This window comes from Bradyrhizobium sp. LTSP885 (assembly GCF_000938305.1).
In the GTDB taxonomy this organism is placed as follows: domain Bacteria; phylum Pseudomonadota; class Alphaproteobacteria; order Rhizobiales; family Xanthobacteraceae; genus Bradyrhizobium.
Window position 1 is genome coordinate 1 of sequence record NZ_JYMT01000008.1, and the last position, 57,671, is coordinate 57,671.

The 57,671-nt window shown below is 64.1% G+C and carries 41 protein-coding genes (1 of these 41 running past the window's edge); 25 read left to right on the forward strand and 16 right to left on the reverse strand.

The features are described 5' to 3' along the window. Positions 1-1,943, reverse strand: a 1,943-nt coding sequence (locus UP09_RS06065; protein ID WP_044537174.1) for a caspase family protein, incomplete at its 3' end; no start/stop codon positions are given. A gap of 195 nt (positions 1,944-2,138) precedes the next feature. Here UP09_RS06065 and UP09_RS06070 point away from each other — a divergent pair. From UP09_RS06070 to UP09_RS06085, 4 genes are all read left to right on the forward strand, one after another. Then, complete coding sequence (locus UP09_RS06070) at positions 2,139-2,810, forward strand: DUF4286 family protein (protein WP_044537175.1); 672 nt, start codon at positions 2,139-2,141, stop codon at positions 2,808-2,810. A gap of 342 nt (positions 2,811-3,152) precedes the next feature. Next, the gene (locus tag UP09_RS06075) at positions 3,153-4,952 is read left to right on the forward strand and encodes an FAD-dependent oxidoreductase (protein ID WP_044537176.1); all 1,800 of its coding nucleotides are present in this window, start codon (positions 3,153-3,155) and stop codon (positions 4,950-4,952) included. Continuing rightward, positions 4,922-6,769, forward strand: a complete 1,848-nt coding sequence (locus UP09_RS06080) for a 2-oxoacid:acceptor oxidoreductase subunit alpha (protein ID WP_044537177.1) — start codon at positions 4,922-4,924, stop codon at positions 6,767-6,769. The genes UP09_RS06075 and UP09_RS06080 overlap by 31 nt, the downstream gene beginning before the upstream one ends. Continuing rightward, a complete protein-coding gene (locus UP09_RS06085; protein WP_044537178.1) occupies positions 6,766-7,821 on the forward strand; it encodes a 2-oxoacid:ferredoxin oxidoreductase subunit beta in 1,056 nt (351 codons plus the stop codon). The genes UP09_RS06080 and UP09_RS06085 overlap by 4 nt, the downstream gene beginning before the upstream one ends. A 19-nt stretch (positions 7,822-7,840) precedes the next feature. Here UP09_RS06085 and UP09_RS06090 read toward each other — a convergent pair whose 3' ends face one another. The 3 genes from UP09_RS06090 to UP09_RS06100 all read right to left on the reverse strand — a co-directional run bounded on the left by UP09_RS06090 (position 7,841) and on the right by UP09_RS06100 (position 12,712). After that, on the reverse strand, positions 7,841-9,385 hold the full coding sequence (locus tag UP09_RS06090; RefSeq protein ID WP_044537179.1) for a SpoVR family protein: 1,545 nt from the start codon (positions 9,383-9,385) through the stop codon (positions 7,841-7,843). Continuing rightward, complete coding sequence (locus tag UP09_RS06095) at positions 9,385-10,656, reverse strand: YeaH/YhbH family protein (RefSeq protein ID WP_197082620.1); 1,272 nt, start codon at positions 10,654-10,656, stop codon at positions 9,385-9,387. The genes UP09_RS06090 and UP09_RS06095 overlap by 1 nt, the downstream gene beginning before the upstream one ends. Before the next feature lie 112 nt (positions 10,657-10,768). Further along, complete coding sequence (locus UP09_RS06100; protein ID WP_044537181.1) at positions 10,769-12,712, reverse strand: PrkA family serine protein kinase; 1,944 nt, start codon at positions 12,710-12,712, stop codon at positions 10,769-10,771. Positions 12,713-13,075: 363 nt separating this feature from the next. Here UP09_RS06100 and UP09_RS37445 point away from each other — a divergent pair, with 363 nt between their 5' ends. The 7 genes from UP09_RS37445 to UP09_RS06130 all read left to right on the forward strand — a co-directional run bounded on the left by UP09_RS37445 (position 13,076) and on the right by UP09_RS06130 (position 21,343). After that, entirely contained in the window at positions 13,076-13,420 is a 345-nt protein-coding gene (locus tag UP09_RS37445) for a hypothetical protein (protein ID WP_156164476.1), read from the forward strand. A 432-nt stretch (positions 13,421-13,852) separates the two neighbouring features. Further along, on the forward strand, positions 13,853-16,699 hold the full coding sequence (locus UP09_RS06105; RefSeq protein ID WP_044537182.1) for a bifunctional transaldolase/phosoglucose isomerase: 2,847 nt from the start codon (positions 13,853-13,855) through the stop codon (positions 16,697-16,699). A gap of 12 nt (positions 16,700-16,711) precedes the next feature. Further along, positions 16,712-17,695: a phosphogluconate dehydrogenase (NAD(+)-dependent, decarboxylating) gene (gene gnd / locus UP09_RS06110; RefSeq protein WP_044537183.1), complete on the forward strand. Its 984-nt coding sequence runs from the start codon at positions 16,712-16,714 to the stop codon at positions 17,693-17,695. Between the two features lie 67 nt (positions 17,696-17,762). Next, positions 17,763-19,268 carry a glucose-6-phosphate dehydrogenase gene (zwf, locus tag UP09_RS06115; protein ID WP_044537184.1) on the forward strand — a complete coding sequence of 502 codons (1,506 nt, stop codon included), beginning with the start codon at positions 17,763-17,765 and terminating at the stop codon, positions 19,266-19,268. A 2-nt stretch (positions 19,269-19,270) separates the two neighbouring features. Continuing rightward, the gene (gene pgl, locus UP09_RS06120; RefSeq protein ID WP_044537185.1) at positions 19,271-20,023 is read left to right on the forward strand and encodes a 6-phosphogluconolactonase; all 753 of its coding nucleotides are present in this window, start codon (positions 19,271-19,273) and stop codon (positions 20,021-20,023) included. After that, on the forward strand, positions 20,016-20,540 hold the full coding sequence (locus UP09_RS06125) for a gluconokinase (protein WP_044537186.1): 525 nt from the start codon (positions 20,016-20,018) through the stop codon (positions 20,538-20,540). Before pgl ends, UP09_RS06125 begins: the two co-directional genes overlap by 8 nt. Further along, positions 20,537-21,343, forward strand: coding sequence for a Cof-type HAD-IIB family hydrolase (locus UP09_RS06130; RefSeq protein WP_044537187.1), 807 nt, complete (start codon positions 20,537-20,539; stop codon positions 21,341-21,343). Before UP09_RS06125 ends, UP09_RS06130 begins: the two co-directional genes overlap by 4 nt. Positions 21,344-21,413: 70 nt before the next feature. Here UP09_RS06130 and UP09_RS06135 read toward each other — a convergent pair whose 3' ends face one another. After that, the gene (locus UP09_RS06135; protein ID WP_044537188.1) at positions 21,414-23,222 is read right to left on the reverse strand and encodes a glycoside hydrolase family 15 protein; all 1,809 of its coding nucleotides are present in this window, start codon (positions 23,220-23,222) and stop codon (positions 21,414-21,416) included. A 20-nt stretch (positions 23,223-23,242) separates the two neighbouring features. After that, positions 23,243-25,195 carry a 4-alpha-glucanotransferase gene (gene malQ, locus UP09_RS06140; protein WP_044537189.1) on the reverse strand — a complete coding sequence of 651 codons (1,953 nt, stop codon included), beginning with the start codon at positions 25,193-25,195 and terminating at the stop codon, positions 23,243-23,245. Between the two features lie 200 nt (positions 25,196-25,395). On the opposite strand from malQ, the gene UP09_RS06145 reads away from it, so the two are divergent. The 6 genes from UP09_RS06145 to treY are packed head-to-tail and all read left to right on the forward strand — an operon-like array spanning position 25,396 to position 39,414. Further along, on the forward strand, positions 25,396-27,345 hold the full coding sequence (locus UP09_RS06145; protein ID WP_044537190.1) for an alpha-1,4-glucan--maltose-1-phosphate maltosyltransferase: 1,950 nt from the start codon (positions 25,396-25,398) through the stop codon (positions 27,343-27,345). 10 nt (positions 27,346-27,355) lie between these two features. Continuing rightward, positions 27,356-30,661 (forward strand): maltose alpha-D-glucosyltransferase, encoded by a 3,306-nt coding sequence (treS, locus tag UP09_RS06150; protein ID WP_044537191.1) that lies wholly within the window; start codon positions 27,356-27,358, stop codon positions 30,659-30,661. After that, entirely contained in the window at positions 30,658-32,805 is a 2,148-nt protein-coding gene (gene glgB, locus UP09_RS06155; RefSeq protein ID WP_044537192.1) for a 1,4-alpha-glucan branching protein GlgB, read from the forward strand. The genes treS and glgB overlap by 4 nt, the downstream gene beginning before the upstream one ends. A 3-nt stretch (positions 32,806-32,808) precedes the next feature. Then, positions 32,809-34,881 (forward strand): glycogen debranching protein GlgX, encoded by a 2,073-nt coding sequence (glgX, locus tag UP09_RS06160; protein ID WP_044537193.1) that lies wholly within the window; start codon positions 32,809-32,811, stop codon positions 34,879-34,881. Further along, positions 34,878-36,632: a malto-oligosyltrehalose trehalohydrolase gene (gene treZ, locus UP09_RS06165; protein WP_044537194.1), complete on the forward strand. Its 1,755-nt coding sequence runs from the start codon at positions 34,878-34,880 to the stop codon at positions 36,630-36,632. The genes glgX and treZ overlap by 4 nt, the downstream gene beginning before the upstream one ends. 4 nt (positions 36,633-36,636) lie before the next feature. After that, entirely contained in the window at positions 36,637-39,414 is a 2,778-nt protein-coding gene (treY, locus tag UP09_RS06170; protein ID WP_044537195.1) for a malto-oligosyltrehalose synthase, read from the forward strand. 171 nt (positions 39,415-39,585) lie between these two features. On the opposite strand, the gene UP09_RS06175 is transcribed toward treY, so the two are convergent. Continuing rightward, complete coding sequence (locus tag UP09_RS06175; RefSeq protein WP_044537196.1) at positions 39,586-39,897, reverse strand: polyhydroxyalkanoic acid system family protein; 312 nt, start codon at positions 39,895-39,897, stop codon at positions 39,586-39,588. Between the two features lie 164 nt (positions 39,898-40,061). Here UP09_RS06175 and UP09_RS36795 point away from each other — a divergent pair, with 164 nt between their 5' ends. Further along, complete coding sequence (locus UP09_RS36795) at positions 40,062-40,226, forward strand: DUF3309 family protein (RefSeq protein ID WP_082070007.1); 165 nt, start codon at positions 40,062-40,064, stop codon at positions 40,224-40,226. Positions 40,227-40,383: 157 nt separating this feature from the next. Here the strand turns inward: UP09_RS36795 and ligD are convergent, their stop codons facing one another. After that, complete coding sequence (ligD, locus tag UP09_RS06180) at positions 40,384-43,008, reverse strand: DNA ligase D (protein WP_245301763.1); 2,625 nt, start codon at positions 43,006-43,008, stop codon at positions 40,384-40,386. A 106-nt stretch (positions 43,009-43,114) separates the two neighbouring features. Here ligD and ku point away from each other — a divergent pair, with 106 nt between their 5' ends. Then, positions 43,115-43,999: a non-homologous end joining protein Ku gene (gene ku / locus UP09_RS06185; protein WP_044537198.1), complete on the forward strand. Its 885-nt coding sequence runs from the start codon at positions 43,115-43,117 to the stop codon at positions 43,997-43,999. 115 nt (positions 44,000-44,114) lie between these two features. On the opposite strand, the gene UP09_RS06190 is transcribed toward ku, so the two are convergent. From UP09_RS06190 to UP09_RS06220, 7 genes are all read right to left on the reverse strand, one after another. Next, positions 44,115-44,366, reverse strand: coding sequence for a DUF6496 domain-containing protein (locus UP09_RS06190; protein WP_044537199.1), 252 nt, complete (start codon positions 44,364-44,366; stop codon positions 44,115-44,117). 55 nt (positions 44,367-44,421) lie between these two features. Next, positions 44,422-45,111, reverse strand: a complete 690-nt coding sequence (locus tag UP09_RS06195) for a response regulator (protein WP_044537200.1) — start codon at positions 45,109-45,111, stop codon at positions 44,422-44,424. Beyond that, the gene (locus UP09_RS06200) at positions 45,108-47,822 is read right to left on the reverse strand and encodes a DUF4118 domain-containing protein (RefSeq protein ID WP_044537201.1); all 2,715 of its coding nucleotides are present in this window, start codon (positions 47,820-47,822) and stop codon (positions 45,108-45,110) included. Before UP09_RS06200 ends, UP09_RS06195 begins: the two co-directional genes overlap by 4 nt. 39 nt (positions 47,823-47,861) lie before the next feature. Then, positions 47,862-48,467: a K(+)-transporting ATPase subunit C gene (locus UP09_RS06205; protein ID WP_044537202.1), complete on the reverse strand. Its 606-nt coding sequence runs from the start codon at positions 48,465-48,467 to the stop codon at positions 47,862-47,864. Positions 48,468-48,583: 116 nt separating this feature from the next. Further along, complete coding sequence (gene kdpB, locus UP09_RS06210) at positions 48,584-50,695, reverse strand: potassium-transporting ATPase subunit KdpB (protein WP_044537203.1); 2,112 nt, start codon at positions 50,693-50,695, stop codon at positions 48,584-48,586. A 24-nt stretch (positions 50,696-50,719) separates the two neighbouring features. Beyond that, positions 50,720-52,423 carry a potassium-transporting ATPase subunit KdpA gene (gene kdpA / locus UP09_RS06215; protein ID WP_044537204.1) on the reverse strand — a complete coding sequence of 568 codons (1,704 nt, stop codon included), beginning with the start codon at positions 52,421-52,423 and terminating at the stop codon, positions 50,720-50,722. A gap of 118 nt (positions 52,424-52,541) precedes the next feature. After that, positions 52,542-52,631, reverse strand: a complete 90-nt coding sequence (locus UP09_RS06220; RefSeq protein WP_016846764.1) for a K(+)-transporting ATPase subunit F — start codon at positions 52,629-52,631, stop codon at positions 52,542-52,544. 509 nt (positions 52,632-53,140) lie between these two features. Here UP09_RS06220 and UP09_RS06230 point away from each other — a divergent pair. The 6 genes from UP09_RS06230 (at position 53,141) to UP09_RS06255 (ending at position 57,576) form a co-directional block, all read left to right on the forward strand. Next, on the forward strand, positions 53,141-53,602 hold the full coding sequence (locus UP09_RS06230; protein WP_044537206.1) for a hypothetical protein: 462 nt from the start codon (positions 53,141-53,143) through the stop codon (positions 53,600-53,602). A 13-nt stretch (positions 53,603-53,615) separates the two neighbouring features. Then, entirely contained in the window at positions 53,616-53,891 is a 276-nt protein-coding gene (locus UP09_RS06235; protein WP_156164477.1) for a hypothetical protein, read from the forward strand. Between the two features lie 221 nt (positions 53,892-54,112). Next, positions 54,113-54,370, forward strand: coding sequence for a hypothetical protein (locus UP09_RS06240; RefSeq protein ID WP_044537207.1), 258 nt, complete (start codon positions 54,113-54,115; stop codon positions 54,368-54,370). 7 nt (positions 54,371-54,377) lie between these two features. Then, a complete protein-coding gene (gene dapA / locus UP09_RS06245; protein WP_082070009.1) occupies positions 54,378-55,358 on the forward strand; it encodes a 4-hydroxy-tetrahydrodipicolinate synthase in 981 nt (326 codons plus the stop codon). 62 nt (positions 55,359-55,420) lie between these two features. Then, on the forward strand, positions 55,421-56,818 hold the full coding sequence (locus UP09_RS06250; RefSeq protein WP_044537223.1) for an NfeD family protein: 1,398 nt from the start codon (positions 55,421-55,423) through the stop codon (positions 56,816-56,818). Then, positions 56,815-57,576: a slipin family protein gene (locus tag UP09_RS06255; protein ID WP_044537208.1), complete on the forward strand. Its 762-nt coding sequence runs from the start codon at positions 56,815-56,817 to the stop codon at positions 57,574-57,576. Before UP09_RS06250 ends, UP09_RS06255 begins: the two co-directional genes overlap by 4 nt. Here the strand turns inward: UP09_RS06255 and UP09_RS06260 are convergent. Further along, a protein-coding gene (locus UP09_RS06260) for a hypothetical protein (protein WP_044537209.1) crosses the window boundary here: on the reverse strand, positions 57,546-57,671 show its 3' portion. 81 nt of this gene lie beyond the right edge of the window; 126 of the gene's 207 nt are visible here — the last part of the coding sequence; its start codon lies beyond the right edge, outside the window; it ends in the stop codon at positions 57,546-57,548. The genes UP09_RS06255 and UP09_RS06260 overlap by 31 nt on opposite strands.

Sequence of the window (57,671 nt, forward strand, 5' to 3'; positions counted from 1 at the left end):
GCCGGCGCCGCGCGGACCGCTGATGTCCGAGGCGTCGCGGTCGCGGGCTTCACGGTGCTGGTCGGCGCTGTCACCGCATGGGTCAGCGGCGGCTTGCCCGTGCTCGCCGGCGCGGTCGTCGTCGTCGCCGGGGCAGGCTTCCCGCCCACCTGCGCCGGGACGTTAGCCGGCGCCAGGGCCGTGGCGGGCTTGGCGGGCGTCAACGTGTTCGGCCTGACGCCAGGTTGCGCCGGGGCGGCGGGCGCGGTCGCTGTCGCCGGCAGCGGCGGTCCATTCCTGGCACCCGGCAAGGTGTGAACGCCCGGCGCACCAGGGCCAGCGGGAGCGATGGTGCTCGGCACTGCGCCCGGCTGCACCGGTGCGGTCCTCGCGCCAAGCCCCGGCTGACCACCTTGCGGACCGCCCGGCTGCACCAGATTGGCGCGCTGCACCGCGGCAGCCGGCAACGATGGTCCCCTCGATATCGGGCCACCGGGGACCGTCGGCCTCACGCCGGCCGCAGCGAGTTGCGCCGGCGTCGGATTGGGATTGTTGATCACGGTGTTGATCACGGTCGTGTTGTGGATGTTGTTGAACACGATGTTATTCGGCGGCGGCACGATATAGGCCGGCGCGGCGACATAGGCCGGCATCGCCACGAAGAATGGGCTCGGCAGCACGAACAGGCCGATCGGCACCGGCGGCGGCGCAAGCACCACGAAATCCGGCGGCGGCGGCGGCAGGAAGAACAGCGGCGGCGGGGGCGGCGGTGCGAAGGCAAACTCCGGGTCGCCGTAATAGAGCACCGGACGGTCGACATAGACGACTTCATCGGGCGGCGGCGGCGGTACATCGTAGTCGATCGGCGCGAACTGCGCCGGCGGCTCCATCGCAGCCGAGAGATAGGCCAGCCGGCGCCGCGCGTCGTACGCATGCGGCCCGCGCGGATAGCGGTTGAGATAGGACCAATAGGCCGGCGGCGTATCGGCGCTGTAGGTGCGACGCCAGGTGATCGCCTCGCGCCGCGCCGCGACGATCGCGCGGACGCGCCTGGCGAGCAGATCGTTCGGATAGGCCTGCAGGTAATCCTGGTAGCCCTGCAGCGTGTCGCGCTCCAGCGCCGCCGCATAGGCATCCTGCGCCGAGAAATCGCGGATCGGCTTGGTGCGCATTCCGGCGTCGGTCTGGGCCGGCGGCGCATCCGGCTTGCGCTCGAAGAACACGAAGGGCGCGTCGATCTTCTGCGCGTCCCACGGAATCTGCGCGCCCTTGGTCATGTCGTTGACGCGCAGCCGAACCCGGTCGAACACATCAGGCAGGCTAAGGCCACCGGTGCGGATCATTTCCGCCAGCGCCTGGGCGTAGGGGCCATAGGGTGGCGCGCCATCGGGAGCAACGGTGCCGGGCGCCGAGTTGAAGGCGATCAGCATCTTCGGATCAGGATCAACCAGCGCAAGCCCGCCGGCCAGCGGCTGGCCGTCCTTGGCGAACGGGTTGCTGCGCGCCGCATCGAGCACGATCACGCTGGCCTTGATCCCCAGCGCCGAGAGCTGGTGGGTGTAGTCGGTCATCCTGATCGCTTCGACCGGCACGTCGGTGTCGCGCGCGATCTTGGCGTCGACGGGCACGAAGTAGTTTTCGCCGGTAAGCTGGACGCCGTAGCCCGCCAGATAGACGAAGGCGACGGAGTTCGGTCCGGCGTCCTGCACCTTCTGGACGAAATCGCGGAAGGATTTGCGCAGCGTCTCGCCATCGAGGTCACGCGCGCCGATCACGTCGAAGCCCGCCGCTTGCAAAGTCTGCGCGATCAGTCCGGCATCGTTGGCGGCGGTCTGCAGCGCTCCCGCCTGATAGGCACCATTGCCGACGACGAGCGCGAGCCGCTTCTCCTGGTCCTGCGCATGCGCCGGAAGCGACGCCAGCGACACAAGACCGACGATCAATGCCCACAGAATTCGCGCCATCGTGGCGTCCCCTTTTTTCATTTCAGCAATGCTACGGGCGAATGGAAATACAGTGTCCGTGAACCCGCGCTGAACAGAATTGCAGCAATTGTGGCAATCCTTGGTCTGAGCCGGTTTCAGCCGCAGGAACCGGCTTCCGTTGCATCGGACCTTCGGCGATATTCAGCAATCAAAACAGGCACACAGGAGCAAACGATGCCGATCGCCGGACAGGGCATGCTGCTGACATCGATGGATGTCGACAGCTTACACGAGGCTGAATTCAATCGCTGGTACGACCGCGAGCATCTCGAAGAACGGGTAGCGATCGATGGATTCCTCGAAGCGCGCCGCTACGTCGCCCATGACGGCAAGCCGAAATATCTGAGCCTGTATTCGACCGCGACCTTCGACGTGCTCGACAGCCCGGCCTACCGCACGGCGCTTGCCAACCAGACCGAATGGTCAAAGGCCAACATCGCAAACTTCAAAAACATGATCCGCGGAGTTGCGCGCATCACCATCAGCCGCGGCACTGGCAGAGGCGCGGCGCTCGGCATCATCCGCCTGCGTCCGCCCGCCGCCGGCGCGGACAGACTTCGCGATGCCTTGCGGGAGCAGCTCGATCCGTCGGCGCTCGACGGCATCATCTCGATGCACCTGCTGGAGAACGATCCGGTACTGTCGAAGCCGCTCACATCAGACGCTGCGACGGACGATCCCGGCGCGGGCGACTGGTTCGTGCTGATCGATGCCACCGATGTGAGTGCCGTCCCGGCCGCCGCGGCGCGTATCATGGATAACGCCGCGTTCAAGCCGCTGGTCGTCACGCGTGGGGTCTATCGGCTGCTGTGGGACATCGCGAAGAGCGACCTTCCACGCGGCTAGAGCCTTTTCCGTTCCGATCGAATCGGAACGGGGCTCCAGATTTTTTTTGACGCGTTTTCTTCACGCGAACCGGCATCCACTTCGCTCGAAAACGCTCTAGGCACACCGAATGCGGCGGCGCACCATATTGCACTGCCGCATAGCGCCATCGAGACGAGCGCCCCACGCACGTCAGCCACGCGAAAGCTGCTGATCGCGCAAATTTGCCTTTGCCTTCTCTGGAACGGGTCTAATAAGATAACCCTATGATCCAATTCAAAAACCAGAACAACGTCGCGTGAGCGTTCGTCGTCAACAATAAGGCCGCGCTCTCTGGCATTTTCGCGCGGGTCGAAGGTAGGAATGAAACCGACTGATATCTCGGCGCCGGATTACTTTCATAAAGTAGTCGATTGCCAATGGGCCTGTCCCGCACACACTCCTGTTCCCGAGTACATCCGGTTGATTGCTGACGGGCGTTACAGCGACGCCTACATGATCAATTGGAAGTCGAACGTGTTTCCCGGAATCCTGGGACGCACCTGCGACCGTCCGTGCGAGCCCGCGTGCCGCCGCGGACGCGTCGAGGAAACACCGGTCGCGATCTGCCGCCTGAAGCGCGTCGCCGCCGACTTCAAGGACGACATCAAGCATCGCCTGCCGAAGGCGGGCGCAAAGAACGGCAAGCGCATTGCGCTGGTTGGCGGCGGCCCCGCTTCGCTTACGGTGGCCCGCGATCTCGTGCCGCTCGGCTATCACTGCACCGTGTTCGACGCCGATCCCAAGGCCGGCGGCATGATGCGCAGCCAGATTCCAAAGTTCCGGCTGCCCGACAGCGTGATCGACGAGGAGACCGACTACATCCTCGACATCGGCGTTGACTTCAAGGGCGGCCATCGCGTCGACAGCCTGAAGCAGCTGTTGACCGAGAACTATGACGCGATCTTCGTAGGTTCCGGCGCGCCGCGCGGCCGCGAGCTCGAGATTCCCGGCCGAAAGGAAGCCGCCGCCAACATCCATATCGGCATCGAGTGGCTGTCGTCGGTCTCGTTCGGCCATATCGAGAAGATCGGCCGCCGCGTCATCGTGCTGGGCGGCGGCAACACCGCGATGGACTGCTGCCGCACCGCGCGCCGCCTCGGCGGCGACAGCGTCAAGGTGATCGTCCGCTCCGGCTTCGAGGAAATGAAGGCCTCGCCCTGGGAGAAGGAAGACGCCCTGCACGAGGACATCCCGATCCTCAACTACATGGTCCCGGTGGCCTTCAAACATGTCAGCGGCAAGCTGATCGGCGTCACTTTCCGGCAGGTCAAAGCCGAATACGACGCCAACGGCCGCCGCAATCTGGTGCCCTCGGGCGAACCCGATCAGACCATTCCCTGCGACGACGTGCTGGTCGCGGTCGGCCAGGAGAATGCGTTTCCCTGGATCGAAGCCGATTGCGGCGTCGAATTCGACAAATGGCACATGCCGAAAGTCGATCCCAAGACGTTCGCCTCGACCAACCCGAAGGTGTTCTTCGGCGGCGACGCGGCGTTCGGGCCGAAGAACATCATCTGGGCGGTGGCGCAAGGCCACGACGCCGCGCTCTCGATCCACAAGCTGCTGTCCGGCGAGGACATCACCGAGCGGCCGCTGCCGGAGGTGGACATCTCCTCGCAGAAGATGGGCATCCACGAGTGGAGCTACGACAACGACATCTCGGCGGACAAACGCTACAAGGTGCCGCATCGCGACAAGGTGATCGCGCTGAAGGATATTCGCACCGAGGTCGAGCTCGGCTACGACCTCAAGCTCGCGCTCGGCGAGGCGCAGCGCTGCCTGAACTGCGACGTGCAGACGGTGTTTTCCGCGCCGCTCTGCATCGAATGCGACGCCTGCGTCGACATCTGCCCGATGGACTGCATCACCTTCACCAAAAACGGCGAAGAGGATGATTTGCGGCAGCGGCTGAAGGCCCCCTCGCCGCATCACGACCAGGCGATCTATGTCGCCGACGGCCTGAAGACCGGGCGGGTGATGGCAAAGGACGAAGACGTCTGCCTGCACTGCGGACTGTGCGCCGAGCGCTGTCCGACCGGCGCCTGGGATATGCAAAAATACCTCATCGATATGGTTCAAGCGGGATCAACATGTCAGTCCAAAGCCCGATCAGCAGCGTAAACGACTTCGTCGTCCGCTTCGCCAACGTTAACGGCTCGGGCTCCGCCTCTGCCAACGAACTGTTCGCGCGTTCGATCCTGCGCCACGGCGTACCGGTGAGCCCACGCAATATCTTCCCCTCCAACATCCAGGGTCTGCCGACCTGGTACGAGGTGCGCGTCACCGAGGCAGGCCATCTCGGTGCCCGCGGCGGCGTCGACCTGATGGTGGCGATGAATCCGCAGACCTGGGACAAGGATGTCGCCTCGATCGAGCCCGGCGGCTATCTGTTCTACGATTCGACCAAGCCGATGCCGACGTCGAAGTTTCGCGAGGACATCAGCGTCATCGGCGTGCCGCTGACCGCGATCACCAACTCGACCTACACCGATCCGCGGCAGCGCCAGCTGTTCAAGAACATCATCTATCTCGGCGCGCTCTGCGCGCTGCTCGACCTCGACCCCAAGCTGGTCGAGCAGCTGATCGGCGAGCAGTACAAGGGCAAGGAGAAGCTCTTGTCCTCCAACGTCCACGCGCTGCATCTCGGCCGCGACTGGGCGCTGCAGAACCTGAAATGCCCGATCGGGCTGCGGGTGAAGAAATCAGACAAGGTCGGCGACCGCATCTTCATCGAAGGCAACAGCGCAGCGGCGCTCGGTGCCGTCTATGGCGGTGCGACCGTCTGCGCCTGGTATCCGATCACGCCGTCGTCGTCGGTTGCCGAAGCTTTCACCGCTCATTGCAAGAAGTACCGCCACGATCCCGCGACCGGAAAGGCGAAATACGCCATCGTGCAGGGCGAGGACGAGCTTGCCTCAATCGGCATCGTGATCGGCGCCTCCTGGAACGGCGCGCGGGCCTTCACCGCGACCTCGGGTCCGGGCATCTCCCTGATGACCGAGTTCATCGGCCTGTCCTATTTCGCCGAGATCCCGGCCGTGATCATGAACATCCAGCGCGCCGGCCCCTCGACGGGCATGCCGACCCGCACCCAGCAATGTGACGTCATCTCCTGCGCCTATGCGTCCCATGGCGACACCAAGCATGTGCTGCTGTTCCCTGAGGATCCGGCGGAGGCCTTCGAGTTCGCCGCCGCCGCGTTCGATCTCGCCGAGCGGCTGCAAACCACGATCTTCGTGATGCTCGACCTCGACATCGGCATGAACCACCGGCTGAGCCGCCCGCTGAAGTGGGACGACGCGCGGCAATATGACCGCGGCAAGGTGATGACCGCTGACATGCTCGACGAGGGCCGTGATTTCGGCCGCTATCTCGACGTCGACGGCGACGGCATCCCCTATCGCACCTATCCCGGCACGCATCCGACCAAGGGCTCCTACTTCACCCGCGGCACATCGCGCGACCGCTATGCGCGTTACTCGGAGGAAGGCGCCGTCTACGCCGACAACATGCAGCGCCTGGTACGCAAGTTCGAGACCGCGCAGGACATGGTGCCGCGGCCGCTGCAGGCCAATGCGGCCAAGCCGACCAAATACGGCGTGATCTATTTCGGCTCGACCTCGCCTGCGATGGACGAGGCGATCGGCCTGCTGGAGTCGCGCGGCCATCACCTCGATCGCCTGCGCATCCGCGCCTTCCCGTTCCACTCCAGCGTCGCGAGCTTCATCGCCGACCATGATTTTGTTTACGTGGTCGAGCAGAACCGCGACGCCCAGCTCCGTCAGCTGATCGTCAACGAGAACGGCATTGACCCGGTGCGTCTGGTGCCGATCCTGCACTATGATGGCACCCCGATCACCGCCCGCTTCATCGCCAGTTCAATCGGCGACCACCAGGACCACCTCAAGGTCACCCCTCTCCGCAAGGCCGTGTCATGACCTACATTGCAAAGCCGAAATTTCATCATCCCGGCCTGAAGAAGAACGAGCTCGGCTACACGCACCGCGACTATGAGGGCAAGATCTCGACGCTGTGCGCCGGCTGCGGCCACGACTCGATCACGGCGTCGATCATCGAGGCCTGCTATGAGCTGTCGATAGCGCCGCACCGGGTGGCGAAGATTTCCGGCATCGGGTGCTCGTCGAAGACGCCGGACTACTTCCTCGGCAATTCGCACGGCTTCAATTCGGTGCACGGCCGCATGCCGTCGGTCCTGACCGGCGCCAACCTCGCGAATCGCGACCTGATCTATCTCGGCGTTTCCGGCGACGGCGATTCCGCTTCGATCGGCTTCGGCCAGTTCGCGCATTCGATCCGTCGCGGCGTCAACATGACCTACATCGTCGAGAACAACGGCGTGTACGGCCTGACCAAGGGGCAATTCTCGGCGACCGCCGATCGCGGCTCGAAGTCCAAGAAGGGCGTCACCAACACCGACAATGCGATCGACCTGGTCGCGATCGCGCTGCAGCTCGGCGCCACCTTCGTGGCGCGCAGCTTCTCCGGGGACAAGACCCAGCTGGTGCCGCTGATCGCAGCCGCGATCCGCCACAAGGGCGCGTCCTTTATTGACGTGATCAGCCCCTGCATCGCCTTCAACAACCACGCCGGCTCGACCAAGAGTTTTGACTATGTCCGCGAGCACAATGACGCGGTGAACCGCCTCGACGTGCTGGTCGGCCGCGATCCGATCAGCGTCGACTACGCGCCGGGCACCGTGCAGGTGGTCGAGCAGCATGACGGCACCAAGCTCGCGCTGCGCAAACTCGACGCCGACTACGATCCGCATGACCGGCTCGGTGCCCAGACCTTCCTGCAGAAGCATGCGGCCAAGGGCCAGATCGTCACCGGACTGCTCTATGTCGATCCGGATGCCGACGACCTGCACACCCATCTCGACACCGTCGAGACGCCGCTCAACACGCTGGACGAAAAGGCGCTCTGCCCCGGCTCAGCCGCGCTGGACAAGCTCAACGCCAGCCTGCGCTGAATTTAACTCGCTGTGATCACTAAGCCGCCACCGCCGCGGCGCGGGGGCTGATGACATATTCCTTCAGCACCTTGTCTGACCCGTCGACCTCGGTCAGTGCAACGTCGTAGCTCCAGAGATCGGCGACGTGCTGCAGCACGCGCCGCGCGTCGGTCTCGTTGAGCTGCGCACCCTTCACCGTCGTGTGGCGCAGCATCAGCCGGCGATCGCCGGCAAGATCGACATCGACGACCTCGATATTGGCGTCGACGAAGCCGACGTCGTATTGCCGCGACAGCTCGCGCCGGACACGGCGGTAGCCGCGCTCGTCGTGGATGGCATCGACCTTGATCCCGGCGCTTTCCGCGGGATCATCGTGCAGGTGGAACATGCGGAAGCGGCGGATCAGCGCCGGGCTGAGGAACTGGCTGATGAAGCTTTCGTCACGATAATTGCTCCAGATATCGCGCAGCACGCCCTCCACGTCACCCTTGCCGGCGATGTCGGGGAACCAGTAGCGATCTTCCTCCTCCGGCTTGCTCACGATGCGCTCGATGTCCTGCATCATCGCAAAGCCGAGCGCGTAAGGGTTGAAGCCGGAGTAGCGGCGATCGTCGAATTCGGGCTGGAACACCACATTGGTGTGCGACTGCAGGAATTCGAGGAAATTGCCGTCGGAAAGCCGGCCCTGCTCGTGCAGCCGATTCATGATGCGGTAATGGACGTAGGTCGCGGTGCCCTCGTTCATCACCTTGGTCTGGCTCTGCGGATAGAAGTACTGCGCGATGTGGCGCACGATGCGGATGATCTCACGCTGCCAGGGCGCCAGCCGCGGCGCGGTCTTCTCCAGGAAATAGAGGATGTTCTCCTGCGGCAGGCCGAGCAGCGCGCGGCGGCGCTCGGCGGTGAGCGTGGCCTTGGTCTTCGCCTTGGCGTTCGGCACCGTCCGCCACAAATCGTTGAACATGCTCTCTTCGTGCCGATGGCGCTCGCCGGCACGCTTCTCCTCGGCACGGAGGTCGAGGACCTTCTTTCCCGGATAGCGGTCGATGCCATGCGACATCAGCGAATGTGCCGCATCGACCGTCCGCTCCACCGCCTCCCGCCCATGACGGTCCTCGCACGCCGCGATGTAGCCCTTGGCGAATTCGAGATAGTCGAGGATGCCGTCGGCATCGGTCCACTGCTTGAACAGATAGTTGTTCTTGAAGAAATGATTATGCCCGAACGCTGCGTGCGCGATCACCAGCGTCTGCATCGTCGCGGTGTTCTCCTCCATCAGGTAGGAAATACACGGCGATGAGTTGATCACGATCTCATAGGCGAGACCCATCAGGCCCTTGCGATAGGACGCCTCCTGGAAGGCGAACTGCTTGCCGAACGACCAGTGCTTGTAGAACAGCGGCATGCCGACCGACGAATAGGCGTCCAGCATCTGCTCGGCGGTGATCACTTCGATCTGGTTCGGATAGACATCGAGCCCGAGCTCTTTGCGCGCGATCTCCTCGCAGGCGTCGTGCACCCGCTGCAGGATCTGGAAATCCCAATCCGCGCCCTCGAACAGCAGCCCGCCGGAAGCCCCCATCACGCAACCCTTTCCTGCTTGCTGCGGCGCTTGAACAGGTCCTGGAACACCGGGAAGATCTCGCCGCGCTCGCTGACCTTGCGCATCGACAGCGGCGCACCGTCGTTGCGCAGGCGTTCGTAGAGCGTCCACAACGAGGAGTCCGGCATGTCGAAGGTGTAGTTGGCGGCCTCGCCCACCTCGAGATAGGCGAAGAACTGGCAGACCGGCAGGATCTTATCGGTCAGGAGATGGCCCGTCACCGCGCTATCCGACGTCATGTTGTCGCCGTCGGAGGCCTGCGCAGCATAGATGTTCCAGTCGGACGGGCGGAAGCGGGTGCGGACGATGTCGTTCATCGCAACCAGCGCGCTCGACACCAGCGTGCCGCCGGAGGCCGGTCCGTGGAAGAATGTATCCTCGTCGACCTCCTCGGCGCGGTCGGTATGACGGATGAACACGATCTCGACGTGCTTGTAGCGCCGCCTCAGGAAGACGTAGAGCAGCATGTAGAACCGCTTGGCGAGGTCTTTCATGTGTTCGGACATCGAGCCCGAGACGTCCATCAGGCAGAACATCACCGCTTGCGCCACCGGCTTCGGCACCGTCTCGAAACGGCGGTAGCGGATGTCGATGGGATCGATGAACGGGATCCGCTTCTTCTTGGCCATCAAGGCCTCAAGCTGGGCCAGCAATTCGGTACGGCGCGTAGCATCGTCGCATTCGGCGAGTTCGGCCTCGAGGGCTTCGATCTCGTCCTTGCGCGGCCGGCGCAGCGCCACGCGCCGGGCCAGCGCGCGGCCCACGGTGCGGCTGATCGAGATGTTCGCCGGCGAGCCTGACGTGGCGTAGCCGGCGCGCTGGATCCCCTCGCTCTCGGTTTCCGCCAGCTTGCGCTTGGCGAGATCTGGCAATTCGAGGTCGTCGAGGAACAGGTCGACGAACTCCTCGCGGCTGAGCACGAAGCGGAAGGCGTCCTCGCTATCGCCCTCACCGGCCCCCGAACCCTTGGCGCCACTCTGGTTCGGACGCTGCAACCAGTCGCCTTCGACGTACTTCTTGTTGCCGGGCAGCACCATGTCGCGGGTGCCGCCCTCGCGCCGGAACCGCGGCTCATCCATGCCGTCCAGCGGGATCGTTACCTCGCCGCCTTCCAGGACGTCCTTGATGTCCCGGTCTTGCGACGTCTTCTTCACGGCCCCCTGCACCAGCGCCTTGGCGCGCCGCAGGAAGCGTTGGCGGTTCTCCAGGCTCTTGCTACCCGGATTCAGGCGCCGATCGACGATATGAATGACCACGTTGCATCCGCCTCAGGGATCATGATGCGATGATAGAATATCGCACCACGATCTCATTTCCCTATTTGAGCATGAAAGCCGGTTTTCGTGTCTCTCGGATCATGCCCTAACCGGCCTGTTTCACCCGCATGTACCACTCGACGAGGCGGCGAACCTGGCGCTCGGTATAACCGCGCTCCACCATCCGCTCGACGAATTCGCCGTGCTTCTTCTCGGTCTCGCCGTCCTTCTTGGAACCGAACGAGATGACCGGAAGCAGATCCTCGACCTGCGAGAATATCCGCTTTTCGATCACGTCGCGGACTTTTTCGTAGGAGGTCCAGCTCGGGTTCTTGCCGCCATTATGGGCCCGCGACCGCAGCGAGAATTTAACGACCTCGTTGCGGAAGTCTTTCGGGTTGGCGATGCCGGCAGGCTTTTCGATCTTGGTCAGCTCCTGGTTCAGAAGCTCGCGGTTGAGCAACTGCCCGGTGTCGGGATCCTTGAAGTCCTGGTCCTCGATCCAGGCGTCGGCGTAATCGACGTAGCGATCGAACAGGTTCTGGCCGTAATCGGAATAGGATTCCAGATAGGCCTTCTGGATCTCGTTACCGATGAACTCGGCATAGCGCGGCGCGAGATCGGCCTTGATGAACTCGAGGTAGCGCTTCTCGGCCTCATCGGGCAGTTGCTCGCGGCGGATCGCCTGCTCCAGCACGTACATCAGATGCACTGCGTCGGCGCCGACCTCGGTCGTGTCGTGGTTATAGGTCGAGGCCAGCACCTTGAAGGCAAAGCGGGTCGAGACGCCGTCCATGCCTTCGTCGACGCCGGCTGCGTCCTTGTACTCCTGCACGCTGCGCGCCTTCGGGTCCGATTCCTTCAGGCTCTCGCCGTCATAGACCCGCATCTTGGCAAACAGCGTCGAGTTCTCGTGCCGGCGCAGGCGCGACATTACCGAGAAGCGGGCCAGCGTCTCCAGCGTAGCCGGCGCGCAAGGCGCGGCGGCGAGTTCGGAGGTCTGGATCAGCTTCTCGTAGATCTTCTGCTCCTCGGTGGTCCGCAGGCAGTACGGGACCTTGACGACACAGATGCGGTCGATGAAGGCCTCGTTGTTCTTGTTGGTCTTGAAGCTCTGCCACTCGGACTCGTTGGAGTGCGCCAGGATCACGCCGGTGAAGGGGATCGCGCCGATATTCTCGGTGCCGATGTAGTTGCCCTCCTGCGTCGCCGTCAGCAGCGGGTGCAGCATCTTGATCGGAGCCTTGAACATTTCGACGAATTCAAGCACACCCTGGTTGGCGCGGTTGAGGCCACCGGAATAGCTGTAAGCGTCGGGATCGTTCTGGGCGTAAGTCTCCAGCTTGCGGATGTCGACCTTGCCGACCAAGGACGAGATGTCCTGGTTGTTCTCGTCGCCGGGCTCGGTCTTCGCAACGCCGATCTGGCGCAGCCGCGACGGCTGGATACGCGCGACGCGGAATTGCGAGATGTCGCCGCCGAAGGCTTCCAGCCGCTTGTAGGCCCATGGCGACATCAGCCCGCTCAGCCGGCGGCGCGGAATGCCGTACTTCTCCTCGATCATCGGCCCGAGCTGATCCGGATCGAACAGGCCGAGCGGCGACTCGAACACGGGCGAGAGCTCGTCGCCGGCCTTCAGCACGTAGATGGGGTGAACCTCCATCAGCGCCTTGATGCGTTCGGCAAGCGACGATTTGCCGCCGCCGACCGGTCCGAGCAGATAGAGAATCTGCTTGCGCTCTTCTAGGCCTTGCGCGGCGTGGCGGAAGAAGCCGACGACGCGCTCGATCGTGTCCTCCATGCCGTAGAAGCCGGCAAAGGCTGGATAGGAGCGTATCGTCCGGTTCAAAAAGATACGGCCAAGGCGGGGGTCCTTGGCCGTGTCAATCATCTGAGGCTCACCGATCGCCGCTAACAAGCGCTCGGCCGCATTGGCATATCGCATCGGATCGCTTCGACACGACTCCAGATACTCGGCCATCGACATGTCGGTTTGGCTTCGTGCTTCAAACGACCTGGCGAAGGCGTTGAACAAAGAATCGTTGTACATGATCCCTCTCTCCACGATATGTGTATCGCCGCACGACTGAAACGAGTCGCAACCAGAGTCCAAGGATCGAATCAGCGTCGGCACGCTGGGTCCATTGGACACTCGACCGACTCACTTCGGCAATGCACGGCGCGTGCAGCCTCTGCCTTATCAACAGGCAGGAAGCTTAATAGTTCATCAATATCCACTATTGGTGGCCGGTTTTTGACGGTTTGTAGCCCGCTCGCCACATCCGTGGTTTACCGGGGTTCTGGCCTCCAAAGGCGAACATCCTGACTGGGCAACTTGCCTGCCCGGCGATGAACGTTGGGCTTCCTGGAAAGGTGTGACTGCCCGGGCGTGGCGTCAAGATGGGCGCTTCACATGTCGCATGAACAAAAACTTCAGGCGCCGTTGAACGTGCCTTCCTGTCGCCGCGACCAAGGCAGCGAGCCTGCGCAGTACCGCACGGCACCATCGCCGCACATGAACAGTGATGCGCGGCAAGCATTGCTTATTCCCGAGAGCAGTCATGATGCTCGTGTTGCGCCTACACCGGCACGACGAAGATCGCGGTCTGGAATCGCAACAATCCGGACGATGAAGTTGGCAATGCTTGGTTCGCCGGCACGGACGACAAAATCCTTTCCGTCAATCGCGCAGCGGCAGGCGAATGCACCGATGCTTGTGACCGATCGCAAAGAACTCGCCGCACTCCGCCACAAATGATAGGCTTCGCCCAATCGAGTACAATTGCGGCAGGATGCGACGCCACGGCTTGTCGGCGCGATTTCGAAGGACGGAATTGAGCTCGCCGCCTGCGCCAACACCATGAAATCGCAGAACATCAGCCTGCACGACCTGCTGCCGGCTTCGTCAGTCCCGACTGGGGTGAGGTGGTCCGCCTCGCCGAGCTGCAGTCACAGGGTTACCTCTATTTGCGGCCATGAGCAGATCGCGCGCTGTCATAAAAATGCGCCGAGATCGGGCTCTGCTCGAAATCGGAATCCCGGCGGGATCGAACTGATGTGAACGGCGTTATGGTCTGGGACCACTGATATTCCATCCGGGCCCCCCACCTCTGTTGACAATCCGCCCCCGCCCCCGAAAGCTGCCCGGGAACCTAAAAATCGACCCTCGATCGAACGAGAACAGGCACCCATGAATCCCGTCAAAGCACTCGAAAACCACGGCCAGGCAGTCTGGCTCGACTTCCTGGCCCGCGGCTTCGTCACCAAGGGCGACCTGAAGCGGCTAATCGAGACCGACGGCGTCAAAGGCGTGACGTCCAACCCCTCGATCTTCGAGAAGGCGATCGGCAGTTCGGACGAATATGACGGTGCGATCGGCCAGGCCCTCAAGAAAGGCGACCGCTCGGTCGCCGACCTGTTCGAGCATGTCGCGGTCGAGGACATCCAGCACGCCGCCGACGTGCTGCGCCCGGTCTATGACCGGACCCATGGCGGCGACGGTTTCGTCAGCCTCGAAGTGTCGCCCTATCTCGCCATGGACACCAAGGGCACGATCGCGGAGGCCGAGCGGCTCTGGAAGGACGTCCATCGCAAGAATTTGATGGTCAAGGTGCCGGCGACGCCGGAAGGCCTGCCCGCGATCGAACATCTGATCGGCGAAGGAATCAGCATCAACATCACGCTTTTGTTCTCCCAGAAGGTCTACCGCCAGGTCGCGGAGGCCTATCTGAAGGGGCTGGAGACCTACGTTGCCAAGGGCGGTGATCCCTCACATGTCGCAAGCGTCGCCAGCTTCTTCGTCAGCCGCATCGATAGCGCGGTCGAGAAGCAGCTCGACGAGAAGATCGCGAAGGCCAACGATCCCACCGAAAAGGAGCGGCTCGCCGCGCTGAAGGGCAAGGTCGCGATCGCCAACGCCAAGCTGGCCTACCAGGACTACAAGCGCCTGTTCGCGGGCCCGCGCTGGGACAAGCTCAAGGCCAAGGGCGCGAAGCCGCAGCGGCTGCTGTGGGCCTCGACCGGCACCAAGAACAAGGACTACCGCGACGTGCTCTATGTCGAGGAGTTGATCGGCCCCAACACCGTCAACACCGTGCCGCCGGCGACGCTCGACGCGTTCCGCGACCACGGCAAGCCGCGCGATAGCCTCGAGGAGAATGTCGACGACGCCCGCCGCGTGCTGGAAGAGCTGGAGAAATCCGGCGTCTCGCTCGAAGCGATCACCAAAGAACTGGTGAAGGACGGCGTCAAGCTGTTCGCCGACGCCGCCGACAAGCTTTACGGCGCGGTCGCCCACAAGCGCGCGACCTCGCTCGGCGGCGGGATCGACCACCAAAAGCTCGCGCTTGGCGCAAGCGTCGAGAAGGCGGTCGAGAAGAGCACCGAAGAGTGGCGCGCCTCGGCAAAAATCCGCAGGCTGTGGCAGAAGGACAAGTCGGTGTGGACCGGCGATGACGAGAACAAATGGCTGGGCTGGCTGACGAGCGCCGCCTCGGCTGACGTCGCCGACTACGAGGATTTCGCCCGGCGCGTGAAGGGGCAGCATTTTACCGATGCCGTGGTGCTCGGCATGGGCGGATCGAGCCTTGGACCGGAAGTGCTGGCCGACACCTTCCCGCACAAATCCGGCTTCCCGAAACTGCATGTGCTCGACTCCACCGATCCGGCGCAGGTCCGCGCGATGGAAGCCTATGTCGACATCTCGAAGACGCTGTTCATCGTCTCCTCTAAATCCGGCGGGACCACCGAGCCGAATGTGATGAAGGACTATTTCTTCGATCGGGTGGCAAAGGCGATCGGCAAGGACAAGGCCGGCCACCGCTTCATCGCGGTGACCGATCCCGGCTCGTCGCTGCAGAAGGTCGCAATCAAAGACGGCTTTGCCCGCATCTTCTACGGCGATCCCACGATCGGTGGCCGCTATTCCGTGCTGTCGCCGTTCGGCCTGGTGCCGGCCGCCGTCGCGGGCATCGATATCCGCAGCATGCTCAGCCATACACTGTCGATGGTGCGCTCCTGCGGCGCCGACGTGCCGCCGCAGGAAAACCCCGGCGTGCAGCTTGGGTTGGCGATGGGCATCGCAGGCCTCGAAGGCCGCGACAAGGTGACGATCTTCGCCTCGCCAAAGGTCGCCGATTTCGGCGCCTGGGCTGAGCAGTTGATCGCTGAGTCCACCGGCAAGGACGGCAAGGGACTGGTCCCGATCGAGGGCGAGACCATTGGTGCTCCTGCCGTTTATGGCAACGACCGCTTCTTCATCGACTTGCGCACCGAAGGCGAGGATGAAGCCGCGCATGAGAGCAGGCTCGCGGCGATCGAGGCCGCTGGCCATCCGGTCGTGCGCATCGTCATGAAATCGATCGACCATATCGGCCAGGAGTTCTTCCGTTTCGAGATCGCGACCGCGGTGGCCGGCTCGATCCTCGGCATCAACCCGTTCAACCAGCCCGATGTCGAAGCCGCCAAGATCAAGACCCGCGAGCTCTCGGCTGCGTTCGAGAAGACCGGCGCGTTGCCGAAGGAAAAGCCGTTGGTGTCGTCGGCGAATGCCGATCTCTACACCGACGGCCAAAACGCCGAGGAGTTGCGCAAGGCCGGCGCCAATGGCGACCTCAATTCCTGGATCAAGGCGCATCTTTCGCGCTCCGGCCGTGGCGACTATGTCGCCCTGCTCGCCTATATCGAGCGCGACGGCGACACCATCGACGCCATGCAGGCGATGCGGCTGAAGGTGCGCGACGCCAAACACCTTGCGACCTGCGCCGAATTCGGCCCGCGCTTCCTGCATTCGACCGGACAGGCCTACAAGGGCGGGCCCGACAGCGGCGTGTTCCTGCAGGTGACGGTCGACGACGCCCAGGACCTGCCGGTGCCCGGCCAGAAGGCGAGCTTCGGCGTGATCAAGGCGGCGCAGGCGCGCGGCGATTTCGACGTGCTCACCGAGCGCGGCCGGCGCGCACTCCGCGTCCATCTCAAGGGCGACCTCGCCTCCGGGCTCGCGGCGCTTGATGCCGCGATCTCCGCCGCGCTGAACTAAGGGAGCCCTGCGATGCAACTCGGCATGATCGGCTTGGGACGGATGGGCGGCAACATTGTCCGCCGCCTGATGAAGCAAGGCCACACCACCGTGGTCTACGACAAGGATCCGAAGGCGGTCGCGGCGCTCGCCGCCGACAACGCCACGGGCGCCTCGTCACTGGAGGATTTCGTCCTCAAGCTGGAAGCGCCGCGCACGGCATGGGTGATGCTGCCGGCCGGCAAGATCACCGAAGCCACCATCGAGGCATTGTCAAAACTGATGCAGCCCGGCGACGTCATCATCGATGGCGGCAACACGTTCTGGCAGGACGACGTCCGCCGCGGCAAATCGCTCAGGGAGCGCGGGCTGCATTATGTCGATGTCGGCACCAGCGGCGGCATCTGGGGCATCGACCGCGGCTACTGCATGATGATCGGCGGCGACAAGGCCGTGGTCGACCGGCTCGATCCGATCTTCAAGACGCTGGCGCCCGGCATCGGCGATATCCCGCTCACACCCGACCGCGAGGGCCGCGATCCCAGGATCGAGCAGGGTTATATCCACGCCGGTCCGATCGGCGCCGGGCATTTCGTCAAGATGATCCACAACGGCATCGAATACGGCCTGATGCAGGCCTATGCCGAAGGTTTCGACATCCTCAAGAACGCCAACATCGAGGCGCTGCCGCCGGACCATCGCTTCGACCTCGATATCGCTGATATCGCCGAGGTGTGGCGGCGCGGCAGCGTGATCCCGTCCTGGCTGCTCGACCTCACCGCATCGGCGCTCGCGGGGAACCATACGCTCGACAATTACTCAGGCTTTGTCGAGGATTCCGGCGAGGGACGCTGGACCGTCAATGCCGCGGTCGATGAGGCCGTGCCGGCCGAAGTGCTGACGGCTGCGCTCTACACGCGCTTCCGCTCGCGCAGGGATCATACCTTCGCCGAGAAGATCCTCTCCGCGATGCGCGCAGGCTTTGGCGGCCACAAGGAACCGCCCAAGAAAGCGTAACGAGAAATCGTAATAAGAAGGCATAAGGTGCAGGACGGTATTGCAGGAAGCATTGCAGGAATCATGAATGGCTGACGCTCAGAAGAAACCCGATCCCTGCTCCTTCGTCATCTTCGGCGCCACCGGTGACCTCGCGCACCGGCTGGTGATCCCGGCGCTCTATAACCTCGCGGCATCAAACCTGCTGCCGGAGAAGTTTTGCGTGGTCGGCATCGCCCGCAAGGGCATGTCGAACGACGAAATGTCCGACAGCCTGCAGAAGGGCCTGCGACAGTTCGCAACGCGCCCGATCGACGAAACGGTCGTCAAGCGGCTGTTCGCATGCGTCACCTCGATCGAGGCCGACCCCAGGGACCCGGCGTCCTTCGATACGATGAACGAACAGCTCGACAGGCTCGAAACGGCGCGTGGAACGGGCGGCAATCGCCTGTTCTATCTCGCGACGCCGCCGAGCGCCTTCCTGCCGATCAGCGAACAGCTCGGGCGCACCGGCATGCTGACGGAGAACGGGGCGTGGCGGCGTCTGGTCGTCGAAAAACCGTTCGGCACTGATCTCGCATCAGCCAAGGCGCTCAACGCCGCGCTCTTGAAGCTGGTCGATGAGCACCAGATCTACCGGATCGATCATTACCTCGGCAAAGAGACCGTCCAGAACATTTTGGTGCTGCGCTTTGCCAACGGCATGTTCGAGCCGATCTGGAATCGCAACCACATCGACCACGTCCAGATCACCGTCGAGGAGAAGCTCGGCGTCGGCCACCGCGGCAGTTTCTACGACGCCACCGGTGCGCTGCGCGACATGGTGCCGAACCATCTGTTCCAGCTGTTGTCGCTGGTGGCGATGGAGCCGCCTGCACGGTTCGATGCGCATGCCGTGCGCTCGGAGAAGGCCGAAGTGCTCAGCGCGATCCAGCTCCAGAGCGAGCAGGAAGCGCTGAACAATTCGGTACGCGGGCAGTATCGCGCCGGCAAGGTCGGCGACACCGAAATCGAGGACTATCTGAAGACCGAGGACGTCAAGCCTGACAGCACCACCGAAACCTATGCTGCGCTGAAGTTGACGATCGACAATTGGCGCTGGGCCGGCGTTCCCTTCTATCTCCGCACCGGCAAGGCGCTCAACACCAAACGCACCGAGATCGCGATCAAGTTCAAGCAGGCGCCGATTGGCATGTTTCGCGACACTCCGGTGGATCGCCTGTCGCAGAATTTCCTGATCATCTCGACCGAGCCGACCGAAGGCATCGAGCTGCAGTTCAACACCAAGGTGCCGGGCCCGGCGATCGACATCGACGGCGTCGAGATGAAGTTCCGCTACAAGGACTACTTCAAGGCGGAGCCATCCACCGGCTACGAGACGCTGATCTACGACTGCATGATCGGCGACAACATCCTGTTCCAGCGCGCCGACAGCGTCGAGGCCGGCTGGCAGGCGGTGCAGCCCTTCTTTGATGCCTGGAAGAACGCCGGCGGGCGCGGCCTGCAGCCCTACAAGGCCGGCAGCAGCGAAGGGCCGGAGGCTGCCAACGCACTGCTGACGCGCGACGGCCGCAGCTGGCGAAAGCTCAGCTGACCATGGCAGGGAGCGGCGAGCGCAGGATCATCACCGTCGCCGATCCGGCAGCGTTGGCGAAGACGGCGGCTGAGCGCGTGATCGCAAAGATTGCCGAAAACAACAGTCGCGTGGCGGTCTGCCTCACCGGCGGGTCGAGTCCGAAAGCGCTGTACGAACTGCTGGCGACACCGGAGTATCGCGGCAGGATTCCGTGGGACCGCGTGCACTGGTTCATCGGCGACGAACGCCTGGTGCCGCGCAAGGACCCGCTGCACAATATGAGCATGGCGCGCCAGGCTTTCCTCGATCGCTGCGCGCCGGCCGCCAATGTCCATCCGATCCCGACCGATACTGCCAACCTCAAGGATCCGGACAAGAGTGCCGCGCTCTACGAGAACGAGCTGATGGCGTTCTACGGCGCGGAGCAGCTCGATCCGGCGCGGCCGCTGTTCGACCTCGTGCTGATGGGCGTCGGTCCCGACGGCCACACCGCCTCGCTGTTTCCCGGTTACCCCGCGGTCGAGGAGACCGCGCGCTGGGTGGTCGGGGTGCCCAAGGCCAATGTCGAGCCATTCGTGCCGCGCGTCTCGCTGACCCTACCCGCGCTCGCCTCGTGCCGCGAGATGCTGTTCGAGATTGCCGGCCAGAGCAAGCGCGCGATCTTGACGCGGCTCTTCGCAGGCGAGAACCTGCCGGCGAATCGCGCGCGATCGATAAGAGAGACCATCTGGCTCGTCGATCAGGCCGCGCTGCCGGAGGATTTTCGTGGCTGATGGACAAAATCCTTGCGCGCTGGTCGTGATGGGCGTCTCGGGTTCGGGCAAGAGCACCATCGCCGATCATCTTGCGGTCAGGATCGGCTGGCGCTTCGAGGATGGCGACGCGTTTCACCCGCCAAGCAATGTCTCGAAGATGCATGCCGGGCAGCCGTTGACCGACGAGGACCGCTGGCCGTGGCTCAGGGCCATCGCCGCGGAGATCGACCGGACCTGCAAGGTGAGTGAGCGTACGGTGATCGCCTGTTCGGCCCTGAAGCGCAGCTATCGCGACATCCTCGTGCATGGCCGCCGGGATGTCCGCATCGTGTTCCTCGACGGCACACTGGAGCTGATCGCCTCGCGGCTGATCGCACGCAAGGACCATTTCATGCCGCCCGAGCTGCTGGCGAGCCAGTTCAGGACGCTGGAGCCACCAACACCCGATGAACGGCCGATCACGGTTGCGATCGACCGTCCCGTCGAGACCATCGTCGAAGACATTGTCAGCAAACTCAACCTGGACCGACCATGACCCGCACCGCCCTTGTCGTATCCGACGTCGACGGCACGCTCCTGACCAAGGACAAGATTTTGACCGACGACGCCAAGGCGGCGGTCGGCAAGCTGCACGCGGCCGGCATCGGCTTCACCATCGTCTCCAGCCGGCCGACGATCGGAATGGGCTTCCTGGTCGCGCCGCTCGGTATCACGCTGCCGATCGGTGCCTTCAACGGCAGCTCGATCGTCGACGCGCAGCTGAAGCCGGTCGCGCAGCATCTGATCCCCTCCGCAGTGGCAAAGCGCTGCATCGACCTGCTCACCGACCATGGTGTCGACATCTGGCTGTTCACCAACGACAAATGGCTGACGCGGAATCCCGAGGGTGAGTATACCGCCCACGAGCAGCGCACGATCAAGCACGATCCCACCATCGTCACGGACTTCACGCCCTACATCGGTCAGGCCTGCAAGATCGTCGGCGCCAGCTCGGACGCGACGCTGCTGCAGCGCTGCGAGGCGGAGATGCAGCAGGCGGTCGGCAACCAGGCGATCGCGGTCCGCTCGCAGACCTACTATCTCGACGTCACGCCGCCCGGCCACGACAAGGGGACGTTCGTTGTGGATATCGCGAAGCGTCTCGGCGTCGCGCTCGAGAATGTCGCCACCATCGGCGACATGCAGAACGATCTGCCGATGTTTGCGAAGAGCGGCGTCTCCTTCGCGATGGGCAATGCCAGCGACGACGTAAAGGCGCGCGCGACTGACGTGACCGAGACCAACGAACACGACGGTTTCGCGCGCGCAATGGACATTGTGCTGAAGACCGGTCGTTAGAGCGTTTTCGAGCGAAGTGGATACCGGTTCGCGTAAAGAAAACGCGTCAAAACAAGAATCTAGAGCGCGGTTACTGCGACCGCTGCACCACCGGCTTCTCGGCCGCGGCCCTGGCGTCGCTGAGATTGTGCGCAGTGTTGATCAGCGCGATATGGGTTAGCGCCTGCGGGAAATTTCCGGTCTGCCGGCCGGCGCCGCTGTCGAACTCTTCCGCCAGCAGGCCGAGATCGTTGGCGACCGCCACCACGCGGTCGAACATGGTTTGGGCCTTGTCGATATCGCCCGCCAGCACATAGGCATCCGCGAGCCAGAGGCTGCAGGCCAGGAACGCGCCCTCGATCGGTTGCGTTTCATCTGACACCTCACGCGGATCGTGGCGCAGCACGAAGCCATCACGCATCATGTATTTTTCCACCGCATCGATCGTGCCGCGGATGCGCGGATCGGCCGGCGGCAGGAAGCCGACCGACGGCAGCAGCAGCAGGCTGGCATCGAGCACCTTTGAGCCATAGGATTCGACAAAGCTGTTGAGGTCGTGATCGAAGCCCCGCTGGCAGACGTCGCGATGAATGGCCTCACGCAGCACGCGCCATTTGACCAGCGGTGCCTTTAAGCCGAACCGCTCCGCGCTCTTGATGGCGCGGTCGAACGCGACCCAGCACATTACCTTGGAGAACACATAATGCCGAGGTGCGTCGCGGCGCTCCCAGATCCCGTGATCCGGCTTGTCCCAGACATCGGCGAGATGATCGACCACCGTGCACTCCAGAGACCAGTTCTCCTCCTCGAGCTCCAGCTTGGCCATGCGGGATTGGTGGAAGGCGTCGATCAGCTCACCATAGACATCGAGCTGCAGCTGCGCATGCGCGGCATTGCCAACCCGCACCGGCTGCGCCCCTTCATAACCGGGCAGCCACTCGGCCTCCCATTCCAGGAGCCGCCGCTGACCCATGATGCCGTACATGATCTGCATATCCGCCGGCATACCCGCCACCGCCCGCAACAGCCAGTTGTGCCAAGCCGCCGCCTCCTCGGTATAGCCTGAGTTCATCAGCGCCAGCAGCGTGAAAGTGGCGTCGCGCAGCCAGCAGAACCGATAGTCCCAGTTGCGCGCACCGCCGAGTTTTTCCGGCAGCGACGTCGTCGGCGCCGCAACGATGCCGCCGCTTGGTGCGTAGGTCAGCGCCTTCAGTGTGATCAGCGAACGCATCACGAGGTCGTGGTGACGTCCGCCGTCATAGGTCGAACGGCTGGACCATTCGGTCCAGTAGTCCTCGGTGTCCTTCAGTGCTGCCTCGGGATCAAGCAGCGCCGGCACCGGCAGATGCGAAGGCCCGTAGGTGAGCACAAACGGGACGGTGTCTCCCTCACCGACTTCGAAGTCGGCGACCGTGGTCATGTCCTCACCGCGGGTCTCAACCGGCGTTCGCAGCACGGCCATGTCAGGCCCGCTGATCGCCAAAAGGCCTGGGCCGTCCGGGTTCTTCTTCACCCAGGGCACGCCACCGCCGAAACCAAAGCGGATCACCAGCTCCATATGCATTTTCACGCGGCCACTGAGTCCCCGAACCAGGCGGACCACATCGGATGCATGGCCGCGCGGCGGCATGAAATCGATCAGCGCAACCGCGCCGCTTTCGGTCTCGAACCGCGTCTCCAGGATCAGCGTGTCGCCCTTGTAGCGACGCGACGTTCCGGTGATCTTCTCGGCCGGCGTGATCAGCCAGCGGCCGTTCTTCGAGGTGCCGAGCAGCGCCGCGAAACAGGCGTCGGAATCGAAAGCCGGCCAGCACAACCAGTCGATCGACCCGTCGCGGCCGACCAGCGCCGCGGTCTCGCAATCGCCGATCAGTCCGTAGTCTTCAATGCGCGAAGGCAAATGCTGTGCTCCGTTCCGGATCAGCTGCCGCCCGACCGCTCGCGGGTCGCGCGCTTGAGCGCATCGATGTCGATCGCCGATGCGAGATGCTCGATAGAGACCGGAAGCCTCCGGCGCCAGTTCGGATGTTCGTTGACGGTGCCGGGAATGTTGGGCTGGTCGGTCAGGCCGAGCAGATCCTCCATCGACACCGCCATCATGCGCGACCGGGTTCGTGCCAGGAAGCTCGCCACCGCATAGAGATCGTGGTTTGGGATGCCGTGCCGGCGCAGCAGCTCGTCGAGCTGGCCGAGCGCATCCCAGCGCCCCTGGTCGGTTTCACCGGGATCGATCCCGAGCGCGCGCTTGGTCTTGAGATCGCTGAACGACCGCCAGCCGGCGTAGGTCGAGAGGTCGTGGGTGTTGAAGGTGACGAGCGCGTCCGCAATGTAATAGTCGGCGTTGCGGAAGACGCCCTGGTCGTCCTGCTCGAACATCATCACCAGATAGGACCAGATGCCCCAGCCGTTCATTTGCTCGCGGAAACCCTCCGGCACCGTGCCGAGGTCCTCACCGATCACGACGCAGCGATTGGCGACGCTCTCAAGCGCGGTCGCGGCGAGCAGCGCCTCGAACGGCATCTGCACATAGGCGCCGTTGGCCGGGCCGAAGCCACGCGGCACGAGGTAGAGCCGTCGCAACCCGAACGCATGGTCGAGCCTGACCGCGCCGGCATGACGCATCGAGGTACGCAACATTTGCCTGAACGGCTCGAAGGCGCGCAGTTCGAGGCCCGCGGCATTGAAACCAGCGAGCCCCCAATCCTGGCCGGCGGTGTTGAGCGGATCCGGCGGCGCGCCGACGCCCAGATGGCGCGAGATCGCGATCTGCTCATTCCACGCGTCGAAACCATCCGACTGAACGCCGACGGCGACGTCGAGATAAAGCCCGACCCGCATACCGAGCTTGTGCGCGAGCGCCTGGCAGGCGCCGAGCTGCTGATCGGCGATCCACTGCACGAATTCGACGAACTCGACCTCTGCGGCTGTGTCGCGGTCCTTGCGCAGCCTGGCACAGGCCGTCGCGCCGGGCTGCCGCCATTCGTCCGGCCACTCCCACCACGGCGCGTTGAACTTGTGTCTCATCACCTCGAAGCAGGCGTAGCGCGACAGCAACTCGCCGTGTTCGCTGCGATAGGCTTCGAAAGCTTGCCAGCGGCCGAGACCCGGATTGGTCTTGAACGACGCAAAGGCCGTGCGCAACGCGCGCCACTTCAGCGGGGCCACCGCGACATAATCGACGAGGTCGCGGGTGCGCAGCTGCGCCAGCGCGGCCCGCGTCTCCGCATCGATCTTGAATTCGGGGATCTTCTCGACGTCGATGTAGAGTGCGTTGAGGAACAGCCGGCTGTTCGGTGAGTAAGGGCTGCAATCGCCGGGCCGATCATCGAACAGCGCGTGCAGCGGATTAAGCCCGATGCCGTCGGCGCCGACCTGATGCGCGAATTTGAGCAGGCCCTCGAGATCGGTGAAATCGCCGATACCCCAGTTGCGCGCCGACCGCATGCCATAGAGCTGGACGGCGATCACCCAGCAGCGGTCGAAATCGCCGCCGAAGGCCTGTTCGGGGGCAACCAGCAGCGGCAGATCTTCGCTCGCGCCCGATGCATCGGCTACCTGCAACCGATACACGCCGTCAGGCAAATCCGCCGGCCACGCGAGGCTCCGCTCACGCGCCTCGCCTTGCACGCGCACCGCCGCGCCATCCATGATCTTCCAGCGCACCGGGAGCGGGGCGACTTCCGGCAGCTCGGTTCGCTCGGCGCGGCCGGAGCGAATGACGACCGGCTCGGCAATGATGCGCCGCGCCGGCTGCGGCGGGAGCGCTTCGAGGATCGCCGAAAGCGCCTCAGGCGTCGTCACACGGCGTTGACCGTGACCGTCGATAAATTCGGTCTGAATTCCCAGGGTCTTGGCTTTGGCGTAAAGGTCCATACGGCACGCTGCTTGCACGCAACGGTACTGACGTCGTTGCGAAATTGTTCAGATACGGGAAAGGGTTAGACGATGCTTAACGCTCAGCCCGGGTCGGGGTTCCCTGGGAACCAATGTCCGGCGTGCGGCTTTCTATATGGTCTGGCACGCCTCCTTCCCGCGGCGCGGACGTCTTTTGCCTTTTTGATGGCGGCATCACCGTGAACAAAACTGCCCGACCTGTCGAGAGTGCCGGCGGCACTTTTCATATCAGCGACGTCTATCCGTCGGTCGATGGTGGCCGTTTTGCGGTCAAGCGCATCGCGGGCGAGCCTGTCGAAGTCTGGGCCGACATCTACCGTGACGGACAGGATGTGATCGCTGCCGCGCTGGTATGGCGTCATGACGCGGGCGGCGAATGGCAGCGCACGCCGATGACACTGCACAGCAACGACCGCTGGGGTGGCGTATTCGTCCCGGATCAGCCGGGCCGCTATGTCTACGCGATCGAGGCCTGGACCGACGAATTCGCCAGTTGGCGGCAGCGTTTCGAGCAACAGCAAGCAACCCGCAGCGACCTCACGCTGGATGCGATCGAAGGTGCAGGCATGCTGACCAAGGCGCATGCCGGCAGCCCGGCGGACGCTGCCGTGATCATCAAGCAATGCGAACTTTACCTTGCGACCGGCGAGGCTGGCGCACTGCTCGCACCGGAATTGAAGCAGGCGATGGCCGATAGCCAGTATCGCCCCGATTTGACCCGGTCACCGCTGTTTCCGCTCGTCGCCGACCGGCCGAGGGCGCGGTATGGCGCCTGGTACCAGATGTTTCCGCGCAGCCAGGGCAAGGTGCCCGGCGAGCATGCGACCTTCAACGATTGCATCGCGCGTCTCCCCGACATCGCGGCGATGGGCTTCGACGTCGTCCATCTCACGCCGATCCATCCAATCGGACAAGAGCGCCGCAAGGGCCGCAACAACGCGGCCATTGCACAGCCTGGAGACCCCGGCAGCCCCTACGCGATCGGCTCGGCCGAAGGCGGCCACGACGCCGTGCACCCGCAACTCGGCACGCTGGACGATTTCCGTGCCTTCGTCGCGGCGTGCCAAGCGCATGGCATGGAGGTCGCGCTCGACTTCGCCGTGCAGTGCTCGCCCGATCACCCCTGGGTGAAACAACATCCGCAATGGTTCAAGCGACGCCCGGACGGATCGATGCGCACCGCCGAGTATCGGCCGCAGCGATGGGACGATGTCATCAATCCCGACTTCGCCGGCGAGGATGCCGGCGCGTTGTGGCACGCGCTGCGCGACGTCGTGCTGTTCTGGGTCGACCAGGGCGTCAGGATCTTCCGAGTCGACAATCCGCACACCAAGCCGCTGCCGTTCTGGGAATGGCTGATCCGCGAGGTGCAGCGCCACGATGCGAACGTGCTTTTCCTTGCGGAAGCCTTCGCGCAGCCAAAGGTGATGAAGGGCCTGGCGAAGCTCGGCTTCACGCAGTCCTATACCTATTTCACCTGGCGGACGCAGCGAGCGGAGCTCGAGCAGTATCTCGGGGAATTGATCGGCTACCCAGAGCGGGACTTCTTTCGGCCGAATTTCTTCGTCAACACGCCTGACATCCTGCCCTTCCACCTGCAAAGCGGCGAATCCTGGATGTTCAAGTCGCGTCTCGCACTGGCCGCGACGCTATCGAGCAGCTACGGTATCTACAGCGGCTTCGAGCTGCTGGAGCGTGCGCCAATCCCCGGCCGGGAAGACTATCTCAACTCCGAAAAATACGAGATCAAGGTTCGGAACTGGGAGCAGCCGGGCAATATCAAGCCCTATGTCACAGCGCTCAACCGGATCAGGCGCGACAATCCGGCGCTGCGACAGACCGCCAATTTGCACTTTATCGACATCGAGGACGACAATGTGATCGGCTTCGTCAAGGAATCAGTCGACCAGAGCGGTGTGATCGTGGCCGCGATCGCATTGACCCGCGATGCGCGCGAGGTCTGGCTTGCGCTCGGCGACATCAAGGTCGGCCGCGGCGATGCGCGCCGTTCCGTCACGGCCGTGGAAGATCTCGTCACCGGCGCGCGTCATGCGCTCGAATGGGGCGGCGTGCGCCTGCGTATCGATCCCGGGCGCGATCCCGCGCTGCTGTTGCGCTGCGTGGCCTGAGGGAGCCATCATGAACGTATTCTCCGCCGTCAATACCAAGGAGACGGTCGCGACCGAGACCGCGGACCAGCTTTGGTACAAGGACGCCATCATCTATCAGCTTCACGTCAAGGCGTTTGCCGACAGCAACAATGACGGCATCGGCGACTTCGCAGGACTGACGGAGAAGCTCGGCTATCTGCAGGAGCTCGGCGTCACCACGCTGTGGCTGCTGCCGTTCTACCCCTCGCCCGGCCGCGACGACGGCTACGACATCGGCGATTACGGCGACATCAATCCTGATTTCGGGACGATGAAGGACTTCAAACGCTTCATCCAGGAGGCCAAGAAGCGCGGCCTGCGCGTCATCACCGAGCTCGTCATCAACCACACCTCCGACCAGCATGCCTGGTTCAAGCGCGCGCGCCGCAGCGGGCCGAATTCGAGTGCGCGAAGCTGGTATGTCTGGAGCGACACCGATCAGAAATATCCCGGCACCCGCATCATCTTCACGGACACCGAGAAGTCGAACTGGACCTGGGATCCGGAAGCCGGCCAGTTCTACTGGCATCGCTTCTTCTCACACCAGCCGGACCTGAATTTCGACAATCCGCGCGTGGTGCGCGCGATCGTGCAGGTGATGAAGCGCTGGCTCGACACCGGCGTCGACGGCTTCCGGCTCGACGCCATCCCCTATCTGTGCGAGCGCGACGGCACCAACAACGAGAACCTGCCCGAGACGCATGCCATCATCAAGCAACTGCGCCAGGAGCTCGACGCCTATGCCAAGGGCAAGGTGCTGCTTGCCGAGGCCAATCAGTGGCCGGAGGACGTGCAGGAATATTTCGGCCGCAGCGACGAATGCCACATGGCCTATCACTTCCCGCTGATGCCGCGCATCTACATGGCGATCGCCCAGGAGGACCGCTTTCCGATCACCGACATCCTGCGGCAGACGCCGGATATCCCGGCCGCCTGCCAATGGGCGCTGTTCCTGCGCAATCACGACGAGCTGACGCTGGAGATGGTCACCGACGTCGAGCGCGACTATCTGTGGTCGACCTATGCCCACGATCCGCGCGCCCGGATCAATGTCGGCATCCGCAGGCGGCTCGCGCCGCTGATGGACAATGACCGCCGCAAGATCGAGCTGATGAACTCGCTGCTGCTGTCGTTCCCCGGCACGCCCATCATCTATTACGGCGACGAGATCGGCATGGGCGACAACATCTATCTCGGCGACCGCAACGGCGTGCGCACGCCGATGCAGTGGTCGCCGGACCGCAACGGCGGCTTCTCGCGTGCCGACCCCGCGCGGCTCTATGCGCCAACGATCATGGATCCGGTCTACGGCTACGAGTCCGTCAATGTCGAGGCGCAGTCGCGCAGCCTGTCCTCGCTGCTCTCTGCCACCAAGCGGCTGATCGCGGTGCGCAAGTCGACGCTGGCATTCGGGCGCGGCACCATGACGTTCATCCGCCCGGAAAACCGCTCGGTGCTCGCTTATGTGCGTCAGCACCAGGGCGAGGTCATCCTGTGCGTCGCCAATCTGTCGCGCTCGGCGCAGGCAACCGAACTCGACCTTTCCGCCTTCAGGGGCCGCATTCCACTCGAGATGCTCGGCCGGACGCGGTTCCCCGCGATCGGCGAGCTGCCCTACATGATCACGCTCGCGCCTTACGGCTTCTACTGGTTCCAGCTGCAGGAACGCGACAAGTCCGAGCCGGTGGTTCCGCACGCGGTGCCGGAGTTCGAGACGCTGGTGGTGCCGCTCAATTCCACCTGGATGTCATTGGCGCGCACCCGCGGCGTGTTCGAGCGCGACGTTCTGCCCGACCACCTCGCGCGCACGCGGTGGTACCCGGAGCGATCGCCAAATGCGATCCAACCGGCGCTGGTCTCCGCGATCCCGTTCTGCGACATCGGCGACAACAGGCCGTGGCTCGTCTTCTTGGAGACCACGCAGCGCGGCACCACCAGCCGCTACGTACTGCCGATGCAGATCGAGTGGGTGCGCTTCGACCGCGAGCGCTACAACCCGCGCGCCTTCGCCGCGGTGCGCCAGGGTGCGCGCGAGGGTACGCTGCTCGACGTCGCCACCGACCAGATCTTCACCGGCCTGTTCCTCCGCAATCTGCGGGAGAGTCTGACGGTCGATGAAGGCGAGCAAGGCCTGAAGCTTGAGTTCCGGCCGACCAACCGCTTCGCCGATAAGGCTATCCGGCAGCCGGAGCGTCTTCGCGTCTACGAAAACGATCAGCCGCACTCGACCGCGCTGGTCGACAACGAATATGTCACCAAGATCTACCGGAAGCTCGAAGTCGGCATCAATCCGGAGGTCGAGATCGGCCGCTTCCTCACCGAAGTGGTGGGTTTTCCCAACAGCCCCGCTTTGCTCGGCACCGCCGAGCTGATCGAGGGCGACAAACGCAGCGCGATCGCAGTTCTGCATGCCTTCGTGGTCAACCAGGGCGATCTCTGGACCGTTACCGCCGGCCGCCTTGATCGATTCGTCGACACGCAGCGCGTGCTGGCCGCCAGCCAACACCCGACCGAAAACGACGATCAGGGATCCTATCTGCACTACATGTCGCAGAGCGGAAAACGCCTGGCCGAGCTGCACATCGCGCTCGCCAGCAACAGGGAGCTGCCGGATTTTGCGCCGGAGCCGACGCGGCCCGAAGACGTGCAGCGCTGGAACGACGAGATCATGGCGCGGGCCGAGCGGGTGTTCGACACGCTGAAGCAGCGGCGCGATACATTGAAGGAAGCCGACCGTCTGTTGGCCGACCGGTTGCTGGCCCAGCACGACATGCTGCCGGACCGGCTGAAGGCGCTGCTGCCGCGCGACATCGACGGCCTCAACATCCGCCATCATGGCGACCTCCATCTCGGCCAGGTGCTGGTCGTCAAGGACGACGTCTTCATCATCGATTTCGATGGCGGACCGGGCCGGACCATCACCGAACGCCGTCGCAAGGCACCGGCTGCGCGGGACGTTGCCGGCCTGATCCGCTCGATCGACTACGCGACGACGGCTGCCCTGGAACGAGCGCTCGAGGTCGTTTCAGACGAAAGCGGCAAGTTGAGCCTCGCTTTGGCCGAATGGCGCGAGCGGGCGGCGGCCTCCTTCCTGGGCGCTTATCGCGAGACGATGGCCGGCCAGCGCCTGTGGCCGGCCGACGCCAAGGCCGCCGAGCGGCTGCTCGGCTTTTTCCTGCTTGAGAAAGCCTTCTACGAGATCGAATATGAACTGGCCAACCGGCCGGATTGGCTGCGGGTCCCACTGACAGGCCTGTTGAGGATCCTGGCGCAACAGCCGCATGAGGTTGCATGACCAAATTGCCCGCCGAGGCCTATGCCATCATCGAGGGCCGTCACGCGGATCCCTTCCATTATCTCGGTCTCCACACCGAGGGGGATCGCAGCGTCGTGCGCGCCTTCCTGCCTGACGCCAGCAATGTCGAGGCGATCGGCGAGCATGGCGAGACGGCGCCGCTCACCCGGATTCATGATGCCGGCCTGTTCGCCGGCCCGCTGCCGAACGGCTCGACGCGCTACCAGCTCCGCGCACGCTTCGGCGACACCATCGTCGAGCTCGAGGACGCCTACCGGTTTCTGCCGATCCTGAGCGATTTCGATCTCTATCTGCTCGGCGAGGGCACCCATCAGCGCATCTACGACACGCTCGGCGCGCATCCGATGACACTCGACGGCGTCGATGGCGTCGGCTTCGTGGTGCTGGCCCCGAATGCACGGCGGGTCAGCGTGGTCGGCGACTTCAATTTCTGGGACCCGCGGCGGCATCCGATGCGCGTCCGCGGCGCCGGCTATTGGGAGTTGTTCATCCCGCGCGCGCGCGTCGGCGACCACTACAAGTTCGACATCGTCGGGTCGAACGGCCAGCATCTGGCGCTGAAGTCCGATCCCATGGCCTTCGCCACCGAAGTCCGGCCGAAGACCGCCTCGATCGTGTACGATGAGCGCACGATCCCGCATCCGCGCCCGGCTCCCGACGGCATCAACGCGCTGCGGGCGCCGATGTCGATCTATGAAGTCCATCTCGGCTCCTGGCGGCGCAAGGGTCGCAATGAGTGGCTGACCTATCGCGAGCTTGCCGAGCAGCTTCCAGCTTACGCTCGCGACATGGGCTTCACCCATGTCGAATTCCTGCCCGTCAGCGAGCATCCGTTCGACGGCTCCTGGGGCTATCAGCCGACCGGCATGTTCGCACCGACCAGCCGCTTCGGCTCGCCGGACGACTTTTCCGCGCTGGTCGACGCCTGCCATCGCGAAGGGCTGGCCGTGCTGCTCGACTGGGTCCCCGGGCATTTCCCCGACGATCCGCACGCGCTCGGCCGTTTCGACGGCACTGCGCTTTACGAGCACGCCAACCCGTTGCAGGGCCGCCATCTCGACTGGGGCACGCTGATCTACAATTACGGGCGCACCGAGGTCACCAACTTCCTGGTGTCGAATGCGCTGTTCTGGCTCGAGCGCTACGGCATCGACGGCCTGCGCGTCGATGCCGTCGCCTCGATGCTCTATCTCGACTACAGCCGCCCCGCCGGCGGCTGGATCCCGAACAAATATGGCGGCCGGGAGAACATCGAGGCGATCGACTTCCTGCGCCGCTTCAACACCGAATTGTTCGCGCGCTTTCCGCAGGCGACGACGGCGGCCGAGGAATCTACCGCATGGCCGCAGGTGTCGCGTCCCGTCGAATTCGGCGGGCTCGGCTTCGGCTACAAATGGAACATGGGCTGGATGCACGACACGCTGAAATATATCGGCAAGGATCCGATCCACCGCAAACACCATCACGGCGATATCCTGTTCGGCCTGCAATACGCGTTCTCGGAGAACTTCATCCTGCCGCTGTCGCATGACGAGGTCGTGCACGGCAAACGTTCGATCCTGGGTCGTATGCCCGGCGACGAGTGGCAGCGCTTTGCCAATTTGCGCGCATATTACAGCTTCATGTTCGCTCATCCCGGCAAGAAGCTTTTGTTCATGGGCTGTGAATTCGGCCAGGTGCGTGAGTGGGACCACGATCACTCGCTGGATTGGCATCTGACCGAGCAGCCGAAACATGCCGGCGTGCAGAACCTGATCCGCGACCTCAACCGCCTCTATCGCGCGCTGCCGGCGCTGCACGAGCTGGATTGTGACCAGGCCGGGTTCGAATGGGTTGTCACCAACGACGCCAACCACAATCTGTTTGCCTGGATCAGGAAGGGCAGCGATGCGCGCGCGCGCTGCCTCGTGGTCGTGAACTTCTCGCCCAACGTCTATCGCAACTATCGCGTCCGGGTGCCGTTCGCCGGCAAATGGCACGAGGTGCTCAACTCGGATTCCGCGCATTACGGCGGCAGCAATGTCGGCAATATCGGCGAGGTCCGTGCCTCGGAGGGCGCAACGCCCGAGCTGAGCCTGACGATTCCGCCGCTCGCTGCGATCTTCCTCGTACCGGAAAGCTGATCCATGCGACTGACCGAGGGGACGTCCTCGCGGCTTGGCGCCAGCTGGGACGGCAGGGGTACTAACTTTGCGCTGTTCTCCGCAAATGCGGAGAAGGTGGAGCTATGCCTGTTCGACGGCCAGGGCCGCCGCGAGCTCGAGCGGGTCGAATTGCCTGAACGAACCGAGGACGTCTGGCACGGCTATCTCAACGACATTTCGCCGGGCCAGCTCTACGGCTATCGCGTCTACGGCGCCTACGCGCCGGAGCGCGGCCACCGCTTCAATTCCAACAAGCTGCTGCTCGATCCCTATGCCAAGCGGCTCGCAGGAAGGCTGGTCTGGAGCGATGCGCATTTCGCCTACCGCACCGGCAGCGCGCGCGAGGACCTTTCGTTCGACCGGCGCGACAACGCCCGCGGCATGCCGAAGGCCGTGGTGGTCGACGAGACCTTCAACTGGGGGCGCCGCGAGATCCGGCCGCAAATCCCATGGCAAGACACCATCATCTATGAGGCCCACATCAAGGGCCTGACGCAGAAGCGCGAGGACGTGCCACCGGGTTTGCGGGGCACCTATGGCGGCCTGTCGTCACCCGCAATGATCGACCACCTCAAGCGGCTCGGCGTCACCACCGTGGAGCTGTTGCCGATCCACGGGCTGATCGACGACCGCACGCTGGTCGAGAAGAAGCTGGTGAACTACTGGGGCTACAACACCATCGCGTTTTTCGCGCCGGAGGCGCGCTATGCGCAGGACAATGCGCTGGATTCCTTCCGTACCACGGTGGCCCGGCTGCACGACGCCGGCATCGAAGTGCTGCTCGACGTCGTCTACAACCACACCGCCGAAGGCAACCATATGGGCCCGACGCTGTGCTTCCGCGGCATCGACAATGCGTCCTACTACTGGCTGAACCGCGAGAACCCGCGCTTCTATGACGACTTCACCGGCTGCGGCAGCTCGGTCAACCTCACCCATCCGCGCGTGCTGCAGATGGTGATGGACTCGCTGCGCTACTGGGTCGAGGTCTGCCATGTCGACGGCTTCCGCTTCGATCTCGCCACGACGCTGGCGCGCGGCCCGAACGGATTCGATCGCAACCATCCCTTCCTGACCGCGATTCGCCAGGACCCGGTGCTGGCGACCGTGAAGATGGTGGCCGAGCCCTGGGACCTCGGCCTCGGCGGCTATCAGGTCGGCGCGTTTCCATCGCAATGGTCGGAATGGAATGATCGTTACCGCAGCGCGATGCGACGCTACTGGAGCGGCGAAGGCAGTCTGATCGGCGAAATCTCGGGCCGCATGACCGCGTCCTCCGACCTGTTTCACCATGACAATCGTACAACCCGCGCAGGCATCAACCACATCACGGTGCATGACGGATTTACCCTGGCCGACCTGTTCAGCTACAACGAGAAGCACAACGAGGCCAATGGCGAGGACAATCGCGACGGCTCGAACGACAATCACTCCAACAATAGCGGCCATGAGGGCCCAACCGACGATCCCGCCATCAATGCGCTGCGCCGCCAGCTCCGGAAGAACCAGCTCGCCTGCCTCCTGCTTGCCCAGGGCACCCCGCTGATCCTCGCCGGCGACGAAGTCGCCAACACCCAGAACGGCAATAACAACGCTTATTGCCAGGACAACGAGACCGGCTGGGTCGGCTGGGAGAACCTCGGCACGGACGACGACATCATCGATTTCATCGGCCACCTGACCGCGCTGCGGCGCCGCTTCGGCCAGATCCGCTGTCAGCGCTGGCTCGACGGCCGCCGTGCCGACGGTACCTATGGCGTGCTGTGGCTGACACCCTCGGCCGACGAGATGAAGGAGTCCGACTGGAAATTCCCGGAGGGCCGGTTCCTCGCCTACGTGCTCGGGCCGTTGGAACAGGAACAGGCGCCGATCTTTATCGTGCTGAACGCTGCGCCCGAGGAGATCGCATTCAAGATGCCGAAGATGCCGGATTATAAAAACTGGCAGCAGGTGCTGAACACCACCGCAAGCGAGCAGGACGGCGCCGCCTTTGCCTCAGGCGTCGACAGCAAGGCGCCGCCGCGTTCGGTGCTGGTGTTTGCAGGCTCTGCATGAATGTCCATCACTTCGGCCCCGAGCTCACTCACGACGGCACGCGCTTTCGGCTGTGGGCGCCGGCCGCGAAGCGCGTCGACGTCCTGCTCGACAAGCCGCACCCGCTGACACGCGACGCAGCCGGCTGGTACATCGCCGAGATCCCGGGCATGGGCGCAGGCGCTCGCTACAAATTCCGGGTCGATGACGAGATCGACGTGCCCGATCCGGCGTCCGCGTTCCAGCCGGACGACGTGTTTGGCCCGAGCGAGGTGATCGACCATTCCGCCTTCAAATGGCGCGCCACGGCGTGGGGCGGGCGCCCCTGGCACGAGGCCGTCGTCCTCGAGGCCCATGTCGGCACCTTCACCCCTGAGGGCACCTATCGCGCCATGATCGACAAGCTCGATCATCTGGTCGCGACCGGCATCACCGCGCTCGAGCTGATGCCGCTTGCGGATTTCGCGGGCAAGCGCAACTGGGGCTACGACGGCGTGCTGTGGTATGCACCCGACAGCGCCTATGGCCGTCCCGATGACCTCAAGACCCTGATCGACGAGGCGCATCTGCGCGGTCTGATGGTGATGCTCGACGTGGTCTATAACCACTTCGGCCCCGAGGGAAACTATCTCGGCCGCTATGCGCCGACCTTCTTCACCGACGCCAAGACGCCGTGGGGCAGCGCGATCGACTATCGTGTCCCCGAGGTGCACGCCTTCGCGATCGAAAACGCGGTGTCCTGGCTGCGCAACTATCGCTTCGATGGACTGCGCCTCGATGCCGTCGACACCATCATCGACGAGGACGGCGTTTCAGTCCTGCGTGACCTCAGCGTCGCAGCCGGGCGGCTCGCGGCCGAAACCGGCCGGCACATCAACCTCGTGCTCGAAAACGGCGAAAACCGCGCCAGCCTGCTGGACGCCACAGAGAAGCCTCCGCACGGCAAATATCGGGCACAGTGGAACGACGACTACCATCATGTCTGGCGCGTGCTCCTGACGGGTGAATCGCAAGGCTACTACGCCGACTATCAACATGCGCCGGCGGGCCAGCTCGCCCGCGCGCTGTCGTCCGGCTACGTCTATCAAGGCCACCCCTCGAAGTTTCGCGGCGGCAAGCGCCGCGGCGAGCCAAGCGGAGCGCTGCCGCCGACCTGCTTCATCGACTTCCTGCAGAATCACGACCAGATCGGCAACCGTCCGCTTGGCGATCGCCTCGTGACCGTCGCAAAGCCGGCCGCGCTGGAGGCCGCGCTGGCCGTGACGCTGATCGCGCCGGCGACACCGATGTTGTTCATGGGCGAGGAATGGGGCGCGACGTCGCCGTTTCCATTCTTCTGCGATTTCAAGGGCGATCTCGCCGATGCGGTTCGCCAGGGACGGCGCAAGGAATTCGCCTGGGCATTCGAAAAATACGGCGACGACATTCCCGACCCGCTCGACGAAAAGACCATGCGATCCGCCGTGCTCGACTGGACGGCGCTCAAGCACGACCCGGGCCGCACGCGACTGGCGCTGGTGCGTGACCTGCTCACGGTCAGGCACCGCGAGATCACGCCGCGGCTTGCGGGCGCGCGTTTCGGCGAGGCTCATGTCGCGAACGACCTCTTGACCGCGCATTGGCAGATGGCTGACGGCAAAACGCTGCAGCTTGCGGTCAATCTCTCCGACCGCGATCTCCCCGCTACGCCGGAGATCAAGGGAACCCTGATCTGGGGCCGTGCGTTGTCGGATCACATCCCCGCCTGGTCGGTGCGCTGGTACATCGGATAGAACAATGCCTCGCGCGATCCCGATCGCGACATACCGCCTGCAACTCACTGCCGATTTCGACTTCGATGCCGCAGCCCACGTGCTGCCGTATCTGAAGGCACTCGGCATCAGTCACGTCTATGCCTCGCCCTTCACCAAGGCGCGCAAGGGCTCGACGCATGGTTATGACGTCGTCGACCACACAAAATTCAATCCGGAGCTCGGCGGCGAGGCCGGATTCGCGCGGCTGAGCGATGCGCTGAAACAAAATGACCTCGGCCTGATCCTCGACTTCGTGCCGAACCATGTCGGCGTGCATTTTGCTGACAATCCGTGGTGGCTCGATGTGCTGGAATGGGGTCAAACCTCGCCGCACGCGGTCTCCTTCGACATCGACTGGGACCTGCTGCCCTATCGTGCTCGCGGCGGCGTGCTGCTGCCGATCCTCGGCTCGTCCTATGGCCAGGCACTGGAGCGCGGCCAGATCGAGCTGCGCTACGACGAAGCCGAAGGCAGCTTCTCCGCCTGGTATTTTGAACATCGCCTGCCGATCGCACCCGAGCGCTATGGCGAGGTGCTGCGGGCCATCGTCCGCGAAGCCGGCGCCGAGGACAGCGCGGCCGGACGCGCAATGCTCGACCTCGCCGCGCGATACCGGGGACTGCGTCACCCCAACCGCACCGAGGCTCCCACCCTCAAGGCAGAGTTGCGCGCGATCGACGGCGGCGCCGGCGTCATCGCGCGCGGGCTCACCGCCTATCGCGCCGCCGAGGATCGTCCGGCACACACACTCGCACTGCATCATTTGCTGGAGCGCCAGCACTACAAGCTCGGCCACTGGCGGCTTGCGTCCAGCGACATCAACTACCGCCGTTTCTTCGACGTCAACACGCTCGCCGGCCTGCGGGTCGAGGATGCCGGCACCTTCGAGGCGAGCCACAGCCTGGTGAAGCGCCTGATCGCGGAAGACCGGCTGCAGGGCTTGCGCCTCGACCACATCGACGGCCTGCGCGATCCGGCGCAGTACTTCCAGCGCCTGCGCCGCCTGATCCGCTCCGCGCAAGGCGCGAAGGCAAAGCCGTTCTACATAGTGGTCGAGAAGATCCTCGGCGAGGACGAGAAGCTGCCCGCGCTCACCGGCGTCGACGGCACCACCGGCTATGAATGGATGAACGTGATCAGCCAGGTGCTGGTCGACGGTAGCGGCCTCGACCCTCTCAACGATATCTGGCGCCAAATCAGCAACCAGTCGCCCAATCTGGTGCCGGTGCTGCGCGAGGCCAAACGGCGGGTGCTCGAGACGCTGCTAACCAGCGAATTCACCGTGCTCACGCGCTTGCTGGCGCGGATCGCCGGCGGTCACTATTCGACGCGCGACTTTTCGGCCGACAGCCTGCGCCAGGCGCTCGAACTCTACGTGCTGCACTTCCCGGTCTATCGCACCTATCTGACGACATCGGGCGCAAAGGCGCATGACCGCGCGCTGATCAACGACACGATCGCACGCGCTCGCGCCGACTGGTTCGCGGCCGACGAAGGCATCTTCGATTTCTTGCGCGATGCCCTGACCATGGACCTGCTCAAGCCCGGCCGTCCGCCGCACGGTGCGCCGCGGGTCCGCCGTTTCGCGCTGAAGGTCCAGCAATTCACCGGGCCGATGATGGCGAAGTCGCTGGAGGACACGGCCTTCTATCGCTACCACCGCCTGCTGGCGCTGAACGAGGTCGGCGGCGATCCCGCCGCGGGCGCGCTTTCCGCCGACCGCTTCCACGCCATGATGCGGACCCGTAACAGCGAGTGGCCGCACGGCATGACCGCGACCGCGACCCACGACACCAAGCGGGGCGAGGACGCCCGCGCGCGGATCATGGCGCTGGCCGAAATCCCCGGCGAATGGACCAGCGCGGTCGCGCGCTGGAAGGTGCTGAATGCACCGCACCTCGTGCTCGACGGCGAGATGCGCGCGCCATCGGCGACTTTCGAATACATGCTGTATCAGGCATTGATCGGCGCCTGGGAGCCGGACGATGCATCCTTTGTCGAGCGGATGCAGGCCTACGCCCTGAAGGCGGCGCGCGAAGGCAAGCAGGAGACGAGCTGGCTCAATCCGTATCAACCTTATGAAGACGGCGTCAAAGCCTTCATCGAGCGGATCCTGGATCGCAAGATATCAGCCGAATTCCTCGCTTCGCTGGAGGCACTGGCGCAACGCACGGCCCGGATCGGCGCATTGAACTCGCTCAGCCAGGTCACGCTGAAGGCGACGATGCCGGGCGTGCCGGATTTCTATCAGGGCACCGAGCTGTGGGATTTTTCGCTTGTCGACCCCGACAATCGGAGGCCGGTCGATTTTCCCGGACGCGCGGAGCTGCTCGCGGTGGCGGAAGCGCCGGATTGGGGTGCGCTCGCGCAGGCCTGGCCCGATGGCCGGTTGAAGCTCGCATGGACGCGGCATCTGCTGCGGCTGCGGAACGAGGTGCCCGATGTCTTCACCAGCGGCGACTATGAGCCGCTCGAGGTTGACGGCCCGCATCGCGGTCACGTCATCGCATTCGCTCGGCGCCACGGCCGCGACGCAATCATTGTCGCGGTCGCCAGATGGTTTGCCCCGTTCACGCAGGGCGGGCGGACGTGGCCGCATCCCGACGCCTTCGACGGCGCGATCGATGTGACGGGATATGCGACGAAGGGCGGTGATAACAGGCTTCAACTTTCAGCGCTGTTCGAGCAGCTGCCGGTCGCGGTGCTGAGAGCGAGGGTCCCCGCCAAAGGGACGTCAAAGCGAAAACCGAGCCATCTATAGAAGCGCGGAGGCCGTCCGGGATCGACGGCCGGACGGCCTGGCGGATGTCGTGCCGGTTACGAAGGCCGGTTCCCTCCCTCCGCGCTTATAATGATGCTCCGGCAAATTCGTTACCGAGAGGCTGACGGCCGCCCGCCAGGTGCAGTATTTCGTTGCTGCAAGGCACAACGATCAGCCGCGCTTGGTCAGCAGCAACTGCCCGCTCTTCTGAATAGCGATCTGCGCGACCTCGGCGAAGCGTTGCAGCAACCATGGCAACGTCACCTCCAAGCGCACATACGCGTCCTCGACGTCGAGATGCCCAGCGGCGACCTGCCCAAGCGCACGCACGCGGAAGGTCAAGCGGTTGTCGTCCCAGCGCTCCTCGTCGATGCTCAAAGCCCGCACGCTTGTCGCCGCGCGCGACAATCCCGTCTTCAGGCGGCGCTTGGCCTCGTCGCGGCCGAGATGATGCGGGATCGAAACGATAAGCGGCGTAGACATCACAAACCCTCCTCGACCGATTTCGTTGATGTAATTCCGTTCCGCACAAATGGAAGATGCGCCGGCTTTATCGCACCCTTAGGGATGGAACCTTCACAGTTCCGGTGGGTTTCCTCCACGCAAAGGGCACACGCACAGGGCCCGTGGGCTGAGGAGAGCTTGAGATGTCAATTGGAACGATCATTCTTATCATTCTGGTCATCGCGCTGCTGGGCGGCTTCAGCGGCATCGGCGGCGGACCGTTCTACGGCACCGGCTATTACGGCGGCGGCGGCCTCGGCCTCGTGGTCGTGATTCTGCTGGTTCTGCTGCTGCTGGGACGACTGTAGCGCTCGGGCGCGTTGCGCCCCTTCCGCATCGAAGACTGTCATCACCCGCGAAAGCGGGTGATCCAGTATTCCAGAGGCGCTGATGATTGAACCGATGGGCCGCAGCGTACTGGATACCCCGCTTTCGCGGGGTATGACAGCCAGGGGCGAAGGCAAGCTACTTCTGCGCCGCCAACTTCTTCATCGCGGTCTTGATCGACGCCGCCGCGTTGTCATAGCTATCCCACGCCTTGGTCTTTGCTAGCAACGCCGGCACGGCCCGCACTGTATACGTCTTCGGATCGAGATCGCGGCGCACCTGCGTCCAGGTCAGCGGCATCGACACGGTAGCACCTTCGCGCGCCCGCGGCGACAGCACCGCGACCGCGGTCGCAAGCCGGTCGTTGCGCAGATAGTCGAGGAAGATCTTTCCGGTGCGCTTGGCCTTGGACATGTTGAGCAGATAGCGCTCGGGCTCATCCTGGGCCATCCACTGACAAATGCCTTGCGCGAAGGCCTTGGCCTCCTTCCACGTCACCTTGTCTTTCGGGCCGTGGAGCAGCGGCGTCACGACGTGAAGGCCCTTGCCGCCGGTGGTCTTGCAGAAGCTTTCGAGACCGACCGCCGTCAGGCGCTGGCGCATGTCCTTGGCAGCGTCGATCACCTCGGCGAATTCGACATCGGGCGCGGGATCGAGGTCGAACACCAGCCGGCCCGGCGTGTCATAGGCATCGGGCGCACAATTCCAGGGGTGCAGCTCAAGTCCGCCAAGCTGCGCAACCGCTGCCAATCCCTCAATCTGATCGATCTGCAGATAGGGTTGGCGGTCCCCGGAGACTTTTGCAAGTTTCATGAGCTTTGACGTGCCCGCCATGGCGTGGCGCTGGAAGAAGGTTTCGCCCTTGATGCCGTCGGGCGCGCGCACGATCGAGCACGGCCGGCCCTTGAGATAACCGATCATCCATTCGCCGACCGTCTCGAAATATGTCGCGAGGTCGAGCTTGGTCACGGACTTGCCGTCGCCTCCGTCGGGCCACAAGGCCTTGTCAGGATGGGAGATGACGACACCCATCACCTCGCTGGATGCCTTCGCGGCGCCCTTTGCCGTGCTTTTGGCCATCGGCTTTACCACCTTTGTCACAGCAGGCTTCTCCGCCTCGACCTCGCGCGCCGGCTTGTCCTGGCGCAGGCCCTTGAATGCGGCCTGGCGGATATTGCCGCCGTCGGTCCATCCCGCGAACTCGATCTCGGCGACCAGCTCCGGCTTCAGCCAATGCATGTCGCGGGTCGTCTTCGGCGCATCCTTGCCGCCAAACGGGCTCTTATCCGAAGCCTGCGCCTTCAACGACGGCATGATGCGCCGCACCGTATCCTGGCCGAAACCGGTGCCGACGATGCCGACAAAGGCCAGATGACCACCGCGGTAGACTCCCGCCATCAGCGAACGGAATTTGCCGTTGGTGGTCTTCCAGCCGCCAAGCACCACCTCATGCCCGGCGCGGATCTTTGCCTTGGTCCAGTCGTCGGATCGTCCGGAGCGATAGGGCGCATCGAGCTTCTTGGAGACGATGCCTTCCAGTCCGAGCTTGCGTGCCGATTCCAGCACGGTCTCGCCGCTCTCCTCGAAGTGCTCGACGTAGCGGATCAGCAGATCCTTGCCTTTGCGCTTCTCGAGCAGTTGCTTCAGCCGCGTTTTGCGCTCGCCCAGCGGTAGGGGGCGAAAATCCTCCTTGCCGGCAAACAACAGATCGAAGGCGAAGAAGATCAGCCTGTTCGTCTTGCCGTCGGAGATTGCCGCCTGCAGCGTCGAGAAATCCGGAACGCCTCCCTCGTTGAGCGCAACGATCTCGCCATCGATCAGAGCGTCCGGCAGCTTGCTCCCCTCCCTGGCGATCGTGGCGAATTTGCCGGTCCAGTCGAGCCCCTTGCGGGTCTTCAGGTCAGCCTCGCCGTCCTCGACACGGAGCTGCACGCGGTAACCGTCGAACTTGATCTCGTGGCACCAGCTCGCGCCACCGGGTGGACTTTCGACCGACGCGCAGAGCTGCGGCGCGACGAAATCAGGCATCGCCGACACATGTTTCGGTTCCGCCGCCGCCTTGGCCGGCGGCGCCTTGGCCTTGGCGCGCGCGTCGGCGGCATCGCCGCGATTGGAGTGCCAGACAGCGTCCGCCTTGGCCTTTCCGTTGCCCTTGGCCAGCATGAACGGCTTTGGCGCCCGTCCCTTGCCTTCAGCGATCTCCGCCATCGACCGCCCCGAGGCGACCGAGCGGTCCTCCTCGAGAATCTCCTCCCCGTTGCCGTCCACGGCATAGTCGTCACGGTGCTTGATCAGCAGCCAATTGGTGCGCTTGCCGCCGAAGCGGTCGCCCTTCATCCGCACCAGCACCCAGCTGCCATGCAGCTTCTCGCCATCAAGCGTGAACTTCAGGTCGCCCTTCTTGAAGCCGCGCTCGGGATCATCGGATTCCCAGGTGCCGCGGTCCCAGAGTTGCACCGTGCCGCCGCCGTACTGTTTCTCGGGGATGGTGCCTTCGAAATCGCCATAGTCGAGCGGGTGATCCTCGACCTCCACCGCCAGCCGCTTGTCATGCGGATCGAACGAGGGGCCACGTGTCACCGCCCAGGACTTGAAGACGCCGTCGAACTCGAGTCTGAGATCGTAGTGCAGCCGCGTCGCGTCATGCTTCTGGATCACAAAGCGCCGCTGCTTCGCCGGTGCGACCTTGACGTCGCCCGACGGCTCAACGGTCTTCTCGAAATCGCGCTTCTTGCGATAGGTGGACAGGTTTTTCAGCGGCAATTGCAAGCCTCGGCGCAAACGACTTCCGCCGCCCATCTGCGGCCGTCAGGAACCAAAACCCACGGTATCCGTTCAAGTTCCAAACTCAAGCTGTTTGGAGACAATCATGGCCGCTCCCCGCGCCTACTGGAAAGGCACGCTCAAGCTCTCGCTGGTGTCATGCCCGGTGGCGCTCTATCCGGCCTCCACCTCGCTTGAGAAGACCCGCTTCCACATGATCAACAAGGAGACCGGCAACCGGCTGAAGCAGCAGATGGTCGATGCCGACACCGGCGACGTCGTCGAAGGCGAACAGAAGGGCCGCGGCTACGAGGTCAGTAAGGGAAAATATGTCGAGATCGACAAGGACGAGCTCGAGGCCGTCGAGATCGAAAGCAACCACACCATCGACATCGACAGCTTCGTACCCAAAGGCGAGATCGACAAGCGCTATCTCGACCATCCCTATTACATCAGGCCCGACGGTAAGGCCGGCGCGGATGCCTTTGCCGTGATCCGCGACGCCATGAAGGACCAGGACCGCGTCGCGCTGGCGCGGATCGTTCTGACCAACCGCGAGCACGTGATCGCCATCGAGCCACTCGGCAAGGGCCTGCTCGGCACCACGCTTCGCTACCCCTACGAGCTGCGCGACGCAGACGACTATTTCGACGACATCAAGAGCCCGAAGGTGACCAGGGACATGATCGAGCTCGCCAGCCACATCCTCGATAGCAAGGCCGCGCATTTCGATCCGTCGAAATTCAAGGACGAGTACGAAAACGCCCTGAAGGCACTGGTCCGCCGCAAGGCCAGCGGCAAGCCGATTAAGGCAACCGAGCGCGAAGAGAAGCCGAGCAACGTGGTCAATCTGATGGACGCGCTGAAGCAGAGCCTGAAGGGACGAAAGAACGCATCGCGGTCACGTCCCGCTGCACGACGTCCAGCCTCGCATCGTCGGCCGGCGAAGAAGGCGCACCGGTCTTCCGCGCGGTCACGCAAGGCGGGGTGAATACTCTCCACCGTCATTGCGAGCGAAGCGAAGCAATCCATCTCTCCGCCGGTGGAGAGATGGATTGCTTCGTCGCTTTGCTCCTCGCAATGACGACTGGATGGACTTCAGCGCCTTACCGCTTCTTCGCAGCCGTGCGCATCTTGCTCGTCTTCCGCTTCTTCGATGCTTTCTTGGACGTCTTCTTGGCGGCCTTCTTCGGCACCTTCTCGCCTTTGGCCCGCGCCTCGGACAGGCCGATCGCGATCGCCTGCTTGCGGCTCTTGACCTTTGTCTTGGAGCGGCCGCTGCGCAACGTACCGGCCTTGCGCTTCTTCATCACGCGCGCGACGTCGCTTGACGCCTTCCGTGAATATTTTCTGGCCATGGTTTTCCTCCCGGTGGGAAAACCAATCCTCTCCGACCGCGAAAGTTCCGAAATGCTAATCCGCAGCGCGCAGCCGATAGCCGATGCCGGTTTCGGTCAGCACGAATTGCGGACGCTCGGGGTCGGCCTCGATCTTCTGGCGGAGCTGGCGCACATAGACGCGCAGATATTGCGCATCGGTCAATTCGTCCCACAATTCCTTCAGCAGGAAACGATGCGTCAGTACCTTGCCGGCATGTTGCACCAGCACACGCAGCAGGTCGTACTCCTTCGGCGACAGTTTGATCTCCTTCTCGCCGACCTTGACGATGCGGCGCACCAGATCGACCGAGAGATCGCCGGAGCGAAAGACAGGCCGTTCGCCCTGCACCTGCAACTGGTGCCGTAGCGCGGCGCGCAGCCGCGCCAGCAGTTCGTCCATGCCGAACGGCTTGGTCAGGTAATCATCGGCGCCGAGATCGAGCGCCTGCACCTTGCCGGCCTCGTCGCCGCGGCTCGACAGCACCACGATCGGTACATTTTCGTTGCGGCCGCGGATCATGCGCAGCAAATCGTGGCCCTGGATATCGGGCAAGCCGAGATCGAGAATGATCAGCGCGGGCTCCTCGGCCAGCATCTCCAGCGCAATCTTGCCGTTGGAAGCTTCGAGGATGTCATAGCCCTGCGTGCTCAAGCCCATCCGCAGCAATTTGCGGATCGGCGGCTCGTCGTCGATGACCAGAACCTTGATGGGTGTTGCGTTCATGCAGCAGTGTCCAGCGCGTGGGTGTCGGCCGGGATCGGCAGGCGGATGATGATGATGGCGCCGCTCCGGTCGGAGCGGTTGGCGGCCGCGATCGTGCCGCGCATCGCCTCGACGAAGCCGCGGGAAATCGCCAGCCCAAGGCCGGTGCCGGGACGGATATGGTCGCCCTTCTCGGCGCGATAGAACTTATCGAACACGCTTTCGAGATCGTGGGCCGGAATCCCGTTGCCCTCGTCCAGGATCTGCAGCGCGATCGTCTCGCCGTCGCGCCCACCGCGGATCGAGATCGTGGTGTCGGACGGCGCGTATTTGGCGGCGTTGTCCAAGAGGTTAAACAGCACCTGCTCGAACAGCACCGCGTCGAGCTCCAGCATCGGCAGGTCGGCCGCGAGCTCGAGCGATACCTTGTGGTGCACCAGAATCTTTGCCGCGCGGCGCAGCGCGCTGCCGACGATCTCGCCGATATCGTGCCGCGCGGTGTTGGGCACGATCGCACCCGACTCGAGCTTGGTCATGTCGAGCAGATTGGCGATGAACCTGTTGAGCCGCTCCGACTCGTCGATCACGGTCGCCAGCAAATCATGCTTCTGCGCGTCCGTCAGGCTCGTGCCGAGGTCGCGCAGCGCCGACGCCGAACCGAGCACGGAGGCGAGCGGCGTCTTGAGGTCATGCGAGATCGAGGTCAGCAGCGCGCCGCGCAGCCGGTCGGATTCAACCGTGCGCTTGACGCGATCCATGTCCTCGACCAGCAGCACGCGCTCGATCGCAAGCGCGCCCTGGTCGACCAGCGCGTCGAGCAGCCGCCGTTGGTCGGGCGTCAGCAACGGTCCGGTCCGGTCGTCGTCGATGCCAATCACGCCGGTCAGGCCGCGCCCGGTGCGCATCGGCAGGAACAGCCGCTTGGCGCCGGGCAACGTATCCGAACCGCGCCCGGCGGGGCGATCGTTGCTCCACGCCCAATTGGCCGCGGCGAGGTCCGCCTTGTCGAGCTGGTCCTCCGGCGGATAGCCGGCCTTGACCGCCAACAGCCCGTCTTCCGGCAGCAGCAGCACCACCCGCACCTTCAGCATCAGCGCGATCTGGTAGGCGGTCGCCCACAGCACGTCGTCGAGCGTGGCGGTGCCCGCGAGCTTGCGGCTGAAGGCATAGAGCGACTCGGTGGTGCGGACGCGGCCAATCGCGGAATCGGCCTGCGTGCGCACGCGCGCGGCGACATTGGAGACCAACAACGCCACCACCATGAAGAAGAAGAACGCGGCGACGTTGGTCGGATCGGTGATGGTGAAGGTATAGACCGGCGGCAAGAAGAAGAAATTGTAGCACAGCGAGGCCGCCACGCTCGCCAGCAGCGATGGCCACAAGCCATAGCGCACGGCGACGCCGACGACGGCGGTGATGAATACCAGGTCGACGTTCTCGATCCCGAAGAACGGCTGGATCAGCTGCGCCGCAACGAGCCCGATCGCGACCAGCAGCAGCGCCATCAGATAGGGCCGCGGATTGAACGGCTCCTGCCGCTGCGCTGTCTGCACCGCCGCCTTGGCGACCGGCTGCTCGTCGCCGGCGATCACGTTGACGCTGATATTGCCGGCGCGGCGCACCAGATCGTGCACCACGGAACCGCGCGTCATCTCGAACCAGCGCGAGCGCGTCGACTTGCCGATGATGATCTGGGTGACGTTGTTGCCTTGCGCGAAATTGATGACGTCGTCGGCAATGCGTCGCCCGACGCCGGGAATCGTCAGCGCCTCGCCGCCCAGCGCCTCGGCAAGCCGCAGCGTATCGGAGAGCCGGTCGCGCTGCTCGTCGGTCAGTTGCAGGCTGCGGCGGGTCTCGATGCTGATCGCAGTCCACGGCGCGTGCAGCCGGTCGGCCAGCCGCTTGGTATAGCGGACCAGGCCGGCCGCGCGCGGGTCCTCGCTGATGCTGACGAGGATTCGTTCACCGGCCGCCCACGGCCCGGCGATCGCGTTGGCCTGCATGTGGGTGAGCAACTGCTCGTCGACCCGCTCGGCGGTCCGCCGCAGCGCCAGCTCACGCAGCGCGGTCAGATTGCCGGGAGAGAAATAGTGCTCCAGCGCCCGCTCGGCCTGCTTCGGCACATAGACCTTGCCCTCCTTCAACCGCTGAATCAGGTCGTCGGGCGTGAGGTCGATCAGCTCGATGGCGGCGGCGCGATCGAACACCGAATCCGGCACGGTCTCGCGCACCCGGACATGGGTGATCTGGGCGACCACATCGTTGAGGCTCTCGATGTGCTGGATGTTGACGGCCGTGTAGACGTCGATGCCGTGCGAGAGCAGTTCCTCGACATCGAGATAGCGCTTGGGATGCCGGCTGCCCGGCGCATTGGTATGGGCGAGCTCGTCGACCAGCGCGATCTGCGGGCGCCGCGCGATCAGGGCGTCGAGGTCCATCTCCTCGATGTCCTGGTCGCGGTAGGTCAGCCGCTTGCGGGGGACCACTTCGAGGCCCTTCAGCAGCGCCTCGGTCTCGACGCGGCCGTGGGTCTCGACGACGCCGACCACCACGTCCGTGCCTGCCTTGAGGCGGCCGTGAGCGCTTTGCAGCATCTCATAGGTCTTGCCGACGCCGGGAGCGGCACCGACGAAGATCTTCAGGCGCCCCGAGCGATCGGTCTCCCGGCGCGCGGCCTCAAGCAGCGCGTCGGGCGAGGGTCGTTTTTCAAGGTCGCGGCGCTGATTGGCCATACGGCAATATAGTCATCCGGTCGGTTGCAGCCTACTCCCCTATTTCGAGCTGGCCCCGTCCAGCGCCAGATTGAGCGCAAGAACGTTAACGCGCGGCTCGCCCAGGATGCCGGCGAAGCGCCCTTGCGTGTTCTGCGTCACCAGCTGACGAACTGCGTCCTCCGACAGGCTCCGCGCCTTGGCGACCCGCGGCACCTGGAACAGCGCCGCGTCCGGCGAGATATCGGGGTCGAGCCCGCTGGCCGAGGTGGTGACCAGATCGATCGGCACCGCGGCGGACGGATTTTCAGCTCGGAGCTTCTCGACATCTTCCTTGACGCGGTCGTGCAGCGCCTTGCTGGTCGGACCGAGATTGGAGCCGCCGGAATTCGCCGCATTGTACGGCGCCGGCACGGTCTTGCTCGCATCGTTCGGATCGGGCGCCACCGTCGCCGACGGCCGGCCATGGAAGTATTTGTCGTCCTTGAACTCCTGTCCGATCAGGGCGGAGCCGACCACCGTGCCGTTCCGCTCGATCAGGCTGCCTTGCGCCTGTTTCGGGAAGATGGCGCCGGCGATCGCCGTCATGGCGAGCGGATAGACCAGGCCCGTGATCGCGGTCAGCACGACCAGGACGATGATGGCGGGGCGGATTTCTCTGAGCATCGTAGGTCTCCTAAGTTTGCTCGGTCATTGCGAGCGAAGCGAAGCAATCCATGGTTCGGAAAACGGGGAGATGGATTGCTGCGTCGCTTCGCTCCTCGCAATGACGGTTGTGTGGTTCAAGCCAGGCCCAAAGCGGTGACCACGAGGTCGATCACCTTGATGCCGATGAAGGGAATGATGATACCGCCAAGGCCGTAGACCATCAGGTTGCGGCGAAGCAGCGCGCCGGCCCCGATCGCACGGTACTTGACGCCCTTTAGCGCCAGGGGAATCAGCGCGATGATGATCAGCGCGTTGAAGATGATCGCCGACAGGATCGCGCTCTGCGGGCTCGCCAGGTGCATCACGTTCAGCACCGAAAGCTGCGGGTAGAACGTAAGAAACATCGCCGGGATGATCGCGAAGTATTTGGCGACGTCGTTGGCGATCGAGAAAGTGGTCAGCGCGCCGCGGGTCATCAGCAGCTGCTTGCCGATCTCGACCACCTCGATCAGCTTGGTCGGATTGGAATCGAGGTCGACCATGTTGCCGGCCTCGCGCGCGGCCTGGGTGCCGGTGTTCATGGCGACGCCGACGTCGGCTTGCGCCAGTGCCGGGGCGTCATTAGTGCCGTCGCCGCACATCGCCACCAGCTTGCCCTTGGCCTGCTCGTCGCGAATCAGCTTGAGCTTGTCCTCAGGAGTGGCCTGCGCCAGGAAGTCGTCGACGCCGGCTTCAGCCGCGATCGCAGCCGCGGTCATCGGGTTGTCGCCAGTGATCATGACGGTGCGGATGCCCATCCGGCGCAGCTCGGCAAAACGCTCGCGGATGCCGCCCTTGACGATGTCCTTCAGGTGCACGACGCCGAGCAGCTTGCCGTCCTTTGCCACGGCAAGCGGCGTGCCGCCGGCCTTGGCGATCTCGTCGGCGATCGACTGGATTTCGCGCGCCTCGGCGCTCATCATCGTCTGGATCGAGCGGATGGTATTGCCCGAGGCCACGGCGCGTTGTCCGCCACCATCGACATAGTTCAGGATCGCATCCACCGCGCCCTTGCGGACCGACGACGAGCCGGCATCGATGCCGCTCATGCGGGTCTGCGCCGTGAACGGAACGAAGGTCGCGGCGAGCTCCTTCATGTCGCGGCCGCGAATACCGTATTTCTCCTTGGCCAGCACCACGATCGAGCGACCCTCAGGCGTCTCGTCGGCGAGCGAGGCCAGTTGCGCCGCATCGGCAAGATCCTGCTCGGATACGCCACGGACGGTGCGGAACGCGGTCGCCTGGCGGTTGCCGAGCGTGATGGTGCCGGTCTTGTCGAGCAGCAACGTATCGACGTCGCCGGCGGCCTCCACCGCGCGGCCGGACATCGCCAGCACATTGAAGCGCACCAGGCGATCCATGCCGGCGATGCCGATCGCCGAGAGCAGCGCGCCGATCGTGGTCGGGATCAGCGTGACGAACAGGGCGACCAGTATCACGACCGAGATCGAGCCGCCGGCATAGGCCGCGTAGCTCGGGATCGTCACAGTGGCGAACACGAAGATAATGGTGAGGCCGGCGAGCAGGATGTTGAGCGCGATCTCGTTTGGCGTCTTCTGCCGCTCGGCGCCTTCCACCAGGCGGATCATGCGATCGATGAAGGTCGAGCCTTGGGCTGCGGTGATGCGGACGCGGATCCAGTCGGACAGCACCTGCGTGCCGCCGGTGACCGCCGAACGGTCGCCGCCGGATTCGCGGATCACGGGCGCGGATTCTCCGGTGATGGCAGCCTCGTTCACCGAGGCAACGCCTTCGATCACCTCACCGTCGGAGGGGATGTTGTCGCCGGCTTCGACCAGCACGACGTCGCCGACCTTCAGCGAGGTGCCGGGCACCATGCGAAAGGTCCGGTCCGTGCCGGTGAGCAGCTTGGCCTGGCTCTCGGTGCGGGTCTTCTTCAGCGATTCCGCCTGCGCCTTGCCGCGGCCTTCGGCGACGGCTTCCGCGAAATTGGCGAACAGCACCGTGAACCAGAGCCAGATGATGATCTGGAAGGTGAAGCCGAGGCTGGCGCCGCCGGTGACGAGGTCGCGGACGAAGATCACAGTGGTCAGCGCGGCCACGACCTCGACCACGAACATGACGGGGTTCTTCGCCATCAGCCGCGGATCGAGCTTGACGAAAGCCGACCAGATCGCCGGCACCAGGATCTTCGGGTCGAGCATGGTCGACGCCGTCACCTGCTTCTGCAGTTTCATGGTTTCCATGGAGGGTACTCCGGTCGTATCAGGTCAGAACAGGGTGTTGGCGGTCATGGCGAGGTGTTCGACGATCGGCCCGAGCGCCAGCGCCGGGAAGAAGGTCAGGCCGCCGATGATCAGGATGACGCCGACGACGAGGCCGACGAACAGGCCGCCCGTGGTCGGCAGCGTGCCGGCCGACGGCGGGATCGACTTCTTCCCCGCGAGCGAGCCGGCCATCGCCATCGCCGGAACGATCATGAAGAAGCGGCCAACGAACATCGAGACGGCAAGCGTCAGATTGTAGAAGAAGGTGTTACCGGTGAGCCCCGCGAAGGCCGAACCGTTGTTGCCGGTCGCCGAGGTATAGGCGTAGAGCACCTCGGTAAAGCCATGCGGACCGGCATTGGCCATCGAGGCCACCGCCGAGGGCAGCACCACGGCCACCGCCGTCCAGCCGAGATACATCAGCGGCAGCACCAGGATCGCGAGCATCGCCATCTTGACCTCGCGCGCCTCGATCTTCTTGCCGACATATTCCGGCGTGCGGCCGACCATCAGGCCGGCGACGAAGATCGACAGCACGACGAACAGCAGCATGCCGTAGAGTCCGGCGCCGACGCCGCCGACGATGATCTCACCGAGCTGCATGTTGATCAGCGGGATCATGCCGCCGAGCGCGGTGAATGAGTCATGCATGGCGTTGACCGCGCCGCAGGAGGCCGCAGTGGTGATGACCGCGAACAGCGAGGACGCGACGATGCCGAAGCGCACCTCCTTGCCCTCCATGTTGCCGCCGGTCAGGCCGAGCGCCTGCAGCGCATTGGTGCCGTTGGCTTCCGCCCAATAGGTCACGGTGACGCCGGCCAGGAACAGCACGCCCATCACGGCGAGGATCGCCCAGCCCTGCCGCTCATTGCCGACCATGCGACCAAACACGTTGGTCAGTGCCGCGCCGAGCGCGAAGATCGAGATCATCTGCACGAAATTTGACAGCGCGGTCGGATTCTCGAAGGGATGCGCGGCGTTGGCGTTGAAGAAGCCGCCGCCATTGGTGCCGAGCATCTTGATCGCGACCTGCGAGGCGACCGGCCCGAGTGCGATGGTCTGCTTGCCGCCTTCCAGCGTGGTCGCATCGACATAGGCGCCGAGCGTCTGCGGGATGCCCTGCCAGACCAGGAAGACAGTATAGACGATGCAGATCGGCAGCAGCACGTAAAGCGTGCAGCGCGTGACATCGACCCAGAAATTACCGATCGTGCGCACCGAGGAGCGCGAGAAGCCGCGGATCAGAGCCATCGCGAGTGCAATGCCGGTTGCGGCCGACAGGAAGTTCTGGTGGGTCAGGCCGAGCATCTGGACCAGATACGACAGCGTGCTCTCGCCGCCATAGTTCTGCCAGTTGGTGTTGGTGAGGAAGGAGATCGCGGTGTTGAAGGAGAGATCCTCGGCGACCGCGGACTGTCCGGCGGGATTGAACGGCAGCACCGCCTGCAGCCGCATCAGGCCGTAGATGATGAAGAAGCCGCCGACATGGAACAGCAGCATCGCGACCGCATAGGTCAGCCAGTGCTGCTCGCGCCGCTCGTCGACGCCGCCGACCCAGTAGATGCCGCGCTCGACGGGGCGCAGCACGGGAGAGAGGAAGGTGTGCTCGCCGTTGAAGACGCGGGTCATGTACCAGCCGAGCGGTTTGACCAGCGCGACCACGATCGCGCAGTAAAGAAGTATTTGAATCCAGCCGATGACGGTCATTGCGTCAAACCTTTCGAACGGGTGCGAGGCGCAGCAGCGACGCGAGCAGGCCGAGCAGCAAGCCGCTCAGCGCCACGTCCGCCACGAGAATTGTGCAAAGCGCTGACATCGCGAGGGCCTAAAAACGCTCGGGCCGCAGCAATGCGTAAGTGAGGTAGAACAGCAGACCGAGCGAAACGAGGCCGGCGAGCGAATAGTCGAAAATCATCGCCGCCTCCTATAGCCGTTCGCAGGCGTAGGCGTAGCCGATGCCGGCCGCGAACAGGCCGATCGCCAACGCTGCCATGAGAATGTCCATCATGAGAGCCTCCTATGCTCCGTGGGCAGCGGGACCTCGCATAAGCGATCCCGCGCCCGATGGTGGTGAAGTGCCACCCGCGGCATAGGTTTTCGAGATGTGGCGAATAAGGACGTTATAGGAATCCTATATAGGCCCCGGCGCATTCCGCTGTCGTCCCGGCGAAGGCCGGGACCCATACGCCGCGGCCCGCGGAAAGGGCACAAGCGGAGTCGGCATTCTTCAGCCAGTCAATTCGGTGGTTATGGGTCCCGGCCTTCGCCGGGACGACGGGCGGAGGCATTTGCACACACGCCGGTTCCCACCTTTATGGAATCCCTATATCTCCGCCCCTCGCCTCATCTCGTTTTCAAATGGCGGTCCAGCCATTTTGAACGCGCGGCCAATGTCTTGGGCCGCGCTTGGCACGAGATGACGTCATGTCACTGCTTTCTGAAAACCCCTCCGAGCTCGGCGACCGGCTGCGCGCCGCTGACGGCGTTACGGCCGAGTTGATGGCCGACATCGTCAGCCGGACCTGCCGGCGTTTTCCCTCGCTCGGACAGGGCGGCAAGACCGCCCATATCGAGCGCCTGATCCACTCAGGCGCCTGGACCGAAACCGCGCTAGCGCTGATCGATCTCGAGCTGCCGCAATGGCAGATCCGCCGCCTCGTCTATGATGAAGGCGAATGGCACTGCGCGCTGTCGCGCCAGCGCGAACTGCCCGACTGGCTCGACCAGTCGATCGAGAGCCATCACGCGGATCTCGCGCTCGCAATCCTCAGCGCCTTCGTCGAGGCGCAGCAGATCAGCGCGCCGGCGAGCCGAACCAGCGTGCCTGGGGTTCGCCGCGATGCCAGCTCGCAATACGAACTACTCCTCGTTGACAATTTCGGCTAACGGCGGCGCCATCGTGAGTGCAAAAGAGTTGCCGCGGGAATTGCGCTCGGCACAGGTCCTGATCCGGTTTGGATTCCGGATCGCGATCATGATCGGCTTTGCCGCGTTCGCCAGCATCGGTTTCGGCAGGAGCCTGGTCGCGCTGCTGTGGATGTCTGCGCTGCTGTGCGCCGTGGTCGGCGCCGCCAAGCGCGAGCCGCCGTTCAGAGCCCAGCTCAATCATTGGGACGAGATGACCGCCTATGTCGCGCTGTGCGCGCTGGGCACCGGCATCGTCGAGCACCTCTAGAGCCGTTTCCGTTCCGATAGAATCGGAACGGGGCTCTAGATTCTTGTTTTGACGCGTTTTCTTTACGCGAACCGGCATCCACTTCGCTCGAAAACGCTCTGAAACCCATCCCGAAAATCCTATGCGCCTCCTATGACATCGGTTGCCGCTCGCGCTCGATTTCATATCCGGCAAGACCGACATTGAATGCGTGACGTTGACTTTGAAAAGGACTGACTAACGTGAAACTCGTCGAACCTCCCTCGTGCAGCTCGGCATCTTCCATCGTCTTCATCGGCCGCAACCGGCGCGGCCAATGGGTCGCCCAGGAGCAGAACGGCCTTTATGGCGGCCTGTTCGTCAATCGCGCCCAAGCCGTCAAATACGCGCTGTTCGAAAACGGCCAGCACCCCGAAATGCTCGTTGAGCTGTCGCGCGAGATCGAGCTCGACATGCACAGCCGGGCGACCGCCGGCATCCCCATCAGCCGCGTCGCCTGAGCCCCAGATGCTCTGCCCTCCACAGCCGGCCGAATGGCTCTCGGGTTACATCCCCGACCTTCCGACGCCCTTCAACGACCAGGGCGGGATCGACGAGGCCGCGTTCGGCCGGCTTTGCGAGCGCCAGATCGCCGCCGGCGCCACCGCGCTGGTGGTCGGCGAGACATCGGGCGAAAATTCGACATTGGAGCCGGCGGAGCGCGAGCAGCTGGTCCGCATCGCCGTCGACGTCGCCCGCCACCGGGTGCGCATCATCGCCGGCGCCGGATCGAACGCGACCGAGCGGGCGATCATTTTCACGCAAGCCGCGGAAGCCGCCGGCGCGGACGCCGTCATGTCTGTGGTGCCCTACTACAACAAGCCGATGCCGTCAGGCATGGCAGCGCATTTCCGCGCCATCGCCGCAGCGACGACGCTGCCCGTCATCCTGCACGATATCCCGGCGCGAACGGTGCGCGGCTTGCCCGACGACACGCTCATAGAGCTCGCGCGATCGCCGCAATTCGCCGGGTTGCGGGACGGCAGCGGCGACATCGCCCGGCTGACGCGGCTGCGATCGCACCTGCCGGCAAGCTTCCGGCTGTTGACCGGCGACGACACGACGTCGCTCGCCTATCTCGCCGCTGATGGCGATGGCTGCATCTCGTCAATGTCGAATGTCGCGCCTGACCTTTGCGCGGCCATTCACCGGAATGTCCGTGAGGGGCGGCTGCATCAAGCGTGCGAGCTGCACCGGCGGCTCATGCCGATCACAACGCTGCTGGAGCGGGAGCATCCCACCGCCCTGAAGTTCGCACTCGCGCTGCTTGGATTCATGCAGCCGACGACGCGCCTGCCGATCGTGCAATTGGACGCATCCGCAAAGGCCGAGGTCGCGCAAGCGATTGCAGGCCTCGCCGACGCAGCGGGGTCAAGCGGAGTCGTGAACCATCTGTTCGCAACGCCCGTCATCGCAATGCACAATGACCTCGGCGCGCATCGTCGGTGACGCCACTGCCATATTGAGGTTCCAGAACGGCGCCCCATATCCCTGACAAGGGAGTGCTTGCCGTGCAGACCTTCAAGGCGGCCCTCGTTGCGGCGACCGTCTTCGTCGCGCTGGTTGTCTCCATCCGTCCAGGCGCCGCGGAGGAGAACAGCCGCCTTGCCATGACCATTGCGATCGATGGCGCGGTCGGACCGGCGTCGGCCAGCTATGTGAAGACGGCTTTGGCCAAGGCCGCCGAACGGCACGCCGAGATTGTCATCCTGCGCCTGAATACACCGGGCGGTCTCTCTACCAGCATGCGCGAGATCATCGCCGATGTGCTCGCCTCGCCGATTCCTGTCGTCGGCTACGTCGCTCCCTCCGGCGCCCATGCCGCGAGCGCCGGGACCTACATTCTCTATGCGGCCCATATTGCCGCCATGGCGCCGGGCACCAATATCGGCGCCGCGACGCCGGTGCAGATTGGCGGTCCGATACCCGGTCTGCCGGGCGCCGCCCCGGACAAGGACGGCAAAGACAGCAAGGATGGCGATCACCCATCCGAGCCGAAGGACGCCATGACGGCGAAGGTGACGAATGATGCCGTCGCCTTCATCCGCAGCCTTGCTGAGCTGCGTGGCCGCAATGCCGACTGGGCCGAAAAGGCGGTCCGCGATGCCGCCACGCTTTCCGCCAACGGCGCGTTGCAGGCCGGTGTCATCGACCTCGTCGCGCGCGATCCGGCCGAATTGCTCAGGCAGGTCGATGGTCGCGTGGTGGAGGTCGCAGGCGGCAAGACGCAACGGCTGGCGACCAAGGATGCCGTGCTCGAAGCCATCGATCCCGGCTGGATCTCGCGGGTCCTGGCGGTCATCACCGATCCGAACGTCGCATTCATTCTGCTGATGGTCGGCATCTACGGGCTGATCTTTGAATTCATGACCCCGGGCACGGTCGCCCCGGGAATCGTCGGTACGATCTGTCTGCTGCTCGGCCTGTATTCTCTCAATCTGCTGCCGATCAACTACGCCGGCTTTGCCCTGATGCTGGTCGGAATCGCGCTGCTCGCCATCGAAGCCTTCAACCCGACCGTCGTGATTGGCCTTGGAGGCATCGTTGCCTTTGTGCTGGGCGCGCTGATGCTGTTCAGGGTCGAAGCGCCCGGCTACGCGCTGTCATGGTGGGTCATCGGCATCACCGTCGCGGTGTTCGTCACTTTCTTCCTTGCCGTCCTCGGCGCACTTCGCCGCGCCGCCAGGGGACCCGCCCTCCTCGGCGCGCAGGCCATGCGCGGCCTGCCGGCCGAAGTGCTCGACTGGTCCGAGACCACAGGTCACGTCTTCACCAACGGTGAACGCTGGCAAGCGCGCGGCACCGAGACGTTCAAGTCCGGAGAGACGGTCGAAGTGGCCAACATCATCGATTTGACGCTGGTGGTCCGGCGCACGCCGGCCGCCGCCGGCCAAGGAGGTACAGCATGACGCTTGATTATTTCGCCTATGCGGCACTCGTGCTGCTTGTCATCATATTCCTGACCCAGGCGGTTCGCGTGCTGCGCGAATATGAGCGCGGCGTCGTCTTCACGCTCGGCCGCTTCACCAGCGTGAAGGGCCCGGGGCTCATCATCCTCATTCCGGTCGTGCAGCAGCTGGTGAAGGTCGATCTCAGGGTGATGGTCCAGGTCGTGCCGCCACAGGACGTGATTTCCCGCGACAACGTCTCGGTCAAGGTCAACGCCGTCCTTTACTTCCGCATCGTCGATGCCGAACGCGCCATCATCAAGGTCGGCGACTACATGGCCGCGACCAGTCAGCTCGCACAGACCACGCTGCGCTCGGTGCTCGGCAAGCACGAACTCGACGAGATGCTCGCCGAACGCGACAGGCTGAACGCCGACATCCAGGAGATCCTCGACAAGCAGACCGACGTCTGGGGCATCAAGGTCACCGCAATCGAGATCAAGGATATCGATCTCAACGAAACCATGGTGCGGGCGATTGCCAAGCAAGCCGAGGCGGAACGGTTGCGGCGCGCCAAGGTGATCAACGCGATGGGCGAGCAGCAGGCCGCCGAGAAACTCGTCGAGGCGGGCCGAATCCTCGCCCAGGAGCCGCAGGCCATGCAGCTACGCTATTTCGAGGCGCTGCATGACATCGCGGGCGAGCGCTCCTCGACCGTGGTGTTTCCGCTCCCGATGAACATCCTCGATCACCTGACGCGGCGAAGTGAAGCGACCTGACCCGGCAAATGCTTGGCCCGCCAGGCCGGTCCGGGACCGCGCATGTAATGCGCCTCGGGCCGGTAGACCGTGACCGGCTCCTTGCCGATCCAGGC

Bases quoted from the DNA above. Each gene is read 5' to 3' on its own strand.
- UP09_RS06070 (WP_044537175.1), top strand. From the start codon at position 2,139: ATGCCGATCGCCGGACAGGGCATGCTGCTGACATCGATGGATGTCGAC.
- UP09_RS06075 (WP_044537176.1), top strand. From the start codon at position 3,153: ATGAAACCGACTGATATCTCGGCGCCGGATTACTTTCATAAAGTAGTC.
- UP09_RS06080 (WP_044537177.1), top strand. From the start codon at position 4,922: ATGTCAGTCCAAAGCCCGATCAGCAGCGTAAACGACTTCGTCGTCCGC.
- UP09_RS06085 (WP_044537178.1), top strand. From the start codon at position 6,766: ATGACCTACATTGCAAAGCCGAAATTTCATCATCCCGGCCTGAAGAAG.
- UP09_RS06090 (WP_044537179.1), bottom strand. From the start codon at position 9,385: ATGGGGGCTTCCGGCGGGCTGCTGTTCGAGGGCGCGGATTGGGATTTC.
- UP09_RS06100 (WP_044537181.1), bottom strand. From the start codon at position 12,712: ATGTACAACGATTCTTTGTTCAACGCCTTCGCCAGGTCGTTTGAAGCA.
- UP09_RS37445 (WP_156164476.1), top strand. From the start codon at position 13,076: ATGTCGCATGAACAAAAACTTCAGGCGCCGTTGAACGTGCCTTCCTGT.
- UP09_RS06105 (WP_044537182.1), top strand. From the start codon at position 13,853: ATGAATCCCGTCAAAGCACTCGAAAACCACGGCCAGGCAGTCTGGCTC.
- gnd (WP_044537183.1), top strand. From the start codon at position 16,712: ATGCAACTCGGCATGATCGGCTTGGGACGGATGGGCGGCAACATTGTC.
- zwf (WP_044537184.1), top strand. From the start codon at position 17,763: ATGGCTGACGCTCAGAAGAAACCCGATCCCTGCTCCTTCGTCATCTTC.
- pgl (WP_044537185.1), top strand. From the start codon at position 19,271: ATGGCAGGGAGCGGCGAGCGCAGGATCATCACCGTCGCCGATCCGGCA.
- UP09_RS06130 (WP_044537187.1), top strand. From the start codon at position 20,537: ATGACCCGCACCGCCCTTGTCGTATCCGACGTCGACGGCACGCTCCTG.
- malQ (WP_044537189.1), bottom strand. From the start codon at position 25,195: ATGGACCTTTACGCCAAAGCCAAGACCCTGGGAATTCAGACCGAATTT.
- treS (WP_044537191.1), top strand. From the start codon at position 27,356: ATGAACGTATTCTCCGCCGTCAATACCAAGGAGACGGTCGCGACCGAG.
- glgB (WP_044537192.1), top strand. From the start codon at position 30,658: ATGACCAAATTGCCCGCCGAGGCCTATGCCATCATCGAGGGCCGTCAC.
- glgX (WP_044537193.1), top strand. From the start codon at position 32,809: ATGCGACTGACCGAGGGGACGTCCTCGCGGCTTGGCGCCAGCTGGGAC.
- treZ (WP_044537194.1), top strand. From the start codon at position 34,878: ATGAATGTCCATCACTTCGGCCCCGAGCTCACTCACGACGGCACGCGC.
- treY (WP_044537195.1), top strand. From the start codon at position 36,637: ATGCCTCGCGCGATCCCGATCGCGACATACCGCCTGCAACTCACTGCC.
- UP09_RS06175 (WP_044537196.1), bottom strand. From the start codon at position 39,897: ATGTCTACGCCGCTTATCGTTTCGATCCCGCATCATCTCGGCCGCGAC.
- UP09_RS36795 (WP_082070007.1), top strand. From the start codon at position 40,062: ATGTCAATTGGAACGATCATTCTTATCATTCTGGTCATCGCGCTGCTG.
- ku (WP_044537198.1), top strand. From the start codon at position 43,115: ATGGCCGCTCCCCGCGCCTACTGGAAAGGCACGCTCAAGCTCTCGCTG.
- UP09_RS06190 (WP_044537199.1), bottom strand. From the start codon at position 44,366: ATGGCCAGAAAATATTCACGGAAGGCGTCAAGCGACGTCGCGCGCGTG.
- UP09_RS06195 (WP_044537200.1), bottom strand. From the start codon at position 45,111: ATGAACGCAACACCCATCAAGGTTCTGGTCATCGACGACGAGCCGCCG.
- UP09_RS06200 (WP_044537201.1), bottom strand. From the start codon at position 47,822: ATGGCCAATCAGCGCCGCGACCTTGAAAAACGACCCTCGCCCGACGCG.
- UP09_RS06205 (WP_044537202.1), bottom strand. From the start codon at position 48,467: ATGCTCAGAGAAATCCGCCCCGCCATCATCGTCCTGGTCGTGCTGACC.
- kdpB (WP_044537203.1), bottom strand. From the start codon at position 50,695: ATGGAAACCATGAAACTGCAGAAGCAGGTGACGGCGTCGACCATGCTC.
- kdpA (WP_044537204.1), bottom strand. From the start codon at position 52,423: ATGACCGTCATCGGCTGGATTCAAATACTTCTTTACTGCGCGATCGTG.
- UP09_RS06220 (WP_016846764.1), bottom strand. From the start codon at position 52,631: ATGATTTTCGACTATTCGCTCGCCGGCCTCGTTTCGCTCGGTCTGCTG.
- UP09_RS06230 (WP_044537206.1), top strand. From the start codon at position 53,141: ATGTCACTGCTTTCTGAAAACCCCTCCGAGCTCGGCGACCGGCTGCGC.
- dapA (WP_082070009.1), top strand. From the start codon at position 54,378: ATGCTCTGCCCTCCACAGCCGGCCGAATGGCTCTCGGGTTACATCCCC.
- UP09_RS06255 (WP_044537208.1), top strand. From the start codon at position 56,815: ATGACGCTTGATTATTTCGCCTATGCGGCACTCGTGCTGCTTGTCATC.